This window comes from Aquimarina macrocephali JAMB N27 (assembly GCF_000520995.1).
Taxonomy (GTDB): domain Bacteria; phylum Bacteroidota; class Bacteroidia; order Flavobacteriales; family Flavobacteriaceae; genus Aquimarina; species Aquimarina macrocephali.
Genome location: NZ_JACA01000049.1, coordinates 1 through 57,671, shown reverse-complemented (window position 1 = coordinate 57,671; position 57,671 = coordinate 1). Strand labels below are relative to the sequence as shown.

Genomic DNA, 57,671 nt, shown 5'->3' with positions numbered 1-57,671 from the left:
AGGTTTTTTCGACAGAAGAATGGAACTCTGATCGACAGGCACAGTTTGGAAGCACCAATCTTTTTGACAATCAAATCAGAACAGGTGAAGCCATTAATAGTCTTAATTTAAGTAGAATTTATATTTTAACTACCAGAAGCTCTGCTTCGGCTAGTGAGCTGGTAATTAATGGGCTTGACCCACATATAAATGTGATCCAGGTAGGAGCCACTACAAGAGGAAAATTTCAAGCATCAATAACATTATATGATTCTGATAATTTTGGACGACAAGGTGCTAACACTGGACATACATATGCTATGCAACCTTTAGTTCTTAAATCCAGCAACTCTGTTGGTTTTACAGATTATCACGGTGGTTTTTCTCCAGAAGTAGAAATCGAAGAAGATTATTCTAATCTTGGGGTTTTAGGTGATGAAAATGAACCTCTTTTTAAAGCTGCAATAGATAATATTTTAGGTACAAAAAGTGCTAAAAATTATAATATAATACAATTAGAAAGTGTTGGAAATAGTAAAATGTTTTCTCCCGTTTATGAACGTATGTATCGGGATAACAATCTTCCCACTGCAGAATAATATAATCTCTAAAAAAGTAAAAACTCCTGAACTATTCGTTCAGGAGTTTTTGATTAAACCCGGGTTATAATATTTAGAATTCCAGATTAATTCCAACTCTGGCATTTCTACCTTTGGTACTAAATCCTAAAATCTCCTGATAATCTTCATTGGTAATATTATGCATCGCTGCATAAATATTTAGATTTTTTAGTAGTCGGTGACTAATATAAAAATCTAATATACCATAACCATCAAGAGAAACTTGTGTTGGGGCAAAAGTAACCGGGTCTGTATTAGCAAAATCGTTATCTGTACGCTTGGTATTATACTGATAGTTTAACGAAGTATATGTCTTTTTTCCTAATTGATAACCAATACTAGCATTAATCATATGTTCAGGAATTCTGATATTATCGTCTAATTTGTCAATATTAGTATAGGTATAATTCCCTTTTACAGATAGTTTGTCCTCTAAAACTGTTGTCGACACCTCTACTTCTACTCCATCTACCTTTATATCATCGGGTGAATTAAAATTCACAAAAGTAGTAGGGTCAAAAGTGATAAAGTTTTCTGATTTACGATTAAAATAAACTACACTCACCGTAGCTTTCTTCTTATGAGATAATTCAATTCCTCCTTCTATAGTTGCACTCTCTTCTGGTTTAAGATCTGGATTTCCTGTAAAGAAGGCCGTATCATATAGCTGAAATAATGACGGAGTGATATATGCGGTACTATATGATGCTAATCCTTTAATATAATTATCTCCAAATGTGTGGGTATATGATGGATTTATAGTATAAACAACATGATTATCATAGGTACTATGAATATTATATCTCGCTCCTGCATTTAGATTAAAACCAAAATCTGAAGCATATACTATATTAATATAAGGGTCAATAATATCAAATTCTGCATCGGTATCACTAATTGTCTCTTCTAGATTTGTAGTACCAAAAGGAATATTTAGAAGACTAAATTTACTATACGAACCATTAGCCCCAATAACCGTATGTAGTGTATTGTTAAAGGTGTATTTATTATATGCATCAAAAGTATGCACATTACCTTCATATCTTGAAGGAAAGCTAGACTTGGTAAGATCTCTTTCTAAGGATGCAAAACTGTTTGTAAATGTAAAACTACCCTTAGGGTACTTAATCTCCCAAAAAGATCCCGCTCTTAATTGTTGACTCTCAAATCGATTGTCTCCATCTATTCCTGCCGCAGCATCGAAATCATTTTTATATTGATCTAAATTTCCAAAAAAATGAAATCTAAAATTATCATTCCATCGATATCCTAACTTGGTATATACATTAAATTTAGAAAATGCATCGCTTTCTGCTCCTTCGGTCTCTGCTGCCGATAATCCATCACTAAACTGATTTCCTACGCTTGCCAAATAGCTTACTTTTCCCAAGGTTCCGTTAATCGATGCAAGGTTTATAAATTCATTAATATCATAATCCTGATCTTCCTGAGATTGATTCGTTCCTATACTGGATTGAAAACTAGCAGATATCTTTTTCTTACTCTCAGATTTTGTAATAATATTGATTACTGCAGCCGCAGCTCCAGAACCATATAAAGTACTCGATGCTCCTTTAAGAATTTCAATTTCCTGTATTTGATTAACCGATAGTAATCGTAAATCAAAATCTCCAGAAGAAGTAGAAGGATCACTAACTGTTACCCCATCAATTCTAATAACTACCTGACGATTACGCCCTCCACGCACATAAACTCCAAGGTCTTGCCCAGCGGCGCTACCGTTACCATTAATAAACAAGCCTGTTGCTCTTGCAAGTACTGTAGCTACAGATTGCCCCTGGCTACGTTCTAGTTCTTTAGCAGTAATTTTAGTAATTACCTTACCGCTTTGTTCTCGTTTCAAACTAAACTTAGAGTCAGAAATAACCACCTCGTCTAGCTCATTAACCACCTCATCTATTTGGATCTCCTGTCCAAATACAACAGATGATCCCAACATTAAAAATGCTGTTCCAAAAAATACTTTTTTGTTCATTACTTAAACACTTAATTTTTACAATTACCGGAAAAAAGTATGTAGTTTACCCATACCCAAACAATTGTCCCGAAAGTTTGATTACAATGAATAAAGGCAGGTCTCCTGGCTCGCGTCTTGTTGTTTACCTTCCCGATCGTCAAACGAGCAGTGGTTATAAAGTATTAACAACAAGCATCCTTTTTAATGATGGACACAGCATACAGTTGCGGGAACAGCTCAGGAATATTGATTTACGATGTTAAACTTCAGAAATACGATTAAAAATTAAAAAAATCGAGATTTATATGCTAACTTCATTCTTCATTGTACCTGATTCCCTTTTAATCCTCAACTCCCATGAAAGGAGTATCAGAACCAAAATTCTGCGCGAATGTATTATATTTTATGGAATTTCGGATTACTTTAACAAATAAATAATGTATTCGATTACCTTTGCTATCTCTAAAACCAATTCAATGTTGTATTACATTACAGGAGGAGAACGTTCTGGTAAAAGCAGCTATGCACAGCGTCTGGCATTACAGTTATCCGACACTCCTTATTATCTAGCGACTTCACGCATTTGGGATGATGATCATCGCAAACGTATAGATAGGCATATTGCAGATCGCGACGATCGTTGGGTCTCTATTGAAGAAGAAAAAGAAATCTCTAAAGTTGTTAAAAAAGATAGTGTTGTTGTGATCGATTGTGTTACTTTGTGGCTTACCAACTACTATATGGATACAAAAAATGACATCCAGCTCTCACTGTCGCAAGCAAAAGCAGAATTTGATAAACTATTAAACATAAATGCGACTATAATTATCATTTCTAATGAAATCGGAATGGGGGTTCACGCTACTACCAAAATTGGTAGAAAATTTACCGAACTACAAGGCTGGATGAACCAACATATAGCTAGTCATGCCGATAAAGCAATATTAATGATTTCTGGTATTCCTGTTGAAATCAAAAACTCTTAATAACCAAAATATACATGGACTTTGATATAAAACCTATCTTTAATAATACCCTTGAAGCAACTCTTCAAAACAAAATTAATACTAAAACAAAACCTGTTGGAGCATTAGGAGTACTTGAAACAGTAGCTTTACAAATAGGTATGATTCAAAACACGGACCAACCCAGTTTAGATCAGCCTACTATTCTAGTTTTTGCCGGTGATCACGGTATTGCAAAAAAAAGAGAAGTCAACCTTTATCCCCAAGAAGTGACCGCACAAATGGTTTATAATTTTGTAAATGAAGGAGCCGCTATTAATGTCTTTTGCAAGCAACATCATATTGCTCTTAAAATAGTAGATGCCGGAGTTAATCATGATTTTGAAAATATCCCTGGTATCATTCACGAAAAAATTGATTTTGGTACTCAAAATTATCAAGAAAAACCTGCTATGACCGCAAAACAATGTACCATAGCTATACAAAAAGGTGCTGATCTGGTCACAGAAACGTTTAATAATGGCTGTAATACTATAGGTTTTGGCGAAATGGGAATCGGAAACACTTCTGCTTCTTCATTATTGATGTCATATTTCACAAAGGTTCCTTTGGCAGAATGTGTAGGTTCTGGAACAGGTCTGGATACTTCAGCTATTAAAATCAAGCAACAAATTTTATCCGAAGTATACCAAAAACATATACCTTCTTCTCCACTTGAAGCACTAACTATATTTGGAGGATTTGAAATTGCTATGATTACCGGAGCAATTTTAAAAGCAGCAGAACTCAAAATGACTATTATCATAGATGGGTTTATTGTTACTTCTGCTTTATTAGCTGCATATGCTATGCATCAAAATGTATTAGATTATTGCATATTTGCTCATACATCAGAAGAACAAGGACACCAAAAGATGTATGAGTTTTTAGATAAAAAACCATTAATTAATCTTGGTATGCGATTAGGAGAAGGAACAGGAGTTGCTGTAGCTTATCCTATTATAGAATCTGCAGTTACTTTTCTTAATACTATGGCTAGTTTTGAAAGTGCTGGAGTTTCTGGTAGTGAATAGTTTAACACAATGAAAAAAGGAATCTTATCCATATTTATCGCTATTGTCGGGATGTATTTCGTATACTGGTATACTATTGATCTGTCTCGGCAGTACTCTATTTTAATTGAATCATCAAAAAATACTTCTGAGTTAAATTCTTATATATTCACTGTTGCCAAAACTTTTAGAATAACCTCTGTTTGTATTGGATTATTAAGCCTTTATTTTGGAGTCATTTCATTTTTAAAGAAAAACAAAGTTGGAGGCATTGGGATAATTCTAGCTTTTATACTTATCATTAGTGCTTTAATTCCATTGTGGCAATATCTTGTAGAGGATTCTACTATGGACATTAATTTTAAATAAATCATGAAAAAAGAAATTCACATCTTTTTTACTGCATTGATGTTTTTCACTCGTATTCCTTGTCCAAAATGGGTAAATCACGATTCTGAAAATTTACGTCTTAGTTCTAAATATTTTCCTCTAGTAGGAATCATCGTCGGAAGTATTGGTGCTATCGTTTTTTACGGAGCTTCTTTTATTTTTTCGGTAGAAATCTCAATACTACTATCTATGTTTTCTACTATTTATGCCACAGGCGCTTTTCATGAAGACGGATTCGCCGATGTGTGTGATGGATTTGGTGGTGGATGGACCAAAGATAAAATACTTTTGATCATGAAAGATTCTCGTCTAGGTACCTATGGTACTATTGGACTAGTATTAATTCTAAGCATAAAATTTGCAGCATTAAGAGAAATAGAAACGTATTTCATCCCTCTAATACTAATTTCTGGACATGCCTTAAGCCGTTTTATAGCTACCTCCTTAATTTTTACACATTCTTATGTAAGAGATACAGAAAACAGTAAAGCCAAACCGGCAGCAAAAAGCATGGGTATACGTTCATTATTGATTAGTGGTATATTTGGTATTGCTCCCCTATTTTTCTTCAAAAATCCCATGATATTTCTTACCTTGATCCCTATGTACTTGTCAAAAATGTTCTTAGCAGCCAAATTTAAAAAATGGATTGGTGGACAAACAGGAGATTGTGCAGGTGCTGTCCAACAGCTTAGTGAAATTGTATTTTATCTTACTAGCATAGCATTATGGAAATATATCTGGTAAGACATACTACTCCAAATATTGAAAAAGGAATTTGCTATGGGCAAAGTGATATCGGAATTACAGATACATTTACTACAGAAGTAGAAAAAATACATCAATGTATTCCTATTCATGAAATTACTACGATATATAGTAGCCCATTACAACGATGTAAACTATTAGCCAAAACATTCAAAAAAGAAATTATCTATGATAATCGACTTAAGGAATTAAATTTTGGAGATTGGGAGTTACAACCTTGGGATGCTATACATAGTTCAGAAATAGACCCCTGGATGAATGATTTTGTAAATATACAAGTCCCAAATGGGGAGTCATATATCACACTACAAGAACGAATTTTGGATTTTTATACCTCTTTGGATCATGTTTCTGAAGAAAAAATTGCCGTAGTAACCCATGCCGGTCCCATGAGAGCGTTACTTGCTAACCTCCAACAAATAGACCTTAAAGATTCTTTTTCTATCAAAATAGCATACGGAGATGTAATTGCTATTTAGACTCATTGCACGTATATTAATAAATACCCCTATATTTTATGCAAGGATATTTATTGTTTTAAACATGATTAATTATTGAAACTATATGTTGTTTTTACCGCATTATGATCTGATAGATCTTCACCATCTTTCACAAATTGAAGCATCTTCATTTCAGGTATAAAAACTGGTTGCTTATGACTCTTACTAATTAAAATATAATCTAACGTATTATTATAATTTGGATATTCTTTTCTAACCAAAGTATTGGTATTAGAATAGGTCCCTGCTTCTGTAGAAGGGTTAAAAGAATATGATATTCTAGAATTCAAAATACTTTTCATATCCTTATATGAAAATGTATCTGTATATTCCACATTCATATCTCCCGCATAAATTAAAGGTTCTGATATTGGTATTTTTAAACTATTTACCCAATCTCTAATCTCTTCTAATTGCTTTAACCGAACAGAAGTTCCATTATAATTTCCTTGATCTGCTTGTAAATGTGTACCTACAACATGGTATTTTTTTTCATTTTTAGTAATCTCAACATATACTGCACCCTTATTAGAATAATAATCCGCCGTTCCGTATGCAGAGTTGTTAAACACGTATTGCCTTTTTATATCAATCGGATATTTACTAAAAATTCTTACCCCTCCATTAACAACAAAGAGACTGTTAGAACAATCTCCATTAATAGAGTTCCAATAAGAACCTGCACTACAATATTGACCAACAAGTACTGTGTTATAAGGGTATACCTCCTCCAATTTATTAAATAGATATGTCTCGGCTTGTCTGTTAAATCCTTCCTGAAAAACAATAACGTCTAATAAAGGTGCCATTTCTGTTAAAACCTGTAACTGCTTTGTCGATCTTTCTTCTTCCTTATAGTGTTTTATTCGTGCAATACCAGGTAAATGAAATATATTGTAGCTTACTATCGTTAAACTTTCTATATTCCTATTTTTATCTTCCTGAAATTTTTGATTTTCGTAATCCTCTATATTGCTTTCCTCATAAGAGCATGAAAAAAACAATAACACTATTAAAAAGGTAAAATGTAAGTTTAAGCTTTTCATATCTATTTATGCATTTGCATTAAATATCAAAGAACGTTTTTTAACAGTTTTCCGATTTTAGCTTAAAGAGAACAAATAGTTAAATGACGGTTTATAAATTGTTTTGCTTATCAAATAATCATTATTTTTTTAATTAAATGATTCATAAAACATTTTTTTTACTATTTATTAAGTTGATACTAAAGTGTATATAAATTATCTATAGAATAATGAAATGCCACTTTAGACCCAAACTTATTCTGATTTACTATTTTTACAAAAAAATGATGCTCATGCGTACTGTTTTTATCATTTCTTTACTATTCTTATTAGGTACTTCTTGTAAGAAAACACCAAAGGATACTACTCCACTCACCGTAATGTATCTGGCCCCTCAAAATATTGAATACGCTTCAGGGTTTACTATTAAAAATCGTGAAAACTATAAAGAAATCAAGGTTACTACACCCTGGCCGGATGCAAAAGAGGGACTTACATATATTTTACATCCAAAAGGAACAGAAAAACCATTCAAATCTCCAGATGCAATATTTATTGAAGTGCCTATAGAGAGGGTTGTTCTAACATCTACTACCGATATTCCAATACTAGAGTATATGAATCTTGAAGAGAAATTAGTAGGATTTCCACATACAGATTATATTTCTTCTGAAAAAACACGTGCTTTGATTAATACTGGTGCAATTAAAGAACTTGGCGAAGAATGGAATTTAAATACAGAAGTTGTTCTTGAGCTTTCTCCCGAATTAGTTGTTGGATTTTCTTCCTCTGGAGATACAAAAGCCTATGATCTGATACAAAAAACGGGAATTCCTGTGGTAATTAATGGTTCCTGGCTAGAGGAACATCCCTTAGGTCGGGCAGAATGGATAAAATTTATGGCTGCTTTCTTTGGCAAAGAAAAAATGGCAGAAGATATCTTTCAAAATATTAAAAAAGAATACAATCAAGCAACTACTTTAGCCAAAAACACAACTTCTTCTCCAACAGTTTTATCTGGCAATATGTTTAAGGATATATGGCATGTTCCTGGTGGAAGTAGTTTTGTTGCCAAATTTTTAAAAGATGCTAATACTACATATTTATGGGAAGACGTTAAAAAAAGCGGAAGCCTGGCATTAAGTTTTGAAAGTGTACTTGAAAAGGCGCAAAAGGCAGAGCTATGGATAGGATCAGGAAATTCTAAATCACTCGATGAGCTCAAAGCGAAGAACCATCGGTATACTTTATTCGATGCCTTTAAAAATAAAGCCGTATATTCTTCAACTTTAAAGATGGGTTCTAAAGGAGGATTAATATATTATGAATTAGGACCTATGCGGCCCGACTTAATTTTAAAAGATATCATTAAAATTGCCCATCCAGAATTATTAACCGATTATGAACCTTATTTTTTTGAAAAACTAAATTAATTGACCCCAACCAAATCATACAAACGTGTTTTTATAAGTATTGTCGTGCTTTTGTTAATTTGCTTTATTGCAAATATAAGCTTAGGCTCAGTATTTATTCCATGGTTGGATACGTTAAGTAGCCTGGTAGGGGGAACTGTAGAAAAAGAAGCCTGGAGACATATCATTGTTGATTATCGATTGCCAAAAGCACTCACCGCGATAATTGTAGGTAGTGGACTTGGAGTTTCAGGATTACTAATGCAAACCTTATTTAGAAATCCATTAGCAGGCCCTTTTGTACTCGGCATAAGCTCTGGAGCAAGTTTAGGAGTGGCACTATTGATATTAGGAAGCGCATTTACCGGAGTTGCAGTATCATCTTTTTTAATTTCAAAATGGGGATTGGTTATTGCAGCCAGCTTGGGTAGTATATTAGTATTGTTTGCCGTAATGCTTGTTTCAATTAAAGTGAGAGATACAATGGCAATACTTATTATCGGACTTATGTTCGGAAGTATTACAGCTGCTATAGTAAGTGTATTGGCCTACTTTGCTCCTGCCGATCAATTACAACGATATATTTTCTGGGGATTTGGAAGTTTAGGAAATCTATCCTGGCATGATGTACTTATATTTTCTGGTATATCATTATTAGGAATGTTATTATCCATCCTTGCCATAAAACCTCTAAACACGCTACTTCTGGGAGAAAACTATGCTCGAAGCCTTGGGCTAAATATCAAGACAAGTCGTTTTCTGATTATTGTTGCTACAGGATTATTAGCCGGTAGCGTTACCGTTTTTGCCGGACCGATTGCCTTTATTGGTCTAGCTGTACCTCATCTTACAAGGCAACTATTTCATACCTCAAATCATAAAACATTAATCCCTGCTGTAATACTACTAGGAAGCATTATTATGCTGGTGTGTGATAGTATTGCACAACTACCATCTAGCGAATATACACTTCCAATTAATGCTATTACTTCGCTAATTGGTGCCCCCGTAGTCATCTGGTTATTGGTTCGAAAACGAAAAATGTTGTTTTAAAATCTCTCCCTTGTATTAACCCTGATATTGTTATCTATAAACTATATTCTACAAGATTAAAAGGCTTGTTGTAGAAGCCTAGGTATTTCAATAGTAATAATCGTTCCTCTTTTGAGTCGAGAGTCAATATGCATTACACCTGATAATTTCTGTATTCGACTCTCAATATTTGATAAACCAATACCTAAAGATGTTACAGAGATATCAAATCCATTACCATTATCCTCATAAATAATATGAGTAAGATCATCTATAAAATCGATTTGAATTTCAACTTTTCGGGCATTAGCATGCTTTATTGTATTTGTTATGAGTTCCTGAAAAATAGAGAATAATTGATTATGAAAAGAATGGTCTATTTCATTAATTTTATGCTCTGAATAGGTTGAAATATGGATACTTAATTTACTGGCATTTCCAATATTCTGCATATATTCCTTTAATAATTGTATAAAGTTATTATGTCTGAATTTTTTTGGGATAAGGTCATGAGAAAGCTCTCTAACTTGTTTGTAGGTCTCATCTAATTGTTGATAGATTACATCTAAATTTTCTGATTTTTTTTTGACCGAATTAAACTGAAGCTTTATTGCTGCAAGATTCCCCCCTATTCTATCGTGAAGTTGCTGGGCAATTCTTTTTCGTTCCTTATCTTGAATACTAATAGAATTTTTAATTAATTTTAATTCTTGACCTCTTATTAAAGCTTCTATTTTTTGTTCTCCTATTTCTTTTTCTTTCTTATGCAGTAATCTTTGATTTTTTAACCTTTGATAATATAGAAAAAGTAAACCTGCCAGAGGTATCAAGATCACAATAAAGGCATAGGTAAGCGTTTGTTTTTGAAATTGTTGCCTTTTTATTTCTAAAACCTTAAACTCTTGATTCTTTTTTAAAATCGTTATTTCCTTTTCTTTCTTTAGTGTCTCATATTGTATTTCCAGTTTGGCAACCTCTTCATCCTTTTGCAAGTTATGTATAGAATCTTGTATTTGATTTTTCTTCTCTGTGTAATCTAGAGCTTTTTTATATTTTTTTTCTTCCAAAGCAATAACTTTTAGCCTTTGATAGATATATAATTGTTGTTCAAGATATCCTGATTCTCGAGCCAAGGACAATACCTCATTATATCCCTTTTTGGCCTTTTTAAATTCTTTTTTGCTCTGAAAAACTTCACTAATATTAAGCATATTATTGAGGATTATTAAAGGATAGTTATATTCTTCAGCAATAGGCAGTGATTTATTAAAATAAACTAAAGCCATATCATCCTCATTCATATCCATATACACCGCCCCAATGTTCAATAATGTGATTGCTTCACTTCTTTTATTATCAGTAGTAATATAATAATCCAATGCTTTTTTATGATAAAACAATGCCTTTGTATAATTTTTTAATTCTAGGTAACAAATGGCAATAGATGCATAACGGTTTGGGTTTTCTCTATAACTAAGAGTAGATTCAAGAAGCTCTAGGGCCTTAGGAATATTGCCCACAAGTCTATAAGTGATTGCCAAATTTGATGTATGCTTATCCAAATCCTCAAGGTTTCCAGATTTCTGAGCAGTTTCGATTCCTTTTAAAGCCCATTTTTTACTTGCCTCAATCAAATTTTTATCTCTAGAAGCATTTGAAAGGGTTGTGTATAAAGAGGACAGGTACTTTAGAGATAGTGAATCTTGTTTATTTCCTATTAACCCAACAGCTTTTTTAGCATAAAACAATGAAGAATCAGTAGCGTATTTATAATAATGATACTTAGACAAAATACTATTGGCAATTACCTTATTTTTTTCACTTTTAGTTCTTTTTAATACATCATGACTTATTCTAAAAGCTTCTTTTTGTTCCTCGTTTTCTTCTTCCAAATAATTCTTGGCCTGTTCAAGTAATTCATGATCTTTTTTTGGAATCTTTAAATTACCCCCTTCTTTTGTCTGAGCTTTTGCAATACTGCATACAATCAAGAAAATGAATACGAGTGTAGGTTTTGAAAATATAGTCATGTTTTATAGTAAGCATTATTATGGGACTCTATGATATTTTCTTATCAAAAAGATCAATAATATCTTTAAAAATAAGGAATTAACCTTTATTTCTATATCAATTTCTATAGTAAGGTGAATTTTAGCATCCAAAAGAATGATATTATTTACAATTCCCGACCGGATCATATACTCCATTCTTCTTTTTAAATATTTCTTGATAGATACCCGTACATCACTGATAACTAATTCGAAGCCAAACACTCTATTTTCTAACAATTAGAAATCAAGTATTCATTTAAAACCTTATCTTTAAAGTAAAAGTATACATCAATGAACTCGTCAGAATATCTAGAAGGAATCCAAAAACAGTTTGCTTATTATAAATCTCTGGGAGAAAAAACAATAGACCAAATTCCAGAAGAGAAGCTTTTTTGGCAATATAACAACGAGAGTAATAGTATTGCGATTATTGTAAAACATCTCTGGGGTAATATGAAATCCCGGTGGACAGACTTCTTAACTACAGATGGAGAAAAACAATGGAGGCAACGTGATGCCGAATTTGAAAACGACATTAAATCTAAAGAAGATCTTCTAACCAAATGGGATGATGGATGGCAATGCCTTTTTGAAGCACTAGAAAGTATCGATCAAAATAATATTAACCAGCCTATCTATATTCGTAATATAGAACATAGTATTACCGAAGCGATTAATAGGCAATTAGCGCATTATTCGTATCATATAGGGCAAATCGTATTTCTCGGGAAAATGATTGCTAGTGAACAATGGCAAAGTTTATCTATCCCAAAAGGAAAATCTACAGCTTATAATCAAAAACGCTTTGCTAAACCCAAGCATAAAGCACATTATACAGATAAGCTCATGAAAGATGACACCAATTAATTATTCCGAATTCATAAAATAGTCAATAACTCCCTTTGGTTTGTTAATAACTATGGTTTTCTCAATACCAAATCCCAAACAGATTACGATTATATTTGCGTAAAACTGTACGTAATTAGTCACACATATATATGAAATGAGCCATGGCAACTACATTGATTCTTACCTACCTCACGGTAGATTGGTTGAAATGATTATTGGCAAATTTCATACTGATCTGTATCAGCACAAATTCTGACAACCAAAAAATAATAAAGAAAAACAGATGAAATTTATAGTATCCAGTTCTTACTTACTTAAGCAACTACAGGTATTAGGAGGGGTAATTAGTAATAGCAATACATTACCAATTTTAGATAACTTTTTGTTCGAATTAGACAATAATGCATTAACTGTATCTGCCTCTGATTTAGAGACCACCATGTCTGCAAAATTAGAAGTAGAATCTTCTGATCAGGGAACTATTGCAGTACCTGCTAAATTATTGTTAGAAACGCTTAAAACTTTTCCTGAGCAACCTTTAACTTTTGTCGCTGCAGATAATAATACAATAGAGATAAGTTCTAATCACGGTAAGTATGCCTTGGCTTATGCTAACGGTGAGGAATTTCCTAAAGCGGTAGAATTAGAAGATCCCAGTTCTACAAATTTACTTGGAGATATCCTAGCCACAGCAGTAAGCAAAACTATTTTTGCAACTGGTAATGATGATTTAAGACCAGTAATGAGTGGAGTGTTTTTTCAATTCTCTACAGAAGGCTTAACTTTTGTTGCTACCGATGCTCATAAATTAGTTAAATATACTCGAGAAGATATCAAAGCTTCTCAAGCGGCAGAATTTATTATGCCAAAAAAACCATTGAACTTACTAAAAGGAATTTTAGCAGGTAGTGATAGTGAAGTATTGATCGAATACAATGAATCGAATGCAAAATTCTCTTTTGATGAAACACAGTTAATCTGTAGGTTAATTGATGGTAAATACCCTAATTATGAAGCGGTAATACCAAAAGAGAACCCTAATAAATTAACTATAGCCCGTACTCAATTTTTAAATTCTGTACGTAGAGTTTCTATTTTCTCTAATAAAACAACACATCAGATTAGATTAAAGATTGCCGGAGCAGAACTAAATATATCTGCAGAAGATATCGATTATTCTAACAAAGCAGAAGAACGTTTAACATGTGATTACCAAGGTGATGATATGCAAATTGGTTTTAACTCTCGCTTTTTAAGCGAAATGCTTAACAATCTTAATGCAGGTGAAGTACAACTAGAAATGTCATTACCTAATAGAGCAGGGATTCTTACTCCAATCGATGGATTAGATGAAGGAGAGCACGTAACCATGCTGGTAATGCCAGTGATGTTGAATAACTAAGATCATAAATAATTACTTATATTTAAAAGTCCAATCCTATTAATAGGATTGGACTTTTATTTTTAATGAGTATCAGAAATAGTTTCTTAGCTTCTTAAAAAAGTAACATTTACTCCCCAAAATACCTGGAAAAATCAGATTCTGCTGCAATATATCCAAAAGAACTTCGTGATTTTCCTTCCAGAATTTCCTGTAAAAGTACTCTTGCTTTCTCTTTGTTCCCATTATACAAAAACCAATTAGCAATCCCATACCGAGTTGCATCATCCTGAGGTGCATCTTTTCCTGTATGTAACGAATCGATTGTAATCCTCTCTTTATAGAATCTACAAAGATTATAATAGCTTGTGTTTTCGATAATCGTCATATCATTTGTTATCGAATCTAATAGCTCTCTTGCAAGATCTTCATTTCCCATTCTTCTTTGGATCATGTATAACCAGTTTGTACTCGAGACTGTATTATCATCATTAGATTTTAAATTTCTACAATTAAGATAAGCGTGATACGCTTTTTTCATATCGTTTTTTAAATAATATGCTAAGCCCAGGTGATACCATATGTTTCCATGTAAACTACTTACAGGAATATTCATTGCATTAGGTAATCCATCAAGTTCAATATTGTTTTCCTTTCCTTCTATCAATGTCGTTGCAAACTCTAAATCATGTATTGCTTTATCAAATTCTCGTATTGAAACATAACGATGTCCTCTATGTCTATATAATCGAGCTTCATTAGGGTACTTTTTAATTCCATTAGAATAAATTTCTATAGCTTCTTTATACTTCCCTAAATATGCAGTTCTTCTTCCGTACCAAATAATATTATCTATATCATCCGAATCTGCCAGGAAATCCTGTTTTGCTTTCTCATATTGATTGCTCATTTTTTGCGAAAGCGATGTAATAGCCTCTTTTTTATCTACTCGTTCTACGGCAGACTTTTCTTTCTCTTTTATCACATCAGTTGTTTTTTGTTTTTTACAAGAGAAACACAACACTAGTATTAAAGAAGAAATCAGGATTAACTTATGAGTATGCATAGCCTAAATGGTTTAATTTGAATCCAATATAAGAAAACTTGTTAAGGTTATTTAAAATAAAAATAGCTATTCTAATCTTTTATATACATTTACAATTACCGGTAACACCTAATACCAATTTAACTATAAAATGTCGTACAGAAAACGAAGTTGCTTTTTTGTTCTAAGCTGCTGTGATTAATTTGTATAACCATAGATTGTGAACAAGAAAATAGAACCGAAAATGAGCGAGATTGAATGCTATATTTTATAGTTAAATTGGTGTAACCCTTCAACACATATGATTATGACTCGATGTATCATTACAACCACTCTGCTTTTTTTCATCTTCTCCTCTACTGCACAACAGTTACAAGACAGTGAACTGGATAAACTATCACTTACATATGCCAAGACTTCTTTTAATGAATTAGTTGAGCTTTTGAGTTTACCTAATGACGCTCATTATCCAAAAGACATAGAAAAAAATATAAAGTGGTGTGAAAAAGCATTTAAAGATCGTGGATTTACATCCAAACGCCTCTCAACAGAAAAAATCCCCTTACTATTAGCCGGTAGACAACATAAAGATGCTAAGAAAACAGTATTAGTTTACCTTCAAGTAGATGGCCAACCTGTTGATACTACCAAATGGTTTCAGGAAAATCCATATAAAGCGGTACTAAAAGAACAAGATAATGTTGAAAAATGGAACACTATCCCATTGGATAAATTAAATGGTGAAATTAATCCTGACTGGAGAATTTTTGCCAGATCAACATCTGATGCCAAAGGACCGGTTGTTATGTTTCTTAAAGCAATGGATATTATTAACGATTTTAAGTATGAACCTAACTACAACATTAAAGTCATTATGGATTTTGAGGAAGAAATTAGTTCTCCCAGATTACCCAAAGCTGTAATAGATTACAAAAAGGAATTAGCTTCGGATATGCTTGTCATTTTTGATGGTCCCAGGCATATTTCTAATCAACCTACACTGGCATATGGAGCAAGAGGAATAACGACATTATCCCTCGAGGTTTTTGGTCCCAGAGCACCACAACATAGTGGTCATTATGGTAACTATGTGCCCAATCCGGCATTACGTCTTTCTCAACTATTAGGATCGATGATGCAAGAAGACGGAAGAGTTTCAATATCAGGTTGGTATGATGGTATTGAAATATCGGAAGAAACAAAAAAAATCCTAAACCAAGTTCCCGACGACGAAAAGACAATTAGGAAAAAATTAGGAATCGCTTCAATAGATAATATTGCAGATACATATCAAGAATCTATACAATATCCGTCTTTAGGTATTTTGGGAATACAATCAGGCTGGGTAGGTACTAAAAGACGAACAATAATACCCTCTAGTGCTATCGCAGAAATGAACATAAGACTTGTTAAAGAAACCAATGCACAACATATGGTTGATATGGTAAAACAACACATTTTAGATCAGGGATATCATATTATAGATACCACCCCTACTGAAGATGAGAGGATGAAATATCCAAAAATCATTCGTTTTAACTATCAAATTGCTTACGATGCTTTTAGAACCGATTTTAATACTGAAATTGGAAAATGGTTAAGAAAGGCAATGACAAGAGCTTTTGGTAAAGCTCCTGTACAAATTCGTACTGGTGGAGGTTCTATTCCTATTTCACCATTTGTAAATACCCTAAATATTCCTGCTGTTATTGTGCCCACAGTAAACAAGGATAATAATCAACATAGCCCTAATGAAAATATCAGGCTTGGTAATTATATTGAAGGTATTAAAACAATTACAGCGATATTAACACAAAAACTATAACATTACATCAACAAAACCCTTGCAAATGATTAGTATTCCTGCCATAGATGATTATTCCTTATCAGGAAAGGTTTACCCTTCTGAGGGAATCGCCGATAAAAACAAAGTGTTAATTATAAATTCTGCTACAGCTGTAGACAAAAAATTATATCATCACTACGCCACTTACATGGCAAAAAATGGGTATCAGGTAATTACTTATGATTATAGAGGGATAGCAGGCTCAAGGCCCAAAAAACTTAGTGGTTTTAAGGCTTCTTTTACAGATTGGGGGCAAAAAGATTTTTCTGGAGTGATTGATTATGCTAAAAAAGAGTTTCCAAATCACAAAATAGTAACCCTAGGTCATAGCATCGGAGGGACAATTATAGGAATGACCGAAAAAAGTGATGAGATTAGTGGAATTATCAATATTGGAGCACAGACGGCATATTATAAGGATTGGTCTAAGAATCAAAGAACTAAAATCTACTTTTTATGGCATATTATTTTTCCTATGCTTACAAATTTATTTGGTTATTTTCCTGGAAAAAAATTAGGGTTATTAGAAGATGTTCCTAAAGGTGTAATCGAGCAATGGAATAATAGAAGACGACATGCTGATATGAAAAAGCAAATGGAAGCTATTGGCATTACCTTTTATTATAATACCTGTACATCAAAACTTCTAACTCTTGGTGTAGAGGATGATCCTATAGGAACAAGGCCTGCCATTACCAGAATACATGATCTATTTGAAAAATCGGATAAAGAAATCAAAATGATACAACTCCATGAAATTCCTATAGACAAAATAGGTCATTTTGGTTTTTTTAGCAGAAAATTTAAGCATACCCTTTGGGCCAAAACATTAATCTGGTTTGATGCTATATAGATAAACTCTCTCTGTTTTATTTTTATATTTCTTCTATTTTTTATAAATCATTTCTTCACTATTAATCGTAAAAAAATAAAGAACTATGACAAATCGCATTTTTTTTTACTAAAAAAGTCAATATTTTTAAAACCACCGCTGATCATAAGATCATATCGGTATCTTTTTATAATTAATTATAGTGAGTACAATATCTGTAATATTCACTATAATCACAATACGCATTATTATGGGAGAGCACAATGTTCATAGTAGTACTGATCAAAAAAACCGAGCCGAATTTATAAAACATTTACTTGATGATATCAAAGCTCTGGAAATCATGATAGAGCAAGATTTAATCGAGAAAGATATTGTTCGTATCGGTGCAGAACAAGAATTTTGTCTCGTTAATAATAATTGGAGACCTGCAAAAAATGCAGAAGAAATTCTAAGAGCAATTAATGATACTCATTTTACAACAGAATTGGCTAAATATAATCTGGAGATCAACCTGGATCCTTTAGAACTTAAGAAAGATTGTTTTTCTACAGTTGAAAATGAATTAAACCGATTACTTACCAAAGCTAAAATCACAGCCGCTCAATTTGATACCAAAATAGTACTTACTGGTATTTTACCAACTATTAGAAAGCGTCATCTAGAATTAGAATATATGACCTCTAACCCTAGATATTCTGCTTTGAATGATATCCTGAGAACTCAAAGAGGCACAGATTTTGAGCTTCATATTAGAAATGTGGATGAATTGAGTATACATCATAAATCTGTACTTTTTGAAGCTTGCAATACCAGTTTCCAAATGCATCTTCAGATTCCTCCTCAGGATTTTGTTTCTAGCTATAATTGGGCGCAGGCAATATCGGCCCCTGTTCTTGGGCTATGTACAAATTCACCTTTACTATTTGGAAGAGAGTTGTGGAGTGAAACCCGAATTGCATTGTTTCGCCAGAGTATGGATATCAGAAGCTCTTCTTATGCTTTAAAAGACCGTAGAGCCAGAGTAAGCTTTAGTAATGAATGGGCATCAGGATCTGTTGTAGAGATTTTTAAAAATGATATTGCACAGCACAAAGTTGTTTTATCACGCGATATAACTGCAAATTCACTTTCAGAATTAAAAAAAGGGAATATCCCAAAATTACAAGCACTTTCCTTACACAATGGTACTGTATATCGATGGAATCGTCCTTGTTATGGTGTTGGAGGAGGAAAAGCTCATGTTAGAATCGAAAATCGTTATATTCCATCAGGACCTACTACTCTTGATGAAATTGCAAATTTTGCTTTCTGGGCCGGGTTGATGATTGGGCGTCCATCAAAGTTTAATGATATGCCAAAATGCATGGATTTCAGAGACGCTAAAGGAAATTTTATAAAAGCAGCCCGAAGCGGAAAAGATGCCATTTTAAATTGGATGGGGAATCCTATTTCTATCCAAGATCTGGTAATAAAAGAACTATTACCTATAGCTCATTCTGGTTTAGAAAAGGCGAATGTAGATACTAATGATATAGAGCGATTTTTGCAAATCATAGAAAAACGAGCAAAAGGTATCACCGCATCAGACTGGAACATCAGAAGCTATCGTTCATTTCAAAAAAACATGAAAAGGGATGATGCGCTAAGAACATTAACCGAAACCATATATCAAAATCAGCAGAGTGAATTACCAGGTCATGAATGGCCAATACTCAAAACTAAACCATCAAGAAAACACAAAGAAGCATCATTGGTTGGACATATCATGTCTACCAAATTGTTTACTGTTGACAAATGCGATTTGGCAAACCTGGCTACAAGCATAATGAAATGGAAAAATATTCATCATGTTCCTGTAGAAAATAAACCTGGAAAACTTTGTGGGTTATTAACCTGGAATCATGTAAAAAATATTCAGGATCAGAAAAAAAATAACGATAACTGTATTGTATCCGACATTATGATTAAAAAAGTAATAACGGTTCAGCCAAAAACTACCATATTAAAAGCTATTCAAATGATGAAGAAACATGAGATTGGCTGTCTCCCTGTGGTTCAAAAACAAGAGCTCGTAGGGATTATTACTATAAAAGACATAATAGTATTCGACCATGGTAAAAGTTTATAGTAAAGCACTAGATCAGTTTATTGAAATTGAACGTATAATAGGACATATAAAAGGATCACAACCTGGCCCTACTCTTATTTTTATTGCGGGTATTCATGGCAATGAACCTGCCGGAATATTTGCACTACACAAGGTATTAAACGTTATAAAAAACAAGAAGATAAATATAAAGGGAAATATTTACGCAATAAGTGGCAACCTACCTGCATTAGCAAGAGGTGAAAGATACCAAAAAGAAGATCTAAATCGTTTGTGGAACATCGATAGAGTTAAAGACTTGTCTGAGCAACACAATGATTTTGACACAAATACAGATATAGAACAACAACGTGATATCTATCACATTATCAAAAAAATACTTAATATTGAAAATGGCCCATTTTATTTTATGGATCTTCATACAACCTCAAGCAAAACGATACCTTTTCTTACAGTAAACGATAGCTTGCTAAATAGAAAATATACCATGCAATATCCCATACCCATGATATTAGGTATAGAAGAATATCTTGATGGCCCATTACTAAGTTATATTAATGAATTAGGATATGTGTCTTTTGGTTTTGAAGGTGGACAACATGACGATCCGGCTGCAATTCAAAATCATATTTCATTTATCTACCTTACTATGATTTTTGCTAATAGTATCACAAAAACAGATATTAGTTATAATTATCATTACAATCTTCTACTTAAAGCTTCAGAAACTCCTATGGGAATTTATGAAATCTATTGGCGTTACCAAATTAAAGAAGACGAAGTCTTTAAAATGAAACCCGGATTTGTCAATTTTCAGCATATCCTAAAAGGAGAACAACTTGCTCATAGTAATGGAAAAATAATAACAGCTTCAAAAAATGGCAGGATATTCATGCCGCTATATCAAAATCAAGGTAATGATGGTTTTTTTGCAATTCATAGTGTACATCCGATATTTTTAAAGCTGTCAACAATCCTTCGTAAAGCACATTTTGATAATATAATTACTATTCTTCCGGGTATTCATTGGGCTTCAAATAAAAAAAATGAGCTTACAGTTAATCTTAAGATTGCTCGTTTCTTCACAAAACAATTTTTTCATCTTTTGGGGTACCGAAGTAAACAGGTAGACAAAACACACTTAAACTTAAAAAACAGAGAAAGTGCTTCAAAAAATAGAGAATATCGTTATACTTCATGGAGTAAAAGCAGAAATTTATTGAGTAAGACTTTTAACCAATAGTAATTGAATTGAGTATAATAATCTCTTCTTTCCAAAATTATAAAGTTTATTGATCTGTGTTAAAAACATCATGAAATTAAATAGTTAACGTTACTTTTGAATCACAATTTTACAAACAAAAAAATAATGAACATTACTCTAGAACAAGCCGAGAAAATTATTGTCGCTGCAAAAGAAAAAGCAATAGCTATACATACCCAAATGAATATCGCAATAGTAGATTCTGGGGCAAATCTTATTGCCTTCGCTCGTATGGATCAAGCATGGTTAGGCTCCACAGATATTTCAATTAAGAAAGCGAGAACTGCCTGTCTTTTTGGTAAAAACACTGGTGTTATTGGAGAGCTTTCACAACCGGGAGGTCCTCTATTCAATATAGAACATTCTAATGGTGGATTAATTACTTTTCCTGGCGGTGTTCCTATTAAAAACAATTCGGGAGATATAATAGGGGCAATTGGAGTAAGTGGTAGCAGCATAGAAAACGATCATGCCGTAGCCGAAGCTGGTACTACAGCATTAAGTACGTATGCCTAATTAAAATAATACCAACTGTAAGAAAATTAAACAACCCATTTTTTTGCGCACAAAAGTACATGAAGAGATTATTAAGTTATCTATGGCCATTTACCAAAGAAGTTCCTTCAAAAATTAACGGAACGTTAGAGCTCACATGGATGAACGGTAAAAAAGTACTGGATAGCCAAAATGCAAATTACTCCTATGGATCGTTACAAAAATTACTTAGCTACGGACTTTCGCAAATAGATATTTCTACCAATAGTGAAATTCTTTTACTAGGACTTGGCGGTGGGAGTATAATAGAAACCCTTAGGAATACATTTGATCATCAAGGAAAAATTACGGCTGTAGAAATTGACGAAATAATTATTGAAATCGCTAAAAACGAGTTTAATATAACCGGTAACCACAATCTCGAAATCAATTGTGAAGATGCTTTTTTATATGTCGATCATTGTGTATCGCAATTTGAAATTATAATCATCGATATTTTTATTGATAATCAAGTTCCTGAAAAGTTTTATGAAAGCCAATTCTGGAAAAACCTTATTACCTTATTAAAACCTGATGGACAAATCGTGTTTAATGCCGGAATCAATTTGAAGGAAAATATCAAAATTGAATCTCTTAAATCCATAGTTAAACCTGATATCGAATTTTCACAATACAATCGGGTTCAAGGAACCAATACACTGCTAATCGGGAAGAAAAAATCAAGAGATAAAGGTTAAAAATTACAATATCTATTTTTGCTAATTCAATAAAATTATAATTATAGGCTTCTATATTAATATTACATCAAAATGACTAAACAAGAGCTAAAAGACTGCCATCAGAGCATTACTCCATATATCCACAAAACCCCTGTACTTACTTCGAGGTTGCTTAATGAGATTTCTGGAGCAGAGTTATATTTTAAATGCGAAAACTTTCAGCGTATGGGAGCATTCAAGATGAGAGGTGCTACTCATGCCATTTTAAAATTATCCGAGGATCAAAAATCTAAAGGCGTGGTGACACATTCTTCTGGTAATTTTGCTCAAGCTCTGTCGTTAGCTGCACAAAGTATAGGGATCAAAGCCTATATCGTAATGCCATCTAATGCTCCACAGGTTAAAAAAGATGCAGTAAAAGGATATGGAGGTGAAATCATTGAATGCCCTCCTACTCTTGAAGATCGAGAACGAACTGCTATCCAAATTCAACAAGAAAAAGGAGCCACATTTTTACACCCTTCTAATAATCTAAATGTGATTTTAGGTCAGGGTACTGCTGCCCTGGAGCTATTAGAAGAATACCCAGATCTCGAATATCTTTTTACTCCGGTTGGCGGCGGTGGACTTATTGCAGGAACTGCTTTGGCAGCTCACTTCTATGGAAATCAATGTATGGTGATAGGAGGCGAACCTTATGAAGTTGATGATGCATATAGGTCTTTACAAAGTGGTAAAATTGAAACTAATGAAACCATAAATACTATTGCAGACGGACTCAAAACACAGCTAGGAGATGTTAATTTCCCTATTCTTCAAAAATATGTTTCAGAAATCATTAGAGTTGAAGAACAAGAAATTATTACAGCAATGAAATTGATATGGGAACGTATGAAAATCGTTGTAGAACCATCTTCTGCTGTTTCTTTTGCAGCTTTACTTCATAATAAAGAACGTTTTAATGGTAAAAAAGTTGGAGTTATCCTCTCGGGAGGTAACGTAGATTTAGGGAATCTTCCGTTTTCTTAATATTAAAATATCCATAACAACATTTCCCCTGAAAACAGTGTACTCTTGCATAACATTTATGTATTACATTTATAATAAATTATGTGCTCTATAAAACAAATATTGTGAAAGCAAATACCCTTCTTTTATTTACTATTTTGATTTGTTGCCTCTCATGTAACACTAATAAAAATTCAAAAGAAGCTATTAGCCAATCAAAAAACAGCAATGAGATTGCTTCTACTCATAATCAGGATGGTAAAATTAATACTATAAAAGCAACCGTTTTATCTGTTGAAGAAGTTTTAATCATGCCCGATGATTACCTTACAACGGTTCTCACTGCTAAAACAAGTACTAATGACACCTTGGCATTTGTAGATATGGACGGTTTTGAAAAACTGGTCAATACAGAAATTACTATCTCTTATCAACTAAAATCAAATCAGAAAAAATTAATAGTTTGTTTTGATTGCACTTCATATTCCAAACCAATTAAGTTAGCGAATATCACATCAATTGCACCCTTGATCGAATTCAAACTATTAAGGTTAAAAGAATATCAGGAAGATGAATTTATCACTACTGCCTCATCGTTTATCATGAATACTAAAGATGGTAAAGTTGAACGTTTTTACACCAACATATTTGATCTAATTGAAGATAGTACTAAGATGAAAAGTTCATTTTTTAATTATGGGATTGTAACAGAATATACTCCCGAACTACTCAATCGTGATGAATTACAGTTATTGTTAGAATAGATATTTGCCTCTTATACTCTAAAAAAAAGTAGAAGTCATACTATTGTAATTTGAATGTACTGAAAAATAAAATTAGCCTTTTTGCTTCAGAGAAGAAGAAAAGTTTGTACTCAGCCCGACTACATTTTCTCATAACCCTTTTCTAATTCTTCAGTCTTACAATGTCTTTTTAAGAATAACGTAAAATTTGGCTTTAGTTCTGCTTTTAAATAGTCATTAAAAACCCTCTTCTTAGATATTTATCATTTTTCAATAATCGATACTAAATCGCTATTCAACTATATAAACATCTGTTTTATCGATAATTTTAACAAGATCAAAAGATATAAATTAATTTAAAATGATTAATAAATTATCGTTTGCGCAATCAATAACTACTTTGTAAAGTAAACAAAAAACTAAAACCCTAATCATAATGATTAAAAAAAATACAAATAGAATCATTGATAATGAGGAGCAAATACGAATAAACGCCTATAAAATTCTAAAAGAAAAGTCTTCTTGCCATACACTTTATTCTAAAAGTGAAATTGAATCGGATTATGTTATAAACACCATAGCAAAATCAATTTTAGGTAAAACCAACTATTATGATATCGCCTGGGAAGTTGTTGTAAATATTAGTTACTACCTCAAATGCGAAGATTGTGTGATTTACCTTATTAAAGAAGATGGTAAATCAATCGAACAACTAGCAGCTTTTGGCAATAAGGTAAATGATAAGAAAATCATCAACCAACTCGTGATTCCTATTGGTGAAGGTATTGTAGGAACGGTTGCCATGACAGGGATTCCAGAATTGATTCATGATACTTCTAAAGATGAAAGATACATAGAAGACATTGAGTTTAATTACTCAGAAATTGTTGTACCTATTGTAGTAAATGGCCAGGTAATAGGTATTATTGATTCTGAGCATAAAGAAAAAAACTATTATACCTACGACAACTTGTTAACCCTAATGAACATTTCTAGAGTAATTGCAAAACAATTAAATAATGCTGTTAGACTTGAGAAAAAAATTGAAACCGAGAGAATATATAAACAACTTAATAGCCAGTTAAAAAACAAAAATAAAAGTTTAGAAGAATACGCACACATTGTTTCTCATGATTTAAAATCCCCTTTAAGAAACATATCAACCCTTATTGAATGGGTTAAAGAAGATAATATTAACAAATTGGATAAAACTACGTTAGGAAACATACAACAAATAGGATTATCCTTAGAACACATGGAACAACTCATAAACGATGTATTAGAGTATTCAAGTATTGAACAAAACATAACTAAAAGAAGCTTGATAAACATCGATAAATTATTGAATAATATCATTGAGGTTATAAATGTTCCTAAGAATATAATAATTAAAATAGAAAAAATGCCCAATAGGCTTTACGCAGACAAAACAAAAATCAAACAAGTATTTCAAAATTTAATTACCAATGCTATAAAGTACAATGATAAAGAAGTGGGCTGCATAACAATTAACTATACTGAATTAGAAAATGAGCATCAATTTACTATAGCAGATAACGGAATCGGTATCGACAAAAGGTATTTCAATAAAATATTTAATGCTTTTCAATCATTAAAGAAGACTCAGAAATCTACTGGCATTGGATTATCAATAGTAAAAAAGGTTATTAAAATACTAAAAGGAAAAATTTGGTTAGAAAGTGAAATAGGGAAAGGAACTACCTTCTATTTTACCATTAGTAAATAGATAACCAATTACGAAAATTGGTAAATTTCCTAGATCAGATTTTAGCTTGCTTTGCCTGTTTTTGAACTTTCTGTTTTGTCCTTTTATCTTTTAATTTCAATCTTCTTTTTGTTTTTAAAAGAACTGTAATACCACTTTTATCTTTCTGATGGTGCTATAAATTTTAGGAATCTATTCTTTTAAAACATATTATCATTTTTTTAACACCTTTTAGAAAACCCTTTAGAATCAATAGATAACACACCAATACAACTAATCAATTAGTCGAACTACTAATTAATTAGTTGCAAAACTAAAAGATTAGTAGTAGGTTTGCTTTATAAAATTGATACTATGCAAAAATTAGCCAAAAGAGAAGAACAGATTATGCAAAGTCTGTGGAAGTTGGAAAAAGCATTTATAAAAGAGATCATAGAAGAACTTTCTGATCCTAAACCACATTATAATACTACTGCTACTATTGTAAAAATTTTAGAAGAAAAAGGGTTTATAAGTCATGTAGCTTACGGAAACAGCTTTCAATATTACCCCTTAGTATCAAAAGATGAGTACCAAAAGGAAGTCTTGGGCGAAGTAATGAACAATTACTTTGACAATTCTCCTTTGGCTTTGGTTAAATTCTTTGCCAAAGAAGAGAAAATAAATACCGACGAATTAGAGGAAATAATTCAACTGATAAAAAACAAGAAATAATGGACTATATCATACATAGCTCGGCATTAATAGGATTATCATATATTATATATAGATTTTTTCTTTCCAAAGAGACCTTTTACCATTTAAACAGATGGGTATTATTATCATTGGTGATACTTTCGTTCACTTTACCTTTTATTACGATTCCTGAAAGTTTATCATTTAAAAGTGCTCTATTTCAAGAAGCAGAAATGCAACCATCAAATTCTCTAATTACAGACCATAAAACACCAGAAGTAAGTACAAAAATTGAAGACACATCAACTATAGATACTTCTGGCATTAGTACTATTTCGGTTAGTAAATCTTTAGATTGGGGATCAATTCTACTATACATATATGTGTTAGGCATATTGGTATTTGGTGTTCATTTCATCATTCAATTGGGAGTTCTATTATATCGTATTTCTAAATACCCTACCGTAGAAGTTGATGATTATAAAATTGTAGAAACCGATAAAAAACATGCTCCTTACTCGTTTTGGAACCGGATATTTATGAATCCAAGTCAATACAATCCTGATACGTATTTACAAATCCTAAAACACGAACAAGTACATATTAAAGGTAAACATAGTATCGATATGTTATTAGTTGAGTTATTGGTGATGACGCAGTGGTTTAATCCTTTTGCCTGGTTATACCGCAGAGCCATCGATAATAATCTAGAATACCTAACCGACAATAACATGCTTAATATAGGTGAGGACAGAGAAGTTTACCAAATGAACCTTCTAAAAGTCTCCACCCCAAATATGCCAACAGGTTTGGCGACAAGTTACAATCAATCATTTCTCAAAAAACGAATACTCATGATGAATTCTAAAAAATCAACATCAAAATCAGGGTGGAAATACCTAATCATTATTCCTCTACTCGCCATCACCGTGTTTTCTTTTAATCCGGTAAAGCCAAATGAAATACTGGTAAATTATGATAAAGAATCTATGGATCCGACTGTAGATTTTAGAAACGAATCTATATCATCCAGCGCTCAGAATGACTTTACCAAAGGAGTTTGGGATGCCGAAGTTGGAGGAGGTAAATTATGTATTATGTACCGAAGTGCTGAGCCTCTTAAACGAAATTTCTGGTCTATGACAAGATGTTATGATCCAATTTATTTTAAAGATTTCCCTACTGGAGATCGACAACAATTTAAAATTACCAAAGATGCAGGAACTATAACTTATGTTGGTCAGTTTGATAACAAAATTGGTGATGGAAGGTATACTTTTGTTCCTAACGAAGCTTTTATTAAATCACTTAAAGCCTATGGGTTACGAGTAGACAACAAAGATTTAATTCATTGTTTCCTTACTGGTTTTGACAACAATTACCTTAGTTATCTGAAGCGTGAAAATCTAAAAATCGATCAAGATGATTTTGAAGATATTATTCATAAATCACTTCCGCTTGATAAGCTAAAAATGTATCGAAAAGAACTTGCCAGATTAGGCTATGAGAATTATACCATGGAAGAGGTTAGTAAACTTAATTTGTTTGATGTTGATGTTGCCTATATTTCATTCATCAATACATTAAATGGTAATAAAACATCCTTAAAAAAGATTACAAAAGCTAAAATCCATAATGTATCCTCTGAATTTATTAAATCATATCAAAATAACGGTTATGGTAACCTATCTCTTGATGATTATGTGAAATTAAAAATTCACGATGTGACTCCAGATTTTATTGAATCATTTAAAAAGGCCGGACATACAAATATTACTGTAAGAGAAGCCAAAAACCTTAAAATTCATAATGTAACTCCGGCATATATAAATAATTTTAAGAAAGCTGGATATCCCAATATTACTTTACAGGAGGCAAAGAAACTCAAAATTCATGGGGTAACTCCAGAACTTATAAAGGCATATAAAAAAGCTGGGCAAAAAAATATTTCGTTACAAGAAGCTATAAAATTAAAGATTCATGATATCACACCGGGCCAGGTAAAAACAGCTAAAGGCTTTTCTTCTACTAAAAATAAAAGGAATCAAAATACGCTATCGAGTTCTACCAATAGCCGTGGTGCCTCACAAGATGATCAACAAACGCCAAATGATTTTATTAGACAATTTAAACAACTTGGTTATGACAATGTACCTATTGATGATATCATCAAATTAAAAATACACAATGTAACGCCAGAATTTATCAAAATGTTCAATAAGGCTGGCTACAATAACATTCCTTTGGATGATATAGTAGCTTTAAAAATTCATAGTGTGACACCTGATTTTATTGATTCGTTTAAAAAAGCTGGATATAAAAATATCTCTTTAGATGAAGCTAAATCATTAAAAATACACAACGTATCTCCTAATGCTGCTTCAGAATATATAAAAATAGGGTATTCTAATATTTCTATAAGCAAGTTAATATCTCTTAAAATTCATAATGTATCTCCAGAATATATTAAGGAGTTTAAAAAGACACAATTCGGTGATCTTCCGCTAGATGATATCATGTCATTTAAAATTCATAGGGTCACTCCAGAGTTTGTACAATCTTTTAAAGATATAGGATTTAAAAATATAACAGCTGACCAAGCAAAGAGTCTTAAAATTCATAATGTTACACCAGAGTTTATAAAATCCTTAAAAGAACAGGACAAAGATATTTCGCTAGAACAAGCCATCAGAATCAAAATTCATTTTTAAATATTTATAGTAAGCTAGCCAAGATTTAATCAATCAAAAGACGGGAATGGTTATTAATTCCATTCCCTATTATCTCAATAACCTGATAATTAATCTATAACGTCAAACTATTTTAAGAGTTTTTCAATTATTATTAAAGCAATAAAAATGGATAGGATGTATTGGTTAGTACTGATAAGTTTCTTGAGTATGTATATGGTTACAGGAAGAGCACAGGAGTCCATGGTTTATCAACCTGAACAAATGCAAGCTGACCTAGAGAAATTTAAAATGGCACTCATCAAAGCTCACCCTGGAACTTATACGCATCAAAACCGTGAAGAGTTTAATCAAATGATGAACGATTTAATGTTGCGAACTTCCAAACCAATGGAAGCCAAGATATTTTATAGAATTGTTCTTCAATTGATAGCGAATATACATGATGGGCATACGCAAGCATATACATTCGGCAAACTCGGAAGTGTTATCAATAGTCAAAAAAGATTCCCCTTTCAAGTATATATTAAGGATGAACGCATTTTTATAGTGAAAAATCTAAGCGCTCTAGAAATTGCCGAAGGGTCCGAAATCCTATCTATTGATAGCAACTTGAGTAATGAAATTATTTTTGACATTTTAGCACATTATTCTTCTGATGGTAAAAGTCAAAGTGGTATGCAACACTGGTTAGGAGGGCCATACAAACCATTCTACAGACTCTATCCCGAGATATTTGGGGAACAACCTACATATAACCTTGTGTATAGAGACTATAAAACCAAGAAAATTATAAAAACAAAAATTGAAGCAGTTTCAAAAGAGGTTTATGAAACTAGAGAATCTAAGAAATATCTCCCAGAAACAGGGCCTGAAAAAGCATTTAACTTTGAGATAAATAAGGAAGAAAATTATGCTTATCTGAAAATAAGCCGATTTATAAAAGATGGTTTTGATGAACCCGAGAACACTTATCCTGATTTTTACAAACAATGTTTCAAAAAAATTTCTGATAAAAATATTAAAAACTTAATAATCGATTTAAGAAACAATGGAGGTGGAAAAGGAAGTAATGCAGCTTACTTGCTTCAATATTTTATTAACCAACCCATCACTCCTGCAAAAGAGATAGTGACTTTGGTAGATGATAAGTACTTTTTGGAAATAACTGGCAACTCATCTAATTTGGATGAATCTTTTGGATTAAAGCGAAAAAAGGATGGCACTTTCAAGGTAACAAAATATGAATCACTACGTGATTTGATGAATTACGATCCAATTGAAGAGTATCGTTATAAAGGAAGGCTGATTGTTCTGATCAATGGCGGTACAACTTCAGCTGCTGGTATTGCTGCAGGCTTACTAAAGGAATATACAAATGCAAACTTCATTGGAACAGAAACCTATGGATATGCAGGTATTAGCAACGGTGTGCGTCAAATTTCTATCAAAGGAGATCATACTGAAACAGCAATCTATTTACCTTTACTACATGCAGAGTATACTATAGATGAACATATCCAGAAAAGAAGCGTTGTCCCGGATTATAATGTATCAAACTCTATACAAGATATTCTAGAGAGTAATGATGCTGTTCTGGAATTTGCATTGAAAAAACTATTGCCACCAATGTATAAAAATTATTAAAACGGTTTTTAGTTACTTCTTTCTTAACATCTAAAATTGAATATTTAAATACATATAATACACTAATCAAAATTCAATCAATCAAAAAACAGGAATGGCTCTATGATCATTACCCATGCTAAAATATTTGACAATGGATGAACTCAATTGAAGATAAAACTGACACGATAAAAACTAAATTGAAAAATTAAGACCTAAATCGTGCTAAAAACTAAGCCTAAAAAATATACCGTCTGGCAGCAAAGTATATAAACAATTGCTGATTTTTTACCTAAATTAATTACCTGTTTACTAAGGCTCATTTTCCTGTAGAAAATTTGCACCTCCTACTAATTTTTAAAATTTTTATACTAACCGTTAACAACAATTAATAAAAACAGATTATGAAAAAATATTTATTATTATTCCTTCTTTCTTTTTCTATTTGCTCATTTGGACAGCCTAAAGAAAGCCAAGCAATAGACAACCTCTTTTCGGAATGGAATAAACCTGATGTTCCAGGGGGTGCCATAGGAATTATTAAAAATGGTAAGCTGATTTATTCCAATGGATATGGAATTGGTGATTTAGAACACAACATAGAAATAACTCCTTCATCTGTTTTTTATATTGGTTCTGTTTCTAAGCAGTTTGTAACATTTAGTATTTTACTTCTCGAAGAACAAGGGAAACTAAACTTAGATGATAGAATTCAAAAATACCTTCCTGATTTTCCAGAATATGATACTCCTTTGACTATTCGACATTTTATACATCATACAAGTGGTGTTAGAGATTATTTTACCCTTATGTATTTAAAAGGCAAAAACTATCTTGACGATACAAATGTAGATGAGATCTATGGACTTATAAAAAAACAGGAAGAGCTAAATTTTTTGTCAGGAGAAAAACATTTATACAGCAATTCTTGCTATTTCATGTTGGCGATGATTGTAGAAAAAGTGGCTGGTCAATCCCTAAAAATATTTGCACATGAGAATATTTTCCAGCCTCTAGGTATGAAAAATACACTTTTTTACGATGATAATACTGATCTGATTAAAAATCGTGTTTTCAGTTATAACAGAAAAAGTAATGGAGAGGGATTTAATAATTTAATTATGAGATTTGACCTTGTTGGCTCTGGTGGAGTATATTCAAACATAGAGGACTTGTTTTTATGGGATCAGAATTTTTATAATAATAAACTTGGAAAAGGAGGACAAGAAATTATTGAAAGAATGCATGAAGAAGGGCTTTTAAATAATGGAGAAAGTAGTGGATATGCTTTTGCATTGAATAATGGAATTTATAAGGGATTAAAAACTGTGAGTCATGGCGGGGCCCTTGCCGGTTATCAAGCACAATTAATACGATTTCCTAAACAGAAGTTTTCTGTAATTATATTAGCCAACAGAGATGACGCAAATCCAACGCGTAAATCCTTTCAAATCACTGATATGTTTCTTAAAGAAAATTTCATAAATGATGAAGTTGAAAACCAAGGTAAAAAAGTCAATAATAAGCAAGGATTTGTACATTTAAAAACTAGCGATCTTGAAAAGTTCTCGGGACATTATTGGAACGATGAAGGTTCGTATACTAGAAAGCTTTATGTAAAGAATGACACTCTAAGATATTATAGGTCTGAGACTAATGAAAGTGACTTAATTCCTATCAGTAAGCATGAGTTCAAAATGATTAATGTTGGATCTGATGTACTGGTGAAATTTGACAAAAATGAACAAGGAAATTATACTATGTTTTTTAGTGTAAATGGAGGAAAGTCGATAATTTCAAAAGAATATCATCCAAAAGATTATACTAATGAGGAATTAATTGATTTTGTAGGTACTTATTATAGCAAAGAATTAGATATTAATTACACATTAAAAATAAAAAATAAATTGTTAATACTTTATATAAATGAAATCGAAATTTCACCTCTCAATTCGATTATGGTGAACCTTTTCTCTAATGAAGAATATGGAGTTTTTCATTTTAAGACAGACGGTTATGGTAAAGTTTCAGGCTTTAGATTGGACACCGGAAGGGTAACAAATTTGAAATTTCAAAAGAAATAATATGCGGTAACATTGGTAATCGTTACACAAGTCTATAATTTGTTATAAAAACGACTCGTTTTAAGCCTCTAGTAAGAGGCTTTCTTTATTTCTTTTCGTATTACGATATAGATTAAAAAACCATTATGGATGCTGCTCCACTATTAACAAGAGTGTAAATATAACCGTATCTGAATACTAAAAGATTAATTTATACATTATTCAGGCAAGGTTAACATTTACACTCTATATGACAATTATTATAGGGCCATCTTAATTAAAGTTATGAAGGTGTTTAGATAGTAAAACACATTAAAAGTTAGAATTACTAATTCCCATAAGCCCATGTGATAGCCGTTCTATCATCTCTCGACCATCCAGGTGTTGAACTAAATCTCCAATTACATGTATATATTGAGCTTTTCATGACAGAGCCACAATTATTACTTTGATGATAAGCTACACCATTAGTACCCGGTATATGACCTCCATAAGTTTGATCAGAATGGTGGTAACCAATATTATGCCCTAATTCATGTATTAACAAAGCCATTGTAGATTCATCACCTGGATGAGGTTTAGCTGTATTTACTCTCATCCAGGCGCCAACATTCCCTCTACCATCAGGTAACAATGCTCTCGCCCATGCGCCTTCATTAGAGTTATACCAAGATCCTACCAAAATATCTGCACTCGATCTATTATAAGTTCTACTTATATTAATATTACGACTTGAAACACTCCAATGCCAAGCAGCCCAGGAAAGTGCGTACTCTAAGTTTCTTGGATAGTTATTTTCAACATAATACCTTATATCTCTGGAGTTACTATAGTATACTCCAACTCCACCAAAAAACCATCGGTTTTTCTCCTGAATACTTCCTTTTTTAGGTGGGTTCGCGTCTCTATTACTTTTTAATGCAAAAGGAATCATCATGTCACCTTGCATAAAAGCTTCATCCTTAAAATTTGGTATAAGATCTTCTTTAGAAAATCCTCTTTCAATTAAATAATCTAAAGTAGCTGTAGCTTCTTTAGACAATGGTTGTTGTTCTTGATTTAAATCTTCCTGATCTAAACCATCATTTTGACAACTAATACATAGTAAAATAGTGGCCAAAAAAATACTGAGTTTGAATTTGTGTGTTAACATAATTATATAGTTTAAAATTATTATTAAAAATTATATAATTATTTAACACAAAAGCTGCATTATATTACCATATTATAATACAAAACTTGCTGATTTTTGATTAATAATGTTAAAATTATAAATAAAACTGTATTACTGATTATTTATAATCCTTAATCATCCACTTTGCACCGCTCACTAAATGACAAATTAAGGAGTATTTCATACTTTTTATACCCTAGGTAAATCTCCTTCTCCTTTAAGTGGCAGATTAGACGATCCCATCAAATAGGTATCTATGTGATATGCAGCTTGCCTACCTTCTGCAATTGCCCAAACAATTAAAGATTGTCCTCTACGGGTATCACCTGCAGCAAAAACCCCTTTTACATTAGTTGCATAATTTTCTTCACTTGCCTTGATATTAGTTCTTGCATCCATATTAATTCCTAATTGCTCTGCAATAGTAGGTTCTGATCCCGTAAATCCCAATGCTAATAATGCTAATTCGCATTTCCACTCCTTTTCTGTACCCAGAATTTCTTTTAAGGTAAAACGACCATTTTCTTTTACCCATTCTACTTCGGTAGTGATTAGCCCTTTTAGATTTCCGTTTTCATCTCCTAAAAATTCTTTAGTAGAGATGCTCCAATTACGAGCTACCCCTTCTTGATGGGATGAGCTTGTGCGTAAACGCATTGGCCAAAATGGCCAGGGTTGATCTGAAGGGCGTTCTATAGTTCCTTTACCCATAATCTCAAAATTAGTCACAGAAGTTGCATCCTGCCGTATAGAAGTACCAATACAGTCTGATCCGGTATCTCCTCCTCCAATTACTATCACATCTTTTCCTGTAGCCAGGATTTCTTCTCCCAAATCTTTTACTCCATCTACTCTTCTATTATTCTGAGGTAAAAAATCCATTGCTTGCACTACTCCATTAAGGTTAGTCCCCTTAACTGGTAAATTGCGACGAACTGTAGCTCCTGTACACAATACTACAGCATCAAAATCAGTTTTTAACTGATCTGCTTTGATCTCTTTTCCTATATGAGCATTCGTTTTAAAAATAATACCTTCTTTTTCTAAAATAGTAACACGACGATCAATCACATATTTTTCCATTTTAAAATCAGGAATACCATAGCGTAGCAATCCTCCCACTTTTTCATCTCTTTCAAAAACGGTTACCAAATGTCCGGCACGGTTTAATTGTTGTGCAGTTGCTAATCCAGCGGGGCCAGATCCAATTATAGCTACTGTCTTACCTGTTCTTTCGCTTGGAGGATTAGCCTTAATCCAATCATTTTCAAAAGCTTGTTCTACGATATTCTTTTCTATATTCTCAATAGTTACAGGATCTTCATTAATACCTAATACACAAGCTTCTTCACATGGTGCTGGACATAATCTCCCTGTAAACTCAGGGAAATTATTGGTTGAATGCAGAATTTCTGCTGCTTTTTTCCATCTACCACGATACACGGCATCATTAAAATCAGGAATCAGATTACCCAACGGGCATCCACTATGACAAAATGGTATCCCACAATCCATACAGCGTGCTCCTTGATTTTTGAGCTTTTTCTCTGGCATTCCAACAGTAAACTCTTTATACCCTTTGATACGATCTTTTACCGGTTGGCATTGTTCTATCTCTCTTTCAAATTCTAAAAATCCAGTTATCTTTCCCATGTTCAATATCGTTTTATACTTGTGCTAGTTTTTCTTCTTTTAATCGTTTTAATGCTTGTTTGTATTCTTCAGGGAAGATTTTGACAAATTTTGATAATTCACTTCCCCAGTTTTCCAAAATTCTTTGGGCCAAAGGACTTAAGGTAGTATTGTAGTGATTCTCGATTAGCGTTTTTAACTCCTCAATATCTTTTTTCTCTATCACAGGATCCAGGTTTAACGCTTCTTTATTGCAATGTGCTTCAAATGTTTTTTTCTCATCATAGATATACGCTATCCCACCAGACATTCCGGCTCCAAAATTTCTACCTACTTCTCCAAGAATTACTGCAACACCTCCTGTCATATACTCACATCCATGGTCACCAATTCCTTCAACTACAGCTTTTGCTCCAGAGTTACGTACACAGAACCGTTCTCCAGCTTTACCATTGATATACACTTCTCCTGCTGTAGCCCCATATAGAGTTACATTACCCGTAATCACATTATTTTCAGGAATAATAGTAGCTTCCTCGGGTACTTTAATAATGAGTTTTGCTCCCGAAAGTCCTTTTCCGAGATAGTCATTGGTATTTCCATTTACTACCATAGTCAACCCTTTGGTTGCAAACGCACCAAAGCTTTGTCCTGCTGCTCCTGTAAAGTTCAATTTCAAAGTATTATCTGGTAATCCTTGTGCCCCATATATTTTTGATATTTCATTACTTAAGATAGCGCCTACTGCTCGATCAGTATTACAAATATCAAAATCTAAAGCTGTTTTTTCTTTACGGAAGAGTGCTGGGTGTGCTTGTTCTATTATTTCAAAATCTATAGATTTCTCCAAACCATGATCCTGACTTTCGGTATTATAAATATCCACTCCATAAGGTGTTTCCACTTGATGAAGAATTGGAGTAAGATCTACTCCTGCTGCTTTATAATGGTCTATTGCTTTTTTATGATTTAACTTACTTACTTGCCCTATCATTTCATTAATAGTACGAAACCCTAGCTGCGCCATAATCTCCCGCAACTCCTGAGCCACGAAATACATATAGTTTACCACATGTTCTGGTTTACCTTTAAATTTTTTGCGTAGTTCTGGGTTTTGTGTTGCAATACCAACCGGACAGGTATTCAAGTGACATACACGCATCATTACACATCCTGATGCTACCAGAGGTGCAGTTGCAAAACCGAATTCTTCTGCTCCCAACAAGCATGCTATCGCAACATCCCGACCGGTTTTTAACTGTCCGTCACACTCTAGTACAATACGACTACGCAGGTTATTACCAACCAATGTTTGCTGTGCTTCTGCAATACCGAGTTCCCATGGGAGTCCGGCATGTTTTAATGATGTTAATGGTGATGCTCCGGTACCTCCATCAAATCCAGAAACTAGTACCACATCTGCTTTTGCTTTGGCAACTCCAGCTGCGATAGTACCTACACCAACTTCGGACACCAATTTCACGTTTATTCTGGCATTTCTATTTGCAGATTTCAGATCATAAATTAACTGCGATAAATCTTCAATAGAATAAATATCATGATGTGGTGGTGGTGAAATTAATCCTACATATGGTGTAGAATTACGGGTTTTAGCTATTTCGGGATTTACTTTTGGCCCTGGTAATTGTCCTCCTTCTCCCGGTTTAGCCCCCTGAGCCATTTTTATTTGAATCTCAGCAGCATTCGTCAAATAGTTTGATGATACCCCAAATCGACCAGAAGCCACTTGTTTAATCGCACTGTTTTTCCAATCTCCGTTTACATCTTTATAAAAACGAAGAGGATTCTCTCCCCCTTCTCCAGAATTACTTTTTCCTCCGATACGGTTCATTGCAATAGCAAGATTTTCATGAGCCTCTTTACTAATAGACCCATATGACATAGCTCCTGTTTTAAAACGTTTTACTATCTCTGTCCAAGGCTCTACCTCATCTATCGAAATTGGGTCATAATTAGAAAACTCCAACATTCCTCTTATGGTCATCAGTGCTTTTGATTGTTCGTTAATCAATTTTGCATATTCTGCATATGTTTCAGAATCATTATCCCGAACTGATTTTTGTAGTTTAGCAACAGATAAAGGGTTAAACTGGTGTTTTTCTCCATTACGTCTCCATCTATATTGCCCTCCTATTTCTAAACTTAAATTACCGCCTACTTCCTGTCCTATATAAGCTTTTTTATGGCGTTTAGAGATTTCTTTTTCGATTTCATACAATCCGATTCCTTCAATACGTGTTGCGGTATTTGGGAAGTATTGATCAACGACTTTGGTATTAATACCTATACATTCGAACAGTTGGGAACTTCTGTATGAGTTTAAGGTAGAAATACCTATTTTATTCATCACTTTTAATACTCCTTTTCCTACTGCTTTATTATAGTTATATATAGCATCTTCAAAAGTAAGTCCAGAAATGTTACCCTCTTTTATCTCCTCTCCTATAATCTCATTTACCATATATGGATTAATTGCACTAGCTCCATATCCAAACAACAAAGCAAAGTGATGTACTTCTCTTGGTTCTGCAGATTCAATAATAGTACTGACTTTTGATCGTTTTCCTAATTTTTGCAATCCACTATTGACGTAGGAACATGCCAATAAAGCAGGGATTGGCGCCCTGTGTTTACTCACATTTCTATCAGAAAGTATGATTATGTTCGTTCCTTTATCAATAGCTTCTGATACATTTTTGAGCATTATTTCTAATGCATCTTCAAGACCATTTAATCCTTTGTTAATGTTATACAACATTGATATAGAAGTAGATTTAAACCCTTTACCTGTGTAGGTTTTGATTTTATCCAGGTCTTCTTTGGATATTACAGGGTTTTGGATCTTTAGTTTATTACAGTGTTTCTCATTAATATTAAATATATTATGATCAGATCCCAATGTTAAACTGATATCAGTAATCAATTCTTCGCGAATACCATCTAATGGTGGATTAGTGACCTGGGCAAATAATTGTTTAAAATAATTATAGATCAATTGCGGACGTTCAGAAAGTATTGCAATTGGTGTATCAGACCCCATAGAACCAATAGGTTCTTTTCCTAATTGCCCCATAGGAGAAATAATAGTGTCGATATCTTCTTGAGTATATCCAAATACTTCTTTTCGTTTAGCAACAGTTTCTTCACCTAAAAACAAAGGACAATCATTATACGGTATATCCTTTAAATGCACCAGGTTTTTATCTAACCATTCTCGATAAGGATGCTTTGCTGCAATCTCTTCTTTGATCTCTTCATCATTTACAATTCTACCTTCATCCATATTAACCAAGAACATTTTTCCTGGCTCCAGTCTACCGTGATATTCTATATTATTTGGTTCGAGATCCACTACTCCCGTTTCTGAAGACATGATTACATATCCATCTTTGGTTACACTATAACGAGAAGGTCTTAATCCATTTCTATCCAGCACGGCTCCTATATAATTACCATCTGTAAAAGGAATTGATGCAGGGCCATCCCATGGCTCCATAGAACAAGAATTATATTCATAAAAGGCTTTCTTAACTTCAGACATTTCTGGGTTTTTCTCCCAAGCTTCAGGCACCATCATCATCATTACTTCAGGGAGTGATCTCCCTGTCATTAATAACAACTCTACAACCATATCCATAGAAGCAGAATCTGATTTACCTTTTAATACCACTGGAAGTGTTTTTTTGATATCCTCCCCAAACCAATCGCTCTCCAATAGTTCTTCTCTAGAGCGCATTCTGGTTATATTTCCTCTTAAGGTATTAATCTCACCATTATGACACATATAACGAAAAGGTTGTGCAAGATCCCAGGTTGGAAATGTATTGGTCGAGAAGCGTTGATGTACCAAAGCTAATCGGGTTACTACTTTTGGATTCAATAAATCTTTATAGTACAACTTAATATCCTCTGGCATCAATAAGCCTTTAAATATTAAAGTTTTTGTCGACAAGCTAGGTAAATAGAAAAATTTACTTTCTGATAATTTGGATTCATATATTGTATGCTCTGTTGCTTTCCTTGCTATAAATAGTTTTAAATTAAAATCAAAATAGCTTTGATCTTCATTTTCTTTACCTATAAATATTTGTTTTATAAATGGTTCTGTCGTTGCTGCAATTTCACCAATATGAATATGATCAACAGGAACATCTCTCCACCCCAATAAAACAAGCCCCTGATCGATGATATTTCTTTCGAAGGTATCTATACAAAACTGTCTTTGATTTTCTTTTTTAGGTAAGAAAACATTACTTACCGCATATTCTCCGGCTGCTGGTAATTCAAAATTACAATGCTCAATAAAAAAATCATGTGGAATATCAATTAGGATTCCTGCTCCATCCCCTGTCTTTCCATCAGCACTTACAGCGCCTCGATGCTCTAATTTTTCAAGAATTTCTAATGCTTTATGAATAATATCATTTGATTTTTTCCCTTCCAAGCTACAAATGAATCCTGCACCACATGCGTCATGCTCAAATTCTGGTAGATACATTCCTTGTTTCTTCATCATATTTTCTGATCTAAAAGTGTTTCAAGCAGATGAAATTAACAAATCATTAAGTATAGAGAAAGAAAAAAACAGCTTTCGCAATCACTTTTTTGAGCTACATAAAAAAAGCCCTTCTTGAATAAAGTAATCACAAAATAAGAGCTTCTAATTATGAATTTGACAATGCGTTTTTTGTCAAAAAACATAAATAAATCAAGAATTAAAGCAAAATCACAGACAACTGATTATCAATCGATTTTAACGAAAACGTTTTCGATAAGATTTCGAATACACACAAGTATCAAATTGATATTTTTTATCACAAATAATATTTAACCCTAATTAAATTAGGGTTAAAATACATAAAATGATAAAAATACTTATCCATACCCTATTTATCACAAGGTTATATACAAAATATTATATTTTTGAATCGAATTCAGTATTAATTTTAACTTTTATTCTTTATGAAGAAAATAGAAGCAATTATCAGGAGATCAAAATATCGAGTTGTAAAAGAAGCCTTACACAATAAAGGTATTATGTTTTTCTCGTATTGGGACGTAACTGGAGTTGGACATGAACAAAAAGGAAGTGTCTACAGAGGAATTTCTTATAGTACAACAGATATTCAAAGAAGATATCTATCTATTGTTGTAAATGATGATTTTGAAGAAATTGCAATCTCTGCAATTCTTGAAGCTGCAAAAACCGGGGAAGTTGGTGACGGAAAAATCTTTGTTTCTGACATCAAAGAGGCTTATAGAATTCGTACTTCGGAAAAAGGTGGAGAAACATTAAACTAACACCTCTCACTGGTCACAAAAATTAACCAATCAAAAACTAAAAACAATTTTAATAGTAATTAAACTATGGAACTTTTAACCACAAACAATGTATGGATGATGGTGTGTACCGCACTTGTATTTTTCATGCACTTAGGGTTTTCTTTTTTAGAAATAGGATTAACTCGTCAAAAAAACACAATTAACATATTGTTCAAAAATGTATTTATCATCTGTGTAGGTCTATTATTATACTACCTCGGTGGTTTTAATCTTATGTATCCAGGATTTGAGGATGGAGATTTTGGTTTTTTAAAATTTGCGGGGTTTGGCATTACCCCTCCCGAGAACGGAATGACCCCAGAATATGCTAGCGGAGGGTATACCTGGTGGACAGATTTCTTATTTCAAGGAATGTTTGCTGCCACTGCTGCTACTATAGTTTCTGGCGCTGTAGCAGAACGTATTAAATTGGGAGCATTTATGATATTTACTATACTGTATGTAGGTTTAGTATATCCTATAGTAGGTTCTTGGCAATGGGGAAGTGGATTTTTATCTACATTAAAAATTGGAGAAGCTAAAGGTTTTTATGACTTTGCCGGCTCTACACTTGTACACTCTGTTGGTGGATGGGCTGCTATGATAGCAATCATCTTATTAGGTGCAAGGATTGGTAAATTTAGTTCTGAAGGAAGACCACAAGCTATTCCCGGGCACAATATACCTCTCGCAGCAGCTGGTGTGCTTATTCTTTGGTTAGGATGGTTTGGATTTAACGGGGGATCTGTACTCTCTGCAGATCCTGCTAGCACATCATTAGTATTAGTAACAACTTGTCTCGCAGCGGCGTCAGGTGGAATTGGAGCATTTGTACTTTCTACAATCCTATACAAAAACTATGATCTTACTATGTTCTTAAATGGTATTCTGGGAGGCTTGGTAGGAATAACAGCCGGAGCTGATTTAATGTCTCCAAACGAAGCTGTAATTATTGGTTTACTCGCTGGTATAATCATCATATTTGGAGTAGCATTAGTAGACAAATTAAAACTAGACGATCCTGTAGGCGCCATAGCTGTTCATTTAATCTGTGGTATCTGGGGAACTTTGGCCGTAGGTCTTTTTGGAGATAAAGCCGGTTTTGATCAGTTCATAGTTCAAGGACTTGGAGTGCTTATTGTAGGTTTTTTTTGCCTAACAACAGCTTTTGCTATCATATTTACCCTTAAGAAAACTATAGGAATACGAGTTTCAGAAAAAGAAGAAATTGATGGATTGGATAGTCACGAACATGGCATGGATGCCTATCCTGATTTTAGAATTAATCAACATTAAAAATAGTAGGATCCAAACTGTTTTTAATTAATGAGTTTCCTATAGTACAGGAAACTCATTTTTTTAATCTTTCTTTAGAGAAAAGGACAAGATTTTTTGAAATAAATCACTTCGTTTATATGGTTTAGTAATAATCCCATCCATACCAGATTGATAAACCTTTGTAACCACCCTTTCTAAATCAACGGCTGTTAATGCCATAATAATAACATCTTTATTAAACTCTCTTATTTTTTGGGTCGTTTCAAAACCATCCTGTTCTGGCATATGAATATCCATAAAAACCACATCATAGTCTTTTTCTTGTATCAATAGTATAGCATCAAAACCATTATCTACTGTTGTGCATATCGCCCCTGCACTTTCTAAAACCTTTTTTGTAATCATTAGATTAATCGTATTATCATCTACAACCAACATGCTATAACCATCTAGTACGTTAGCATAATCTTCATCATTTACGATCGGTGCCTTTGTATTTTTTAGGTTTCGTTCCATTTCAATCTCAAAAGAAAATGAAGTCCCTTTACCTTCTTCTGATTCTACAACTATTGAGGATTTATACAAATCTTCTATAAACCGTTTTACTATATACAACCCTAACCCAGAGCCTCCTTTATGTTTATCTATATGATGTATCCCTTTAAACCCATCAAACACATCTGACACCAATTCTTTTTTAATTCCAATCCCATCATCTCTCACTGTAAAACGAAGTCTAATCATATTTTCGAAACTTGCAATTTGTACAAGCTCGATCCAGATATTTCCATCTGTAGTAAATTTAATAGCATTAGAAATAAGGTTGATAAAAATCTGAGAAAGTTTTAAACGGTCATCCAGAACATTTGTTTCTACATCATCTGCTATTTCGATGTGCAATTTTGTATTACTCTTACGCAATTGATATGAAAACGAATTACAAATATTCATTAGCATTTCATCTAAGGAAAAAGCATCTTTATTTAACCTCACATTTCCCAGGCGGAACTTAGAATATTCTAAAGCATTATTTACCAATCCTGATAAATGATTATTCGAAAATTTTAGTGTACTTAAAAATTCTTTCCTCTGTTTTTGATTCTTTGTATTTTCTATAATTTCTACCAATCCTTGTATCGTATAAATGGGCGTTCTTAATTCATGGCTCATTATAGAAAAAAATTGGTTGCGTTCTTCATCAACAGTTAACAACTCAGCATTTTTTTCTTTCAACTCTTCATTAATTCTATTCTTATGATTGTTAGATCTATACACATAAACGCTAAAAATAGTTGTCAACAACAGCAAAAAGCCTGTCAAAAAACTGACTTGAAAATAACTTTTTTGAATCTGAATATTTTTCTCATTGATAATAGAAAGTTGCTCAATATCTTTTTTATTCTTGGCAATTTCATAAATAAAAATATCAGCATTAGAGGCACGTCTTTTCAATTTTTTAATGTAAGTCTCCTGATATTTATTTGATAGTGCCTGATAATACGACACCGAGTCCATATTTTTATTGTATTTATAAAAATAGCGTGCTTTGTATTGTTGTATCAACCTTAAATACTCGTCTCGTTCTCTTTGTACAAAAAAGAGAGAATCTCTTTCTGTTTCATTTAGCAACTGATACGATTTCTGATAATCTATACCTTTTTCCATTAATGCCATTGCGAAATATATCTTTAGCTCGTTTCTCACAACATCATTAATGACATGTATACTTTCCTTTGACATCTTTGTATAATCATACTCATCAAGATCGGATAGCACTTTTCTTGAAGTAGAAATCACTTGTTTAAAGTTACTTCTATTCATTTCACTTATGATATAATCAAGATGATGAAAAAATATAATACCATTTTGACTCTCTTCATTATAATCAAGATACTTCTGATATAGACTATCTAGCTCTTTATACCTATTTGTTTCTCTAAACAGTCTTAGTATAACTACTTTGATGTTTGATTCATAAGAATTACCTGGTATCTTTTTTGAAATTTCCTTAGCTCTAAATATATAATTTGATGCTTCATTAGGTTTTCCCGAAGTCATAAAAATCAGTCCGTAGTTATAATTATAGGACAACAAAAACTCATCATCAGGTTCTGATTTCTTATGATTAAAAATTGTATCTAAAAAAATTCTGGCCTCGACAATACTATCATTCCTTATCAAACGATAAATGGTATTGTCAATTTCTAAAGTTGATTTTTCAATCTTTTCTTCTTTTTGAGCAACACTATCAGTACTCCAAAAAATTAACAGAATAATTATATTTATTTTAAAAATTTCCACACACATACCCCATATTGTCAAAAAAACCATTACAACAATATAAAACAATATCTTCTTATTTCTATATTATTCTACGGTTTTCCAGTACAAAAATTCCATTTTTCTGATCACTTGCTCTCAAAATTTTTGCTATCCTGCTGTTTTACAAGAATGTTATCATTCTTGAAGAACTATAAAAATGATAAAAAAAAAGCCTGAATAAACATTCAGGCAATCTATTGATACACTACTAAATATGATATCTAAACTATAGTTATTTTGTTATGCATTACTTCATATTAGTATTATTTAATAATCTGCATAGATAGTGGATATGAAGGTTCTTCTCCATTATTCACTTTTATTGCATTAATAATAGGATATATAAAGCATAATAGTGCAATAAGCGCTAACCCTAGTAACCCCAATCCAAATAATAATATCAAAGGAATACAGATAATTGCATAAATAAACATACTTATCTGAAAATTCATAATCGACTTTCCATGTTCATCCATTGCCGAAACTCTTTCTCTTTGGGTTAACCACAATATCAAAGGCACTATAAATCCTCCGAATCCTGTGATAAGGTCTAATAATTGTGATAAATGGGTAATAACTAGTAATGATCTGTCCTGTCTCATGGTTTCTACGTTTTTGATTGATGATTGATACAGTTGCTAAAAATATTAGCAATCTATACTTATATGACGATAAAAATAGCAATTTGTTACAGTAACATGTCTAACGCCTTAATATTTAACTAAAAAAAACACCTCGACATAAAAGCCGAGGTGTTTACTAATTAATAAATCTAATGTCTTCTATATACAGTGTTAATTCACGATTAGTTTCTTAGTAGCAGATTCCCCAGTACTACTATCGATTTTAATCAAGTAAATCCCTCTACCCAATGATAGGTTTCGGGCCGAGATCGTATTGATCCCTGGTTGCATACTTATCCGAGCTTTTTTACTTCCCAGAATCGTATAAATAGTTGCAGATATATTTCCTTTTGCATATTGACTTAAATACAATGAAAAGACATCTTTTGCAGGGTTTGGTTTTATACTTAATCCTGCAAGATCACCTTCATTCTCATCCCCAAGAATTGGTGAAACTGATTCTAACTGAGCTATTAAAGTTTCAGAAGTTGCAGATTGCCCACAAGAACCTTCATATATTTTCACATTGCTAAAAACAGAAGTATTGCCACTACCTGCATCATTATCATTTATAAAGACCAGTCTATCCATATTACCAGTATAGAAATTCCCTACCGGAATGACATACGTTTTTGTACCACTGGAGTAATCATCAAAGTTCGTTACACCATAATTTTGGGTACCATGAACTTTAAAATATCTTGTAGAGGTTAATGTATTATCGTTTTCAAAACCAACTCCGTGAATTTCTCCCTCAGAAGTACTACTAAAATCAAACTCTATTACTGTATTAGCAGTTACAGTATAATTCATGGCAATGTATTTCCAGGTATTATTTTGTAAAGAAAGCGCTGCTCCTCCACTTTGAATTGAAGAATTGCCTGCAGTATCCTGATTAGAGAATGCTGTGATTGTAAAATCATTAAAGTCTAAGGCTGTACATACTGGAGGTGTTACCGTACCATTAGTAATTTTTAGCGCATCAATAGTAATATCTCCTTGCCAACTGCTTCCTGTTACGGCATTTAATCTTAGCTGTACACTTGCATTACCACCATATGTAGAAAGGTCTACATCTGCAGCATTCCAATCTGTTCCCTGTGCTCCTGTTTTGGTAAATACACTTGTCCAGGTTCCGGTATTATTTGTTCTGGCTTCGACAGTTAATGTTCCCACTGCGCTACCTATCATATGGTACTGAAAACTTAGTTTAGGAGTTGTAAGGCTAGTAAAATTCAAGCAAGGTGAATTTAGGATCGCTCTTTTAGAAGGGAACCCTGTACCGTTTCCAGATGCTTCTACATATATGTATGAACTACCATCTACAGCACCACTTGGTCCGGTACCACTAGAAGGGGTACCATTAGAATTTACGGTCCAGTCTAAATCATCTCCACCGACTTGTTTCCAAGCTCCTATATTACCCTCAAAACTTTCACTGTAAGGGAAAGAAGCTATATCTCCTGTACATTCATCGGTTGGTGGGTTTCCATCAAGCCCCATAGCATCCCAAAAAGCAGGTATTGTAGCCCTTTCTCCAGAATTAGACCCTCCAGACCCAGAACATCCTCCGTAGGCATGAACCCCTACTGCATTTCCTGTCGCTGCATCTATTATCGGGCTTCCTGAATTTCCTCCAGTTGTATCTGTTCTATATCTTACAAACGTGTTTGTAACAGAAGATAATGGCCCTGTATGGATTTGCTGTGTCTGGTTATCAACACCTGTATCTGTACCAAAACCTGTTATTGTTATATTATTTCCAGGAGCACTTTGTACTACATTAAATGATTTACCTTGTGCCTGTATAGGTGTTTGGCCTGTTTGTGAATTTGCGCTAGCCGTAAATACTGCCCAATCATTAGCCTGACTTGGGTTATTTGTGTATGGCGTCACAAAATTACCTATTGGATACTGATCTTCTGGTCCAGGGTGTACAATCGTACGGTCTGGGTTAGATTTAGGCACATTAAATTCTATAAGTTGTGCTCTGCTTCCTACACAATGCCCCGCAGTAACCAGTCTACCATTAGTGATAATCCAACCAGTACAACCTATAGGAACTATTCGTCCGATAGCATTATCAGCAGAATCTACTCTATCATCAGTTGAACCACATTGAGATTTTGAACCTGGATCATTTTCACCAACCCCTACCTCATTAATAGTAAAACCTATAGCATCTTCTCCTCGTGCTACAGTTAACTTTATAGTTATTTTATCACCATTAAAATAAGCAGTAGTATTTTTCCAGTCCTTGATGGTCTTGGATGTTAATGTTTGTGTAGCCCCGTCTAATGCTGATGTAATGGTTAACGTACTTTTGTTTCCCAGATTTACATCTTTAAGAAACAAACGTAACCACGTAGCTCCTTTTTCTGATATGGTTTCCGTAATAATTTGTGAACTGCTTTTACTTTGACTGCCATCAGGTTTTATTTCCATATTATACTTTGTATAATGTCGTGGCAGCTCATCTTGAGCAAAATTAATAAATGGTAGCATAAAAATGATGCATAATAGCATACATATTCGGTGTACCGAATACCGATCATTAATGTGAATTGAGTTTGTGTTGTTTGAGTTCATAAGAATAAGATTAAAAAAATTATTAGATTAGACATTAAATTTAGTTAGTACAAAAACTCTTGCAGCATCATTCGTTGCTACAAAATTGTATTCCACTAACTGGTCATCCAATTTTTAATCAATCAAAAACCAGCGGTTTTCTCTTATTCTTTTTTTTCCGAAGGGAATAAGTTGGTTAATACTGTAAGTATTTTTTCTTCTTCCTGCTACAAGATAGAAAAGAAAAACAACTCTTCAAAAAAGTTTGGCAACCAAAATTTAAAATACATTTATTAATGCCTATTTTTGCTTCTTATATATATAAAATATATGATTGCACAAGATACCATAGTAGCATTAGCAACCCCATCAGGAGCGGGGGCTATAGCGGTCATTCGCGTCTCTGGGAAAGAGGCTATTACTATCTGTTCTCCTCTATTTCAATCTATTAGCAAAAAAGAGTTAAGTACTCAAAAAAGTCATACTATTCATTTGGGGCATATTGTTGATAAGAATAGAACGCTTGATGAAGTTTTGGTTTCTATTTTTAAAGACTCTAATTCATATACCGGAGAACCCACAATAGAGATTTCTTGTCACGGTTCTGTATATATCCAACAGGAAATTATTCAATTATTACTACGGAAAGGATGTAGAATGGCTAATGCCGGAGAGTTTACACTACGTGCATTTATTAATGGAAAACTAGATCTTTCTCAAGCCGAAGCTGTGGCAGATCTTATTGCCTCTGATTCTGAAGCTTCTCATCAAATCGCAATGCAACAAATGCGGGGTGGTTTTTCTAATGAGATTCAAAAATTAAGAGATGAACTCCTTAATTTTGCTTCCTTAATAGAACTAGAGCTAGATTTTGCCGAAGAAGATGTAGAATTTGCAGATCGAACTCAGTTTAAGGATCTAATCGCCAGAATTATAAACGTATTAAAACGTCTTATTGATTCTTTTGCTGTTGGTAATGTTATCAAAAATGGGATTCCGGTAGCTATTGTTGGAGAGCCAAATGTTGGAAAATCTACTTTGCTTAATGCATTACTAAATGAAGAAAGAGCTATCGTGTCTGACATTGCAGGAACGACTCGTGATACTATAGAAGATGAAATTAATATTGGTGGAATCGGTTTTAGATTTATAGACACTGCCGGAATAAGAGAAACCAAAGATGTAGTAGAAAGTATCGGTATCCAAAAGACATTTGAAAAAATTGAACAAGCACAGGTAGTTATCTATTTAGTCGATAGTTCTCTACTAACCGTTGATCGTATTCAAGAACTGAAAACAGAAATAGGAAAGATCAAAAATAAGTACCCACAAAAGCCGCTGATTGTTGTTGCTAATAAAGTAGACAAACTTGATGATAATCAAATTTCAACTCTGACATCTGAAATCGAAAATATCCACCTGCTTTCAGCAAAACAAAATACTGGTGTTGAAGCATTGCAAGCTAAACTTCTTGAGTTTGTAAACACTGGTGCTTTACGCAATAATGAGACTATTGTTACCAACACTCGTCACTATGATGCTTTACTAAAAGCCTTAGAAGAAATACAGAAAGTACAATACGGATTAGACACCGGACTTTCGGGAGATCTAATGGCCATAGATATTCGTCAGGCATTATACCATTTTGGTGAAATTACAGGAGAAATTACCAGTGATGATTTACTCGGAAATATTTTTGCAAATTTCTGTATTGGCAAATAGATTTGTTTTTTTCTGTATATAAATAAAAGTTATTTTTCTTGTGGCTCTAAACTTCACCTGGCAACAAACCTTTGTCAAGTGAAGCTTTCTTAACTATTACCACAATACTTCATTAATTAACTTAGGTGAATGCATTACATATAATTCGCTTACATCTTTGTACTTATAATTCAAAAACTGTATAGACATGATCCAAACAAAAAACAAAAAGGTTTTTTTAAAATTGAAGCCTCTTTAAAAAATATATTCTAAAGAAGTAAATAGCATGAAAAAGTGACCTAGATCAATTTTTATTCAATGTAAATTTATCAGTTTTGCTTTCAATAAAGTCATAAAGAAATCTTTGAACCCTAACATCTCACTCATCATCAATTTATTTGACTAATAAAACGAATGAGTAATAATATATAATCAATAGAAGTAAACGTAATGCATCATCTCGCATCTTATAAATTCAACACCTATGCTAAGCAAAAGAATCAAAAAACAGTTACTAATTATCATAGTAATACTGAATTCTGTCACATTAACTTCACAAACCATTAAGCACTATGAAGGCAATATCCATATTGACATGGATAAGCGTGAAGTAATTGCAGATTTCACGATTTCTTTAGATGATTTGTCAGATATTGATCAATTAAAGTTATACATCCACCGGTCTGCCAACTCGTTAAAAGCCTCTTCAAATTCAAAAGTAATACCGTTTCAAATACTGGAAGAATCATTTGTTGGTGAAGATAAAGCTGTTCTAATTCAAAGTAAGGGAATTAATAATAAGCAATTGACATTAAAATACGCGTATAGTCTAGACAGTATACAAGACAAAAGGTTTTTATACAATAAGGATTGGTTAGAACTAAACCTATATACAGCATGGTTTCCTTTTAATTTAGATTACGGTTTTTTTAGTTACAACTTAAATATTGAATTGCCAAATACTTATAAGCTTATTGGCTCTGGAACAGTTTCAAATAAAGAGAATATTTGGGAGATCAAACAAAATATCCCTTTTTTGGATATACCTCTGATTATCTCTTCCAAATTAAAGACAATTATAGTTGCCAAAGGAAAAATAAAAATTCATCATCTAAATTTAGACAGTTCAAGTACAAAAGCGTTAAAAAAGAGTTTACAATTATATCATAATAGGCTTAATAAAGTGTTAGGTGAATCTAATGCAGCCAGCCTTACAATTGCCGTGAATCGATTTAACCGATCAACTTCTTATGCAAGAAAGGAGTTTATTTCACTCTCAATCAAAGATTCATTTGGTGTTGCAAATGATAAAATACTAGCTCATGAAATAGCACATCTATGGTGGAATAAGGCGGATGTAAATACATGGGAGGATTGGTTAAATGAATCTTTTGCCGAGTATTCGTCTGTTATATTGCAAAGACATCAATATGGTGAAGCTAATTTTTCTAAAAACATCGAGGAATTAAAAAAGACCATTAAAAACCTCCCTCCTATATATCAGATAAAAAAATCCAATGCGAAGTACCAACAGGTTGTAACGTATAAAGGGGCTTATTTACTTTATGAGTTGGAAAATTTAATAGGTAGAAAAGCATTCAGTACTATATTGGAAAAAACACATCAAAATAAGATTAGAAGAACTTTTGACTTGCTTGAATTAATTGAAGCGGAATTTGGGAGTGATGTAAAAGGTGATGTAAATAAAAAACTAAGAGAATAGTTCGGTTACACAATAACAACAATGCAATCCAAAATATAAAAACGCTTAATGAAAACAAAATACCTATTGTCTCACAAGTATACAACGCTTTTAAAACCGCTACTATTTTTAATTACCTCATTATATCTAGTTATTGCTTGTTCTTCTGACAATGAAAAAGAGTCAGAAGACAATATTTATCTCAATATTCCAGATGTGGAGTTTGAAAAAAAACTGATAAGTTTAGGTATCGATTCTGACAATGAGATTAACCACCGTATGCTAAAAGTTGATGCTGGTGAGGTGAGCACTATAGATTTAAGCAGTTTCAATGCTAATAAAATTAGTGATTTAACAGGAATTGAAGGCTTTGTAAACCTGAAAAGACTATATGCAGCAGGAAACAATCTAACTGCAGTAAATTTAAAATCCAATACACAATTGGATACGTTAGTCCTTTCTGCAAACTATATAGATAGTATTGATATTAGCAATAATACCGAATTGATCAAATTAAATCTTAGTGTGAATAATCTTAGCTCGATTACTGGATTACCCAAAGCCATTAAACTAAAGTGGTTAAGTTTATCTACTAATTTATTAGAAGAACTAAGTGTTCAAAATGCCACACTAACAACGTTATTTATAAGAAATAATCATATAACAACCCTAGACACTCAAGGTGCCGTAAATTTAACCTCCATCTTAGCACAAACCAATAGAATCTCTAAGTTAGATCTTAGTACAAATATCCTATTGGAAACATTAGCACTTTCAGACAACAAAATTCAGAGCATTGACCTTGAAAAAAATAATAATATTCATACGCTTTATTTTTCCAGCAATTTACTTACCGAATTCGATGTAAGTTATCTTCAAAAATTGATTTTTCTAATCATAGATAGAAACCCAAATCTATTCTGTATTAAAATAGATAGTGCACAGAACATTGCTAACCTCACAAAGTCTGATTATCAAGAATTAAATACCAATTGCAACTAGTTTATAAAAACATATCCAATGACCAGGTCTACCACTATTCTAACGTTCCTTTTTTCTATACTTTTTTTTAACGCTTGTGACAAAACTAATGTACCTACTCTTCCTGAAGAACCAACGAATGTTCCTCCGGAAGAAATAATTTCAATTCCGGTAGTAATCCATGTGATTAATTACAGTCCAAACCCATTTGTGATTAGCGATGAGAAAATACAATCTCAGATCGATGTATTAAATCAAGATTTTAGAAAGCTAAACCCCGATCATATAAACACGCCTGGCGAGTTTAAGCATTTAGTAGCCGATGTAGGTGTTGAATTTAAATTGGCAACCATAGACCCAAGCGAAAATCCAACTACTGGTATAATTAGAACCGAAAGTATGGTTGTTGCCTCTGATGGGCATGAGGATATAGAAAGTATTGAAGAGCGTTTATTATATTTTTCTAATAAAGGTGGTCAAGATGCTTGGCCAAACCATAAATATCTAAATATTTGGATAGCCGATTATTCAAATCGTTTAGGTAATTTAGGGCTCCCAGGATATGCTAATCCTCCTGGATCTGACCCAAGAATCGACGGTGTAGTCATGGATCCAAGAGTATTTGGAACTCTGGAGCCTTTGGCAGATGGTCATAAGTTTGGAAGAACTGCTACTCATGAAATTGGTCATTGGTTAAATCTTAAACATATTTTTGCAAAAGACAAAGATTGTGAATCTTCTGATCAAGTAGAAGATACGCCTTCACAGTATGAATCAAGAACAGGCCATCCTGTTCATCCTCAATTTTCCTGTGGTAGTAATGATATGTTTATGAATTTTATGGATTATGTAAATGATAATGCTATGTTTATGTTTACCAAAGGACAAAAAGAGCGAATGCGCGAATTGTTTAATGAAGGAGGTACAAGACGAGAATTATACCTTAATAACAAATCAAATTACAGAAAATAAGAAAAATGATTAATGATATTTATTTTCAGGACTTTCCTCAACTAGAAAGCGAAAGACTCATATTTAGAGAAATCATTATAAGTGATGCTTCAGATATTCAGAGTATTCGAACAGATAAAGATGTGATGAAGTATATGGATTCAAATCCCCATACAACAGTACAAGATTCTAAAAATTTTATTTCAAAAAACATAGAAACCTATAAAAAAGGAAACGGGCTATTTTGGGCTATTATAGAAAAATCAACAAACACATTTATTGGTGATTTTTCATATTGGAGAATACTTAGAGAAAATCATAGAGCTGAAATAGGATATACTTTAAAACCTCAATTTTGGGGTAAAGGCTTTATGAAAGAAACAATGATTGAGCTAATTAAATTTGGATTCAACAACCTAAACCTGCATAGTATTGAAGCCAATGTAAATCCTGAAAACGAAAGCTCTAAGAAGCTATTGCACAGATTAGGGTTTAGAAAAGAAGGGTATTTTAAAGAAAATTATTATTTCGATGGAAAATATTTAGACAGCGAGGTTTTTTCATTACTAGAAGTAGATTTTAAACACTCATAAACATTATTGGAATTAAAATAGCAACATTAAGAATAAAATGAAAAAAATAATAACTCTTCTTTTAATAACAGCAACAATTTTTTCTTGTAAAACAGAAAAGGTAACCGAAATAATTGTTATTGGTAACTTACACAAACCTGCGCCTAACTATAACCCAGAAATACTTTTTAATATCTTAGAAAAAGTTAAACCAGATTTTATATTACACGAAATAGATTCTTCATTTTTTACTCCTGATTTTAAATTTAATAAACCGTATAATGAAAATGAAGGGATGGCTTCTAAAATGTATATAGAGAAATATCCGGAAACGCATTTACGGCCCTATGAGTTTGAAGGTAGAAATCAATATAGAATTGACAAAGGAATGCGTCCTACAGATAGATTAACACTAAAGCTTCTAGACAGTTAAATAATGCAAAATTATTAACCGCATCTCAATCAAAAATTTTTAACACCTATACTGCCCTTTTAGAACCATTAAAAGTGCGTGCTTCGAAATCCCCAGAAAACTTTAACAATCCTCAAACAGATAGCATTTGTGAGCAGCGTCAATTTTATCAATATCAAATGATTCCAAAAATCACAAATGTTCGTAATGAATTTGAAAATCGTTTTTTAACCAAACCCAATGGAGAAAAAATAAGTTATAGAGACGGCTACCAACTATGGGCAGATTTTTGGGATGTAAGAAATCAAACCATGGCGAAAAACATTATGAAAATTTCTGAGCAGAACAAAGGAAAAAGAATTGTTGTTTTGACTGGATTTATGCATCGATATTATCTTTTAAAGGAGTTAAAAAGATTGACAAAAGAAAAAAACATTACTATAAAAGAGTTTTACCAAAAATAAAAGTAACTCATAGTAATTGCAAATACTTGAACTATATGAAAACATGAAATGGACTTGCAGAGATTTTTCTATAGGAAGAGCAATAGTAAGAGAGAAAAAAATAATAAAATTTTAAGCGTTACCAACTCAAAAGATAAGTACATTTAAACTGGCTAATCATTATTAAACATACATTATACAAAAAGAGTATATGAGTCAACTGCTGTATAAAAACATTTTAGAAAAAACTACGATTACCGAAACTGAATTTGAAGAGTTTTTAGCTCAAACAAAGTCTATTGTGGTAAACAAAAATGAGCATTTCTTAAATGAAGGTGAAGTGGCTAATTATATTGCTTTTATAGTTTCGGGTGGACTATACTCGTATTCAATTGATGAAAAAGGTGAAAAAAATGTTGTACAAATTGCCTTAGAAAATTATTGGATTGCTGATTTGTACAGCTTCCTTTCTAGAGAACCTTCAAAATTAAATATTGAAGCGATTGTAGAAACCAAACTCATTATTATAAACAAAGATAATTTTGAAAAAACCTGTGATACTATTCCCGCTTTTGAACGTTTTCAAAGACTCCTTATCCAAAAAGCTTATATAAGTACTTTGCAACGTATTTCTGGACTTACAAGCAAGTCTGCACCGCAGCGTTATTTAGAACTTGTAACAGAGCATCCCGAAATTATTCAAAAAGTACCTCAGTTATTAATTGCTTCTTATTTAGGTATAAAACCTCAGTCTTTAAGTCGTATTCGTAAACAAATTTTCAATAAAAACAGCACCTCCAATATTAGTTAACCTAAGTGAATGCATAGCTTTTAATCTCGTTACATCTTTGTAGTATTATTAATAAAAAAAGATACTCATGACAGAAGTAACAAAAACAAATGTAAAAGAACAGGTAATGGCCCTTAATGCCATGATCAAAAAAGGTCTAATCTTAGAAGCATTTGAAAAATTTTATGCAAATGATGTAATCATGCAAGAAAATGAAAACCCTCCTACATTTGGTAAAGATGCCAATAGAGAATTAGAAAAAGCCTTTGTAAGTAATATCACTCAATTTAGAAATGCCGAAGTAACAAATGTATTGATCAATGATACTATCTCTGTTGTACAATGGGCTTTTGATTTTGATCATAAAGAATGGGGAACCAGAAATTATCTTCAATTAGCGATACAACGTTGGGAAAACGGTCAAATCATCAACGAAAAATTCTATTACACAAACTAAATCAGAATATTAAAATATTATAAAATGAAGAGATTAGCAGTATTAATCGCATTTATAGCAACAACATACTCATTTGCACAAACTACCTGGAAAGTAGATCCATATCATTCAAAAGTTAGTTTTTCGGTTTCACATTTAGTGATCTCTGAGGTCGACGGAAGCTTTAACTCTTTTGACGGAAGTTTTATAAGTAACAAGGATGATTTCTCAGACGCAGAAATTACTTTCGAGATCGATGCCAGCTCTATTGATACCGATAATGCTAAAAGAGATGGTCACTTAAAATCAGAAGATTTTTTTTATGTCGAAAAACATCCTGAAATTACTTTTACCAGTACGTCCTTTAAAAAGAAAAGTAAAAAGAGGTATCAGTTAAAAGGGAATTTAGTCATGCGAGGCATAACAAAAAAAGTAACACTAGATGTTTCTCATGGTGGAATCATAGCAAACGATGGTAATGGCAATACTAAAGCCGGATTTAAGATTACCGGAATTATAAATAGAACCGATTTTGGAGTTGCCTGGAATGCAAAGACAGAACATGGTGGTATGGTTGTAGGTGAAGACATTGAGATAACCGTAAAACTAGAACTCGTAAAGAAAGATACTAATGTAAACTAAATACATTACTACCTTTTTCTAAACTTGATACAATCAAAAAACAACAATTATGAATGCAATTGTAACTAAAAACCCACGTATTAATGTACAGAATCTAGAGTCTAATGCTTATTGTAAGTATTAATCGAATTGCAGTTGCTATCAAAATAGAGTTTTAAATACGAGTAGTATATATTTATAAAAGACTGAACTATGTTCGGTCTTTTATATGAAATAAAGCTCCATTCCTTTTCGGATAAGTAGATTAACTTTATCTGCTTTTCTGAAGTTCTTCGTATATATTAATCGGTAAAAAATGACGTCTTTGCTCATTATTCTCACCATTAGATGCGGCAAATAAGTCTCTAAAATATTGTACCGCACCAACAGAATAGTTTATCTTTTCTATCCACTTATAGAAGTCTTCTTCTTTTTGGTCGGTATTAACATATTCAAATACTGTACCTTTTAGTTTCTCTAAACCATTATTTGAAAAAACGGGACGTGATGGAAGTTTTTTAAATTCACCTTCTTTAACACCGAGTAAGTTTTCGATCCATTGTAAGTCTTTTTGATATTGCTTGATCAATTTATTTTCTAAAGAGTGGTACAATTCATCTTCAAATACAATCCTAAGGGTACTTCTTTTGGCAATCATATCCCCAACCTTAAAAGTAAGGCTATTATTGATCCCTAAATGAAATTGCCCATCATTATTACTTTCTTCCAGAACTACTGTAAAAGGAATACCATTAAGACTCCTTACCTCAAACTCCTGGTCACTAATAGATTGAATAGAAACAAGCTCGTTTTGTGCATTTACTTGTATAAAAAAGCAAGAAACCACTAGCATAAGTAATATTTTCTTTACGTTCTGAAGGTTTATTCGGTAGATCATAGCAATTTATTTTAGGTGTTCAAATTTATAATTTCATACGCTGTTTTCAAAACTCTAACAGCACTGATTTGGGATTATTTTAAAAAGTTAGTATAATAGCGTCGTTATTTTTAACATTACATATATCATGCCACAGAATTTAAAGTGCTGCTCATGAAGGCGTATAGCTCCCATAAAAATGTTGTGATTACAAAATGTAAAAACACAAAAAGAACTCTTGCTGTTGGGTCGGGAAACAACTGATACTCAATTTATGTACTGTGTATTTTTCTTTGGAGAACAATTTGAGACTCTCGATGATATTGAAGACTCATTAGGTTACTTTTCTTAAAATGACAAAAGCTACCTATTACAGTAGCTTTTATTTATATTATTTCTTA

General features: G+C 32.7%; 46 protein-coding genes and 1 riboswitch (1 of these 47 running past the window's edge). Of the genes, 35 read left to right on the top strand and 11 right to left on the bottom strand.

Annotation, left to right across the window (positions count from 1 at the left end; genetic code table 11):
* Positions 1 to 578, top strand: the 3' portion of a protein-coding gene (locus tag Z054_RS0123035) for a S41 family peptidase (protein ID WP_024772387.1). The gene continues 868 nt to the left of window position 1, outside the view; 578 of the gene's 1,446 nt are visible here — the last part of the coding sequence; its start codon lies off the left edge, out of view; it ends in the stop codon at positions 576 to 578.
* A 73-nt stretch (positions 579 to 651) separates the two neighbouring features.
* Here Z054_RS0123035 and Z054_RS0123030 read toward each other — a convergent pair whose 3' ends face one another.
* Positions 652 to 2,595, bottom strand: coding sequence for a TonB-dependent receptor plug domain-containing protein (locus Z054_RS0123030; protein ID WP_024772386.1), 1,944 nt, complete (start codon positions 2,593 to 2,595; stop codon positions 652 to 654).
* Positions 2,596 to 2,673: 78 nt separating this feature from the next.
* A riboswitch (cobalamin riboswitch) is annotated at positions 2,674 to 2,972 on the bottom strand.
* Between the two features lie 81 nt (positions 2,973 to 3,053).
* On the opposite strand from Z054_RS0123030, the gene Z054_RS0123025 reads away from it, so the two are divergent.
* The 5 genes from Z054_RS0123025 to cobC are packed head-to-tail and all read left to right on the top strand — an operon-like array spanning position 3,054 to position 6,231.
* Positions 3,054 to 3,563, top strand: a complete 510-nt coding sequence (locus Z054_RS0123025; RefSeq protein WP_024772385.1) for a bifunctional adenosylcobinamide kinase/adenosylcobinamide-phosphate guanylyltransferase — start codon at positions 3,054 to 3,056, stop codon at positions 3,561 to 3,563.
* A 14-nt stretch (positions 3,564 to 3,577) separates the two neighbouring features.
* Positions 3,578 to 4,615, top strand: a complete 1,038-nt coding sequence (gene cobT, locus Z054_RS0123020; protein WP_035093192.1) for a nicotinate-nucleotide--dimethylbenzimidazole phosphoribosyltransferase — start codon at positions 3,578 to 3,580, stop codon at positions 4,613 to 4,615.
* Between the two features lie 9 nt (positions 4,616 to 4,624).
* A complete protein-coding gene (locus Z054_RS0123015; RefSeq protein WP_024772383.1) occupies positions 4,625 to 4,963 on the top strand; it encodes a hypothetical protein in 339 nt (112 codons plus the stop codon).
* A 3-nt stretch (positions 4,964 to 4,966) separates the two neighbouring features.
* Entirely contained in the window at positions 4,967 to 5,731 is a 765-nt protein-coding gene (locus tag Z054_RS0123010; protein WP_024772382.1) for an adenosylcobinamide-GDP ribazoletransferase, read from the top strand.
* The gene (cobC, locus tag Z054_RS29070) at positions 5,713 to 6,231 is read left to right on the top strand and encodes an alpha-ribazole phosphatase (protein ID WP_035093188.1); all 519 of its coding nucleotides are present in this window, start codon (positions 5,713 to 5,715) and stop codon (positions 6,229 to 6,231) included. The genes Z054_RS0123010 and cobC overlap by 19 nt, the downstream gene beginning before the upstream one ends.
* 68 nt (positions 6,232 to 6,299) lie before the next feature.
* Here cobC and Z054_RS30525 read toward each other — a convergent pair whose 3' ends face one another.
* Positions 6,300 to 7,298 carry a sphingomyelin phosphodiesterase gene (locus tag Z054_RS30525; RefSeq protein ID WP_024772381.1) on the bottom strand — a complete coding sequence of 333 codons (999 nt, stop codon included), beginning with the start codon at positions 7,296 to 7,298 and terminating at the stop codon, positions 6,300 to 6,302.
* Between the two features lie 272 nt (positions 7,299 to 7,570).
* Between Z054_RS30525 and Z054_RS0122995 the strand changes: the two genes are divergently transcribed.
* Both Z054_RS0122995 and Z054_RS0122990 read left to right on the top strand, forming a co-directional pair.
* Entirely contained in the window at positions 7,571 to 8,710 is a 1,140-nt protein-coding gene (locus Z054_RS0122995; RefSeq protein ID WP_024772380.1) for an ABC transporter substrate-binding protein, read from the top strand.
* Positions 8,711 to 9,742: a FecCD family ABC transporter permease gene (locus Z054_RS0122990; RefSeq protein WP_024772379.1), complete on the top strand. Its 1,032-nt coding sequence runs from the start codon at positions 8,711 to 8,713 to the stop codon at positions 9,740 to 9,742.
* 56 nt (positions 9,743 to 9,798) lie between these two features.
* On the opposite strand, the gene Z054_RS0122985 is transcribed toward Z054_RS0122990, so the two are convergent.
* Positions 9,799 to 11,751 carry a tetratricopeptide repeat-containing sensor histidine kinase gene (locus Z054_RS0122985; protein WP_024772378.1) on the bottom strand — a complete coding sequence of 651 codons (1,953 nt, stop codon included), beginning with the start codon at positions 11,749 to 11,751 and terminating at the stop codon, positions 9,799 to 9,801.
* 312 nt (positions 11,752 to 12,063) lie between these two features.
* Between Z054_RS0122985 and Z054_RS0122980 the strand changes: the two genes are divergently transcribed.
* Both Z054_RS0122980 and dnaN read left to right on the top strand, forming a co-directional pair.
* Entirely contained in the window at positions 12,064 to 12,639 is a 576-nt protein-coding gene (locus Z054_RS0122980) for a DUF1572 family protein (protein WP_024772377.1), read from the top strand.
* Between the two features lie 265 nt (positions 12,640 to 12,904).
* Entirely contained in the window at positions 12,905 to 14,023 is a 1,119-nt protein-coding gene (dnaN, locus tag Z054_RS0122975; RefSeq protein WP_024772376.1) for a DNA polymerase III subunit beta, read from the top strand.
* A 109-nt stretch (positions 14,024 to 14,132) separates the two neighbouring features.
* Here the strand turns inward: dnaN and Z054_RS0122970 are convergent, their stop codons facing one another.
* Positions 14,133 to 15,068 carry a tetratricopeptide repeat protein gene (locus tag Z054_RS0122970; protein ID WP_024772375.1) on the bottom strand — a complete coding sequence of 312 codons (936 nt, stop codon included), beginning with the start codon at positions 15,066 to 15,068 and terminating at the stop codon, positions 14,133 to 14,135.
* 286 nt (positions 15,069 to 15,354) lie between these two features.
* Between Z054_RS0122970 and Z054_RS0122965 the strand changes: the two genes are divergently transcribed.
* The 13 genes from Z054_RS0122965 to Z054_RS0122905 all read left to right on the top strand — a co-directional run bounded on the left by Z054_RS0122965 (position 15,355) and on the right by Z054_RS0122905 (position 32,865).
* Positions 15,355 to 16,872, top strand: coding sequence for a M20/M25/M40 family metallo-hydrolase (locus Z054_RS0122965; protein ID WP_024772374.1), 1,518 nt, complete (start codon positions 15,355 to 15,357; stop codon positions 16,870 to 16,872).
* A gap of 25 nt (positions 16,873 to 16,897) precedes the next feature.
* Positions 16,898 to 17,746, top strand: coding sequence for an alpha/beta hydrolase family protein (locus Z054_RS0122960; RefSeq protein WP_024772373.1), 849 nt, complete (start codon positions 16,898 to 16,900; stop codon positions 17,744 to 17,746).
* 229 nt (positions 17,747 to 17,975) lie between these two features.
* Positions 17,976 to 19,856: a CBS domain-containing protein gene (locus Z054_RS0122955; RefSeq protein WP_024772372.1), complete on the top strand. Its 1,881-nt coding sequence runs from the start codon at positions 17,976 to 17,978 to the stop codon at positions 19,854 to 19,856.
* Positions 19,840 to 21,078: a succinylglutamate desuccinylase/aspartoacylase family protein gene (locus Z054_RS0122950; RefSeq protein WP_024772371.1), complete on the top strand. Its 1,239-nt coding sequence runs from the start codon at positions 19,840 to 19,842 to the stop codon at positions 21,076 to 21,078. The genes Z054_RS0122955 and Z054_RS0122950 overlap by 17 nt, the downstream gene beginning before the upstream one ends.
* A gap of 126 nt (positions 21,079 to 21,204) precedes the next feature.
* On the top strand, positions 21,205 to 21,615 hold the full coding sequence (locus Z054_RS0122945; RefSeq protein ID WP_024772370.1) for a GlcG/HbpS family heme-binding protein: 411 nt from the start codon (positions 21,205 to 21,207) through the stop codon (positions 21,613 to 21,615).
* Positions 21,616 to 21,674: 59 nt separating this feature from the next.
* Positions 21,675 to 22,331 (top strand): spermine/spermidine synthase domain-containing protein, encoded by a 657-nt coding sequence (locus Z054_RS0122940; RefSeq protein ID WP_024772369.1) that lies wholly within the window; start codon positions 21,675 to 21,677, stop codon positions 22,329 to 22,331.
* 72 nt (positions 22,332 to 22,403) lie between these two features.
* Positions 22,404 to 23,342: a pyridoxal-phosphate dependent enzyme gene (locus Z054_RS0122935; RefSeq protein ID WP_024772368.1), complete on the top strand. Its 939-nt coding sequence runs from the start codon at positions 22,404 to 22,406 to the stop codon at positions 23,340 to 23,342.
* Positions 23,343 to 23,446: 104 nt separating this feature from the next.
* Complete coding sequence (locus tag Z054_RS0122930) at positions 23,447 to 24,085, top strand: hypothetical protein (protein WP_152538655.1); 639 nt, start codon at positions 23,447 to 23,449, stop codon at positions 24,083 to 24,085.
* 415 nt (positions 24,086 to 24,500) lie between these two features.
* Positions 24,501 to 25,811, top strand: a complete 1,311-nt coding sequence (locus Z054_RS0122925) for a sensor histidine kinase (RefSeq protein ID WP_024772366.1) — start codon at positions 24,501 to 24,503, stop codon at positions 25,809 to 25,811.
* Between the two features lie 333 nt (positions 25,812 to 26,144).
* Positions 26,145 to 26,504 (top strand): BlaI/MecI/CopY family transcriptional regulator, encoded by a 360-nt coding sequence (locus tag Z054_RS0122920; protein WP_024772365.1) that lies wholly within the window; start codon positions 26,145 to 26,147, stop codon positions 26,502 to 26,504.
* On the top strand, positions 26,504 to 29,176 hold the full coding sequence (locus Z054_RS0122915; RefSeq protein ID WP_024772364.1) for a M56 family metallopeptidase: 2,673 nt from the start codon (positions 26,504 to 26,506) through the stop codon (positions 29,174 to 29,176). Before Z054_RS0122920 ends, Z054_RS0122915 begins: the two co-directional genes overlap by 1 nt.
* A 147-nt stretch (positions 29,177 to 29,323) precedes the next feature.
* A complete protein-coding gene (locus Z054_RS0122910; protein WP_084050550.1) occupies positions 29,324 to 30,802 on the top strand; it encodes a S41 family peptidase in 1,479 nt (492 codons plus the stop codon).
* A 383-nt stretch (positions 30,803 to 31,185) separates the two neighbouring features.
* Complete coding sequence (locus Z054_RS0122905; RefSeq protein WP_024772362.1) at positions 31,186 to 32,865, top strand: serine hydrolase domain-containing protein; 1,680 nt, start codon at positions 31,186 to 31,188, stop codon at positions 32,863 to 32,865.
* A gap of 307 nt (positions 32,866 to 33,172) precedes the next feature.
* On the opposite strand, the gene Z054_RS0122900 is transcribed toward Z054_RS0122905, so the two are convergent.
* From Z054_RS0122900 to gltB, 3 genes are all read right to left on the bottom strand, one after another.
* Positions 33,173 to 33,997: a zinc metalloprotease gene (locus tag Z054_RS0122900; protein ID WP_024772361.1), complete on the bottom strand. Its 825-nt coding sequence runs from the start codon at positions 33,995 to 33,997 to the stop codon at positions 33,173 to 33,175.
* 210 nt (positions 33,998 to 34,207) lie between these two features.
* Complete coding sequence (locus tag Z054_RS0122895) at positions 34,208 to 35,671, bottom strand: glutamate synthase subunit beta (RefSeq protein WP_024772360.1); 1,464 nt, start codon at positions 35,669 to 35,671, stop codon at positions 34,208 to 34,210.
* Positions 35,672 to 35,684: 13 nt separating this feature from the next.
* The gene (gene gltB, locus Z054_RS0122890; protein ID WP_024772359.1) at positions 35,685 to 40,187 is read right to left on the bottom strand and encodes a glutamate synthase large subunit; all 4,503 of its coding nucleotides are present in this window, start codon (positions 40,185 to 40,187) and stop codon (positions 35,685 to 35,687) included.
* 446 nt (positions 40,188 to 40,633) lie between these two features.
* Here gltB and Z054_RS0122885 point away from each other — a divergent pair, with 446 nt between their 5' ends.
* A complete protein-coding gene (locus tag Z054_RS0122885; RefSeq protein ID WP_024772358.1) occupies positions 40,634 to 40,972 on the top strand; it encodes a P-II family nitrogen regulator in 339 nt (112 codons plus the stop codon).
* Between the two features lie 66 nt (positions 40,973 to 41,038).
* Positions 41,039 to 42,289 (top strand): ammonium transporter, encoded by a 1,251-nt coding sequence (locus Z054_RS0122880; protein ID WP_024772357.1) that lies wholly within the window; start codon positions 41,039 to 41,041, stop codon positions 42,287 to 42,289.
* Between the two features lie 63 nt (positions 42,290 to 42,352).
* On the opposite strand, the gene Z054_RS0122875 is transcribed toward Z054_RS0122880, so the two are convergent.
* The 3 genes from Z054_RS0122875 to Z054_RS0122865 form a co-directional block, all read right to left on the bottom strand.
* Positions 42,353 to 44,572: a hybrid sensor histidine kinase/response regulator gene (locus Z054_RS0122875; protein ID WP_161635328.1), complete on the bottom strand. Its 2,220-nt coding sequence runs from the start codon at positions 44,570 to 44,572 to the stop codon at positions 42,353 to 42,355.
* 284 nt (positions 44,573 to 44,856) lie between these two features.
* The gene (locus Z054_RS0122870; protein ID WP_024772355.1) at positions 44,857 to 45,195 is read right to left on the bottom strand and encodes a DUF4870 domain-containing protein; all 339 of its coding nucleotides are present in this window, start codon (positions 45,193 to 45,195) and stop codon (positions 44,857 to 44,859) included.
* A 192-nt stretch (positions 45,196 to 45,387) separates the two neighbouring features.
* Positions 45,388 to 47,661: a trypsin-like peptidase domain-containing protein gene (locus Z054_RS0122865; protein ID WP_161635327.1), complete on the bottom strand. Its 2,274-nt coding sequence runs from the start codon at positions 47,659 to 47,661 to the stop codon at positions 45,388 to 45,390.
* A gap of 453 nt (positions 47,662 to 48,114) precedes the next feature.
* Here Z054_RS0122865 and mnmE point away from each other — a divergent pair, with 453 nt between their 5' ends.
* The 10 genes from mnmE (at position 48,115) to Z054_RS0122815 (ending at position 56,414) form a co-directional block, all read left to right on the top strand.
* Positions 48,115 to 49,506 carry a tRNA uridine-5-carboxymethylaminomethyl(34) synthesis GTPase MnmE gene (gene mnmE, locus Z054_RS0122860; protein ID WP_024772353.1) on the top strand — a complete coding sequence of 464 codons (1,392 nt, stop codon included), beginning with the start codon at positions 48,115 to 48,117 and terminating at the stop codon, positions 49,504 to 49,506.
* A 463-nt stretch (positions 49,507 to 49,969) separates the two neighbouring features.
* Positions 49,970 to 51,208: a M1 family aminopeptidase gene (locus tag Z054_RS0122855; RefSeq protein WP_152538654.1), complete on the top strand. Its 1,239-nt coding sequence runs from the start codon at positions 49,970 to 49,972 to the stop codon at positions 51,206 to 51,208.
* Between the two features lie 48 nt (positions 51,209 to 51,256).
* Positions 51,257 to 52,189, top strand: a complete 933-nt coding sequence (locus Z054_RS0122850; RefSeq protein ID WP_024772351.1) for a leucine-rich repeat domain-containing protein — start codon at positions 51,257 to 51,259, stop codon at positions 52,187 to 52,189.
* A gap of 18 nt (positions 52,190 to 52,207) precedes the next feature.
* On the top strand, positions 52,208 to 53,140 hold the full coding sequence (locus Z054_RS0122845) for a M43 family zinc metalloprotease (RefSeq protein ID WP_024772350.1): 933 nt from the start codon (positions 52,208 to 52,210) through the stop codon (positions 53,138 to 53,140).
* A 5-nt stretch (positions 53,141 to 53,145) separates the two neighbouring features.
* A complete protein-coding gene (locus tag Z054_RS0122840) occupies positions 53,146 to 53,712 on the top strand; it encodes a GNAT family N-acetyltransferase (protein ID WP_024772349.1) in 567 nt (188 codons plus the stop codon).
* 37 nt (positions 53,713 to 53,749) lie between these two features.
* Positions 53,750 to 54,124 (top strand): hypothetical protein, encoded by a 375-nt coding sequence (locus Z054_RS0122835; RefSeq protein WP_024772348.1) that lies wholly within the window; start codon positions 53,750 to 53,752, stop codon positions 54,122 to 54,124.
* Positions 54,125 to 54,198: 74 nt separating this feature from the next.
* The gene (locus Z054_RS29060) at positions 54,199 to 54,567 is read left to right on the top strand and encodes a hypothetical protein (protein ID WP_024772347.1); all 369 of its coding nucleotides are present in this window, start codon (positions 54,199 to 54,201) and stop codon (positions 54,565 to 54,567) included.
* 190 nt (positions 54,568 to 54,757) lie between these two features.
* Positions 54,758 to 55,357, top strand: a complete 600-nt coding sequence (locus tag Z054_RS0122825; RefSeq protein WP_024772346.1) for a Crp/Fnr family transcriptional regulator — start codon at positions 54,758 to 54,760, stop codon at positions 55,355 to 55,357.
* 67 nt (positions 55,358 to 55,424) lie between these two features.
* Positions 55,425 to 55,793, top strand: a complete 369-nt coding sequence (locus tag Z054_RS0122820) for a SnoaL-like domain-containing protein (RefSeq protein ID WP_024772345.1) — start codon at positions 55,425 to 55,427, stop codon at positions 55,791 to 55,793.
* A gap of 24 nt (positions 55,794 to 55,817) precedes the next feature.
* Positions 55,818 to 56,414 carry a YceI family protein gene (locus Z054_RS0122815; RefSeq protein ID WP_024772344.1) on the top strand — a complete coding sequence of 199 codons (597 nt, stop codon included), beginning with the start codon at positions 55,818 to 55,820 and terminating at the stop codon, positions 56,412 to 56,414.
* Positions 56,415 to 56,664: 250 nt separating this feature from the next.
* On the opposite strand, the gene Z054_RS0122810 is transcribed toward Z054_RS0122815, so the two are convergent.
* Complete coding sequence (locus Z054_RS0122810; RefSeq protein WP_024772343.1) at positions 56,665 to 57,291, bottom strand: hypothetical protein; 627 nt, start codon at positions 57,289 to 57,291, stop codon at positions 56,665 to 56,667.
* Between the last annotated feature and the right edge of the window lie 380 nt (positions 57,292 to 57,671).

Coding starts and splice junctions, on each gene's coding strand:
- Z054_RS0122850 (WP_024772351.1), top strand. CDS start 51,257: ATGAAAACAAAATACCTATTGTCTCACAAGTATACAACGCTTTTAAAA.
- Z054_RS0122870 (WP_024772355.1), bottom strand. CDS start 45,195: ATGAGACAGGACAGATCATTACTAGTTATTACCCATTTATCACAATTA.
- Z054_RS0122885 (WP_024772358.1), top strand. CDS start 40,634: ATGAAGAAAATAGAAGCAATTATCAGGAGATCAAAATATCGAGTTGTA.
- Z054_RS0122865 (WP_161635327.1), bottom strand. CDS start 47,661: ATGGAAATAAAACCTGATGGCAGTCAAAGTAAAAGCAGTTCACAAATT.
- Z054_RS0122810 (WP_024772343.1), bottom strand. CDS start 57,291: ATGATCTACCGAATAAACCTTCAGAACGTAAAGAAAATATTACTTATG.
- Z054_RS0122960 (WP_024772373.1), top strand. CDS start 16,898: ATGATTAGTATTCCTGCCATAGATGATTATTCCTTATCAGGAAAGGTT.
- Z054_RS0122815 (WP_024772344.1), top strand. CDS start 55,818: ATGAAGAGATTAGCAGTATTAATCGCATTTATAGCAACAACATACTCA.
- mnmE (WP_024772353.1), top strand. CDS start 48,115: ATGATTGCACAAGATACCATAGTAGCATTAGCAACCCCATCAGGAGCG.
- Z054_RS0122855 (WP_152538654.1), top strand. CDS start 49,970: ATGCTAAGCAAAAGAATCAAAAAACAGTTACTAATTATCATAGTAATA.
- Z054_RS0122835 (WP_024772348.1), top strand. CDS start 53,750: ATGAAAAAAATAATAACTCTTCTTTTAATAACAGCAACAATTTTTTCT.
- Z054_RS0122880 (WP_024772357.1), top strand. CDS start 41,039: ATGGAACTTTTAACCACAAACAATGTATGGATGATGGTGTGTACCGCA.
- gltB (WP_024772359.1), bottom strand. CDS start 40,187: ATGATGAAGAAACAAGGAATGTATCTACCAGAATTTGAGCATGACGCA.
- Z054_RS0122965 (WP_024772374.1), top strand. CDS start 15,355: ATGACTCGATGTATCATTACAACCACTCTGCTTTTTTTCATCTTCTCC.
- Z054_RS0122825 (WP_024772346.1), top strand. CDS start 54,758: ATGAGTCAACTGCTGTATAAAAACATTTTAGAAAAAACTACGATTACC.
- Z054_RS0122950 (WP_024772371.1), top strand. CDS start 19,840: ATGGTAAAAGTTTATAGTAAAGCACTAGATCAGTTTATTGAAATTGAA.
- Z054_RS0122970 (WP_024772375.1), bottom strand. CDS start 15,068: ATGCATACTCATAAGTTAATCCTGATTTCTTCTTTAATACTAGTGTTG.
- Z054_RS0122980 (WP_024772377.1), top strand. CDS start 12,064: ATGAACTCGTCAGAATATCTAGAAGGAATCCAAAAACAGTTTGCTTAT.
- Z054_RS0122935 (WP_024772368.1), top strand. CDS start 22,404: ATGACTAAACAAGAGCTAAAAGACTGCCATCAGAGCATTACTCCATAT.
- Z054_RS0122910 (WP_084050550.1), top strand. CDS start 29,324: ATGGATAGGATGTATTGGTTAGTACTGATAAGTTTCTTGAGTATGTAT.
- Z054_RS0123010 (WP_024772382.1), top strand. CDS start 4,967: ATGAAAAAAGAAATTCACATCTTTTTTACTGCATTGATGTTTTTCACT.
- Z054_RS0123025 (WP_024772385.1), top strand. CDS start 3,054: ATGTTGTATTACATTACAGGAGGAGAACGTTCTGGTAAAAGCAGCTAT.
- Z054_RS0122840 (WP_024772349.1), top strand. CDS start 53,146: ATGATTAATGATATTTATTTTCAGGACTTTCCTCAACTAGAAAGCGAA.
- dnaN (WP_024772376.1), top strand. CDS start 12,905: ATGAAATTTATAGTATCCAGTTCTTACTTACTTAAGCAACTACAGGTA.
- Z054_RS0122920 (WP_024772365.1), top strand. CDS start 26,145: ATGCAAAAATTAGCCAAAAGAGAAGAACAGATTATGCAAAGTCTGTGG.
- Z054_RS0122955 (WP_024772372.1), top strand. CDS start 17,976: ATGGGAGAGCACAATGTTCATAGTAGTACTGATCAAAAAAACCGAGCC.
- Z054_RS0122985 (WP_024772378.1), bottom strand. CDS start 11,751: ATGACTATATTTTCAAAACCTACACTCGTATTCATTTTCTTGATTGTA.
- Z054_RS0122915 (WP_024772364.1), top strand. CDS start 26,504: ATGGACTATATCATACATAGCTCGGCATTAATAGGATTATCATATATT.
- Z054_RS0122945 (WP_024772370.1), top strand. CDS start 21,205: ATGAACATTACTCTAGAACAAGCCGAGAAAATTATTGTCGCTGCAAAA.
- Z054_RS0123015 (WP_024772383.1), top strand. CDS start 4,625: ATGAAAAAAGGAATCTTATCCATATTTATCGCTATTGTCGGGATGTAT.
- Z054_RS0123030 (WP_024772386.1), bottom strand. CDS start 2,595: ATGAACAAAAAAGTATTTTTTGGAACAGCATTTTTAATGTTGGGATCA.
- Z054_RS30525 (WP_024772381.1), bottom strand. CDS start 7,298: ATGAAAAGCTTAAACTTACATTTTACCTTTTTAATAGTGTTATTGTTT.
- cobT (WP_035093192.1), top strand. CDS start 3,578: ATGGACTTTGATATAAAACCTATCTTTAATAATACCCTTGAAGCAACT.
- Z054_RS0122905 (WP_024772362.1), top strand. CDS start 31,186: ATGAAAAAATATTTATTATTATTCCTTCTTTCTTTTTCTATTTGCTCA.
- Z054_RS0122900 (WP_024772361.1), bottom strand. CDS start 33,997: ATGTTAACACACAAATTCAAACTCAGTATTTTTTTGGCCACTATTTTA.
- cobC (WP_035093188.1), top strand. CDS start 5,713: ATGGAAATATATCTGGTAAGACATACTACTCCAAATATTGAAAAAGGA.
- Z054_RS0122820 (WP_024772345.1), top strand. CDS start 55,425: ATGACAGAAGTAACAAAAACAAATGTAAAAGAACAGGTAATGGCCCTT.
- Z054_RS0122940 (WP_024772369.1), top strand. CDS start 21,675: ATGAAGAGATTATTAAGTTATCTATGGCCATTTACCAAAGAAGTTCCT.
- Z054_RS0122895 (WP_024772360.1), bottom strand. CDS start 35,671: ATGGGAAAGATAACTGGATTTTTAGAATTTGAAAGAGAGATAGAACAA.
- Z054_RS0122925 (WP_024772366.1), top strand. CDS start 24,501: ATGATTAAAAAAAATACAAATAGAATCATTGATAATGAGGAGCAAATA.
- Z054_RS0122995 (WP_024772380.1), top strand. CDS start 7,571: ATGCGTACTGTTTTTATCATTTCTTTACTATTCTTATTAGGTACTTCT.
- Z054_RS0122845 (WP_024772350.1), top strand. CDS start 52,208: ATGACCAGGTCTACCACTATTCTAACGTTCCTTTTTTCTATACTTTTT.